Source organism: Paenibacillus sabuli (assembly GCF_014705605.1).
GTDB lineage: Bacteria > Bacillota > Bacilli > Paenibacillales > Paenibacillaceae > Paenibacillus_D > Paenibacillus_D sabuli.
The window spans coordinates 1-56230 of record NZ_JACXIZ010000036.1; the positions used below are offsets into that span (position 1 = coordinate 1).

General features: G+C 61.8%; 54 protein-coding genes and 1 riboswitch. Of the genes, 12 read left to right on the plus strand and 42 right to left on the minus strand.

Going from position 1 to position 56230, the window contains the following annotated elements:
- Nucleotides 1-2: 2 nt before the first annotated feature.
- The 7 genes from IDH44_RS19170 to IDH44_RS19200 form a co-directional block, all read right to left on the minus strand.
- Complete coding sequence (locus tag IDH44_RS19170; protein WP_223869834.1) at nucleotides 3-740, minus strand: DNA-binding response regulator; 738 nt, start codon at nucleotides 738-740, stop codon at nucleotides 3-5.
- 329 nt (nucleotides 741-1069) lie between these two features.
- Complete coding sequence (mutY, locus tag IDH44_RS19175) at nucleotides 1070-2572, minus strand: A/G-specific adenine glycosylase (RefSeq protein WP_190920437.1); 1503 nt, start codon at nucleotides 2570-2572, stop codon at nucleotides 1070-1072.
- A complete protein-coding gene (gene acpS / locus IDH44_RS19180) occupies nucleotides 2569-2979 on the minus strand; it encodes a holo-ACP synthase (RefSeq protein WP_190920438.1) in 411 nt (136 codons plus the stop codon). The genes mutY and acpS overlap by 4 nt, the downstream gene beginning before the upstream one ends.
- 74 nt (nucleotides 2980-3053) lie before the next feature.
- A complete protein-coding gene (gene nadE, locus IDH44_RS19185) occupies nucleotides 3054-3863 on the minus strand; it encodes an ammonia-dependent NAD(+) synthetase (RefSeq protein WP_190920439.1) in 810 nt (269 codons plus the stop codon).
- A gap of 21 nt (nucleotides 3864-3884) precedes the next feature.
- On the minus strand, nucleotides 3885-4319 hold the full coding sequence (locus IDH44_RS19190; protein ID WP_190920440.1) for a BrxA/BrxB family bacilliredoxin: 435 nt from the start codon (nucleotides 4317-4319) through the stop codon (nucleotides 3885-3887).
- 167 nt (nucleotides 4320-4486) lie between these two features.
- Entirely contained in the window at nucleotides 4487-4633 is a 147-nt protein-coding gene (locus IDH44_RS19195) for a hypothetical protein (RefSeq protein WP_190920441.1), read from the minus strand.
- A 60-nt stretch (nucleotides 4634-4693) separates the two neighbouring features.
- Nucleotides 4694-5551, minus strand: coding sequence for an alpha/beta hydrolase (locus IDH44_RS19200; protein ID WP_223869841.1), 858 nt, complete (start codon nucleotides 5549-5551; stop codon nucleotides 4694-4696).
- A 211-nt stretch (nucleotides 5552-5762) separates the two neighbouring features.
- Here IDH44_RS19200 and IDH44_RS19205 point away from each other — a divergent pair, with 211 nt between their 5' ends.
- A complete protein-coding gene (locus IDH44_RS19205; RefSeq protein ID WP_190920443.1) occupies nucleotides 5763-7058 on the plus strand; it encodes a BaiN/RdsA family NAD(P)/FAD-dependent oxidoreductase in 1296 nt (431 codons plus the stop codon).
- Between the two features lie 512 nt (nucleotides 7059-7570).
- Here IDH44_RS19205 and IDH44_RS19210 read toward each other — a convergent pair.
- From IDH44_RS19210 to xylA, 4 genes are all read right to left on the minus strand, one after another.
- Nucleotides 7571-9088: an ABC transporter permease gene (locus tag IDH44_RS19210; RefSeq protein ID WP_190920444.1), complete on the minus strand. Its 1518-nt coding sequence runs from the start codon at nucleotides 9086-9088 to the stop codon at nucleotides 7571-7573.
- Nucleotides 9088-9867: an ABC transporter ATP-binding protein gene (locus IDH44_RS19215; protein ID WP_190920445.1), complete on the minus strand. Its 780-nt coding sequence runs from the start codon at nucleotides 9865-9867 to the stop codon at nucleotides 9088-9090. The genes IDH44_RS19210 and IDH44_RS19215 overlap by 1 nt, the downstream gene beginning before the upstream one ends.
- A 192-nt stretch (nucleotides 9868-10059) precedes the next feature.
- Nucleotides 10060-11556: a xylulokinase gene (xylB, locus tag IDH44_RS19220; protein WP_190920446.1), complete on the minus strand. Its 1497-nt coding sequence runs from the start codon at nucleotides 11554-11556 to the stop codon at nucleotides 10060-10062.
- Between the two features lie 39 nt (nucleotides 11557-11595).
- A complete protein-coding gene (gene xylA / locus IDH44_RS19225) occupies nucleotides 11596-12909 on the minus strand; it encodes a xylose isomerase (protein WP_190920447.1) in 1314 nt (437 codons plus the stop codon).
- A 198-nt stretch (nucleotides 12910-13107) separates the two neighbouring features.
- On the opposite strand from xylA, the gene IDH44_RS19230 reads away from it, so the two are divergent.
- Nucleotides 13108-14265, plus strand: a complete 1158-nt coding sequence (locus IDH44_RS19230) for an ROK family protein (RefSeq protein WP_190920448.1) — start codon at nucleotides 13108-13110, stop codon at nucleotides 14263-14265.
- 234 nt (nucleotides 14266-14499) lie between these two features.
- Nucleotides 14500-15327, plus strand: coding sequence for an aldo/keto reductase (locus IDH44_RS19235; RefSeq protein WP_190920449.1), 828 nt, complete (start codon nucleotides 14500-14502; stop codon nucleotides 15325-15327).
- A gap of 754 nt (nucleotides 15328-16081) precedes the next feature.
- Here the strand turns inward: IDH44_RS19235 and IDH44_RS19240 are convergent.
- From IDH44_RS19240 to IDH44_RS19250, 3 genes are all read right to left on the minus strand, one after another.
- Nucleotides 16082-16969, minus strand: coding sequence for a helix-turn-helix transcriptional regulator (locus IDH44_RS19240; RefSeq protein ID WP_190920450.1), 888 nt, complete (start codon nucleotides 16967-16969; stop codon nucleotides 16082-16084).
- Between the two features lie 82 nt (nucleotides 16970-17051).
- Nucleotides 17052-18278, minus strand: coding sequence for a sn-glycerol-1-phosphate dehydrogenase (locus IDH44_RS19245; protein WP_223869835.1), 1227 nt, complete (start codon nucleotides 18276-18278; stop codon nucleotides 17052-17054).
- Nucleotides 18279-18366: 88 nt separating this feature from the next.
- A complete protein-coding gene (locus IDH44_RS19250; RefSeq protein ID WP_223869836.1) occupies nucleotides 18367-19185 on the minus strand; it encodes an HAD-IIA family hydrolase in 819 nt (272 codons plus the stop codon).
- 166 nt (nucleotides 19186-19351) lie between these two features.
- Here IDH44_RS19250 and IDH44_RS19255 point away from each other — a divergent pair, with 166 nt between their 5' ends.
- A complete protein-coding gene (locus tag IDH44_RS19255) occupies nucleotides 19352-20149 on the plus strand; it encodes a helix-turn-helix domain-containing protein (protein ID WP_190920451.1) in 798 nt (265 codons plus the stop codon).
- Here IDH44_RS19255 and IDH44_RS19260 read toward each other — a convergent pair.
- The gene (locus IDH44_RS19260) at nucleotides 20131-21348 is read right to left on the minus strand and encodes a threonine synthase (RefSeq protein ID WP_190920452.1); all 1218 of its coding nucleotides are present in this window, start codon (nucleotides 21346-21348) and stop codon (nucleotides 20131-20133) included. The two genes, IDH44_RS19255 and IDH44_RS19260, sit on opposite strands and share 19 nt — an antisense overlap.
- Before the next feature lie 188 nt (nucleotides 21349-21536).
- Between IDH44_RS19260 and panD the strand changes: the two genes are divergently transcribed.
- Together panD and IDH44_RS19270 are read left to right on the plus strand one after the other, a co-directional pair.
- On the plus strand, nucleotides 21537-21965 hold the full coding sequence (gene panD / locus IDH44_RS19265) for an aspartate 1-decarboxylase (RefSeq protein WP_190920453.1): 429 nt from the start codon (nucleotides 21537-21539) through the stop codon (nucleotides 21963-21965).
- Nucleotides 21931-22665 (plus strand): YheC/YheD family protein, encoded by a 735-nt coding sequence (locus IDH44_RS19270; RefSeq protein WP_190920454.1) that lies wholly within the window; start codon nucleotides 21931-21933, stop codon nucleotides 22663-22665. The genes panD and IDH44_RS19270 overlap by 35 nt, the downstream gene beginning before the upstream one ends.
- Before the next feature lie 381 nt (nucleotides 22666-23046).
- Here the strand turns inward: IDH44_RS19270 and IDH44_RS19275 are convergent, their stop codons facing one another.
- Together IDH44_RS19275 and IDH44_RS19280 are read right to left on the minus strand one after the other, a co-directional pair.
- A complete protein-coding gene (locus IDH44_RS19275; protein ID WP_190920455.1) occupies nucleotides 23047-23895 on the minus strand; it encodes a sugar phosphate isomerase/epimerase family protein in 849 nt (282 codons plus the stop codon).
- Between the two features lie 41 nt (nucleotides 23896-23936).
- Nucleotides 23937-25010: a Gfo/Idh/MocA family protein gene (locus tag IDH44_RS19280; RefSeq protein WP_190920456.1), complete on the minus strand. Its 1074-nt coding sequence runs from the start codon at nucleotides 25008-25010 to the stop codon at nucleotides 23937-23939.
- Nucleotides 25011-25185: 175 nt separating this feature from the next.
- Between IDH44_RS19280 and IDH44_RS19285 the strand changes: the two genes are divergently transcribed.
- A complete protein-coding gene (locus IDH44_RS19285; RefSeq protein ID WP_190920457.1) occupies nucleotides 25186-26085 on the plus strand; it encodes an AraC family transcriptional regulator in 900 nt (299 codons plus the stop codon).
- 10 nt (nucleotides 26086-26095) lie between these two features.
- Here the strand turns inward: IDH44_RS19285 and IDH44_RS19290 are convergent, their stop codons facing one another.
- The 6 genes from IDH44_RS19290 to IDH44_RS19315 all read right to left on the minus strand — a co-directional run bounded on the left by IDH44_RS19290 (nucleotide 26096) and on the right by IDH44_RS19315 (nucleotide 33841).
- The gene (locus IDH44_RS19290; RefSeq protein WP_190920458.1) at nucleotides 26096-26461 is read right to left on the minus strand and encodes a response regulator; all 366 of its coding nucleotides are present in this window, start codon (nucleotides 26459-26461) and stop codon (nucleotides 26096-26098) included.
- Complete coding sequence (locus tag IDH44_RS19295) at nucleotides 26461-28185, minus strand: response regulator (protein WP_190920459.1); 1725 nt, start codon at nucleotides 28183-28185, stop codon at nucleotides 26461-26463. The genes IDH44_RS19290 and IDH44_RS19295 overlap by 1 nt, the downstream gene beginning before the upstream one ends.
- A complete protein-coding gene (locus IDH44_RS19300) occupies nucleotides 28178-28735 on the minus strand; it encodes a heme NO-binding domain-containing protein (RefSeq protein WP_190920460.1) in 558 nt (185 codons plus the stop codon). Before IDH44_RS19300 ends, IDH44_RS19295 begins: the two co-directional genes overlap by 8 nt.
- 18 nt (nucleotides 28736-28753) lie before the next feature.
- Nucleotides 28754-29842 carry an HD domain-containing phosphohydrolase gene (locus IDH44_RS19305; protein ID WP_223869837.1) on the minus strand — a complete coding sequence of 363 codons (1089 nt, stop codon included), beginning with the start codon at nucleotides 29840-29842 and terminating at the stop codon, nucleotides 28754-28756.
- Nucleotides 29843-30341: 499 nt separating this feature from the next.
- Nucleotides 30342-31868 (minus strand): DUF2961 domain-containing protein, encoded by a 1527-nt coding sequence (locus tag IDH44_RS19310; protein ID WP_190920461.1) that lies wholly within the window; start codon nucleotides 31866-31868, stop codon nucleotides 30342-30344.
- Nucleotides 31865-33841 (minus strand): hypothetical protein, encoded by a 1977-nt coding sequence (locus IDH44_RS19315; RefSeq protein WP_190920462.1) that lies wholly within the window; start codon nucleotides 33839-33841, stop codon nucleotides 31865-31867. The genes IDH44_RS19310 and IDH44_RS19315 overlap by 4 nt, the downstream gene beginning before the upstream one ends.
- Before the next feature lie 163 nt (nucleotides 33842-34004).
- Between IDH44_RS19315 and IDH44_RS19320 the strand changes: the two genes are divergently transcribed.
- From IDH44_RS19320 to IDH44_RS19330, 3 genes are all read left to right on the plus strand, one after another.
- Complete coding sequence (locus IDH44_RS19320) at nucleotides 34005-34898, plus strand: helix-turn-helix domain-containing protein (protein WP_190920463.1); 894 nt, start codon at nucleotides 34005-34007, stop codon at nucleotides 34896-34898.
- Nucleotides 34899-34972: 74 nt separating this feature from the next.
- Complete coding sequence (locus IDH44_RS19325; RefSeq protein ID WP_190920464.1) at nucleotides 34973-36298, plus strand: APC family permease; 1326 nt, start codon at nucleotides 34973-34975, stop codon at nucleotides 36296-36298.
- Nucleotides 36299-36486: 188 nt separating this feature from the next.
- Nucleotides 36487-37674, plus strand: coding sequence for an MFS transporter (locus IDH44_RS19330; RefSeq protein WP_190920465.1), 1188 nt, complete (start codon nucleotides 36487-36489; stop codon nucleotides 37672-37674).
- 132 nt (nucleotides 37675-37806) lie between these two features.
- On the opposite strand, the gene IDH44_RS19335 is transcribed toward IDH44_RS19330, so the two are convergent.
- The 3 genes from IDH44_RS19335 to IDH44_RS19345 all read right to left on the minus strand — a co-directional run bounded on the left by IDH44_RS19335 (nucleotide 37807) and on the right by IDH44_RS19345 (nucleotide 40050).
- Nucleotides 37807-38565, minus strand: coding sequence for a DUF4367 domain-containing protein (locus IDH44_RS19335; protein WP_190920466.1), 759 nt, complete (start codon nucleotides 38563-38565; stop codon nucleotides 37807-37809).
- Nucleotides 38555-39109, minus strand: a complete 555-nt coding sequence (locus tag IDH44_RS19340) for a sigma-70 family RNA polymerase sigma factor (protein WP_317890219.1) — start codon at nucleotides 39107-39109, stop codon at nucleotides 38555-38557. Before IDH44_RS19340 ends, IDH44_RS19335 begins: the two co-directional genes overlap by 11 nt.
- Before the next feature lie 101 nt (nucleotides 39110-39210).
- Nucleotides 39211-40050 carry a helix-turn-helix transcriptional regulator gene (locus IDH44_RS19345; RefSeq protein WP_190920467.1) on the minus strand — a complete coding sequence of 280 codons (840 nt, stop codon included), beginning with the start codon at nucleotides 40048-40050 and terminating at the stop codon, nucleotides 39211-39213.
- A gap of 158 nt (nucleotides 40051-40208) precedes the next feature.
- Here IDH44_RS19345 and IDH44_RS19350 point away from each other — a divergent pair, with 158 nt between their 5' ends.
- Nucleotides 40209-42176 carry a glycoside hydrolase family 127 protein gene (locus IDH44_RS19350; RefSeq protein ID WP_190920468.1) on the plus strand — a complete coding sequence of 656 codons (1968 nt, stop codon included), beginning with the start codon at nucleotides 40209-40211 and terminating at the stop codon, nucleotides 42174-42176.
- Between the two features lie 667 nt (nucleotides 42177-42843).
- On the opposite strand, the gene IDH44_RS19355 is transcribed toward IDH44_RS19350, so the two are convergent.
- The 16 genes from IDH44_RS19355 to coxB all read right to left on the minus strand — a co-directional run bounded on the left by IDH44_RS19355 (nucleotide 42844) and on the right by coxB (nucleotide 54766).
- Nucleotides 42844-43293 carry a hypothetical protein gene (locus IDH44_RS19355; RefSeq protein WP_190920469.1) on the minus strand — a complete coding sequence of 150 codons (450 nt, stop codon included), beginning with the start codon at nucleotides 43291-43293 and terminating at the stop codon, nucleotides 42844-42846.
- The gene (locus IDH44_RS19360; protein ID WP_190920470.1) at nucleotides 43230-43655 is read right to left on the minus strand and encodes an FAD-dependent oxidoreductase; all 426 of its coding nucleotides are present in this window, start codon (nucleotides 43653-43655) and stop codon (nucleotides 43230-43232) included. The genes IDH44_RS19355 and IDH44_RS19360 overlap by 64 nt, the downstream gene beginning before the upstream one ends.
- A 15-nt stretch (nucleotides 43656-43670) precedes the next feature.
- Nucleotides 43671-43838, minus strand: coding sequence for a hypothetical protein (locus IDH44_RS19365; RefSeq protein WP_190920471.1), 168 nt, complete (start codon nucleotides 43836-43838; stop codon nucleotides 43671-43673).
- Between the two features lie 90 nt (nucleotides 43839-43928).
- Entirely contained in the window at nucleotides 43929-44054 is a 126-nt protein-coding gene (locus tag IDH44_RS27015) for a hypothetical protein (protein ID WP_263364397.1), read from the minus strand.
- A 62-nt stretch (nucleotides 44055-44116) separates the two neighbouring features.
- Entirely contained in the window at nucleotides 44117-45409 is a 1293-nt protein-coding gene (locus IDH44_RS19370; protein WP_190920472.1) for an ABC transporter permease, read from the minus strand.
- Nucleotides 45402-46307 (minus strand): ABC transporter ATP-binding protein, encoded by a 906-nt coding sequence (locus IDH44_RS19375; RefSeq protein ID WP_190920473.1) that lies wholly within the window; start codon nucleotides 46305-46307, stop codon nucleotides 45402-45404. Before IDH44_RS19375 ends, IDH44_RS19370 begins: the two co-directional genes overlap by 8 nt.
- 21 nt (nucleotides 46308-46328) lie before the next feature.
- Nucleotides 46329-47234 carry an ABC transporter ATP-binding protein gene (locus IDH44_RS19380; RefSeq protein ID WP_190920474.1) on the minus strand — a complete coding sequence of 302 codons (906 nt, stop codon included), beginning with the start codon at nucleotides 47232-47234 and terminating at the stop codon, nucleotides 46329-46331.
- A 17-nt stretch (nucleotides 47235-47251) separates the two neighbouring features.
- Nucleotides 47252-47644: a GntR family transcriptional regulator gene (locus tag IDH44_RS19385; RefSeq protein ID WP_190920475.1), complete on the minus strand. Its 393-nt coding sequence runs from the start codon at nucleotides 47642-47644 to the stop codon at nucleotides 47252-47254.
- A gap of 16 nt (nucleotides 47645-47660) precedes the next feature.
- Nucleotides 47661-48377 (minus strand): ABC-2 transporter permease, encoded by a 717-nt coding sequence (locus IDH44_RS19390; protein ID WP_190920476.1) that lies wholly within the window; start codon nucleotides 48375-48377, stop codon nucleotides 47661-47663.
- 168 nt (nucleotides 48378-48545) lie between these two features.
- Nucleotides 48546-48905 (minus strand): response regulator, encoded by a 360-nt coding sequence (locus IDH44_RS19395; protein WP_190920477.1) that lies wholly within the window; start codon nucleotides 48903-48905, stop codon nucleotides 48546-48548.
- Between the two features lie 48 nt (nucleotides 48906-48953).
- Nucleotides 48954-49433 (minus strand): chemotaxis protein CheX, encoded by a 480-nt coding sequence (locus IDH44_RS19400; protein ID WP_190920478.1) that lies wholly within the window; start codon nucleotides 49431-49433, stop codon nucleotides 48954-48956.
- A gap of 182 nt (nucleotides 49434-49615) precedes the next feature.
- Nucleotides 49616-49704, minus strand: a riboswitch (cyclic di-GMP riboswitch).
- 109 nt (nucleotides 49705-49813) lie between these two features.
- Nucleotides 49814-50719 (minus strand): cytochrome c oxidase assembly factor CtaG, encoded by a 906-nt coding sequence (gene ctaG / locus IDH44_RS19405; protein WP_190920479.1) that lies wholly within the window; start codon nucleotides 50717-50719, stop codon nucleotides 49814-49816.
- 178 nt (nucleotides 50720-50897) lie between these two features.
- On the minus strand, nucleotides 50898-51215 hold the full coding sequence (locus IDH44_RS19410) for a cytochrome C oxidase subunit IV family protein (RefSeq protein WP_190920480.1): 318 nt from the start codon (nucleotides 51213-51215) through the stop codon (nucleotides 50898-50900).
- A gap of 3 nt (nucleotides 51216-51218) precedes the next feature.
- Complete coding sequence (locus tag IDH44_RS19415) at nucleotides 51219-51839, minus strand: cytochrome (ubi)quinol oxidase subunit III (RefSeq protein ID WP_190920481.1); 621 nt, start codon at nucleotides 51837-51839, stop codon at nucleotides 51219-51221.
- A complete protein-coding gene (gene ctaD, locus IDH44_RS19420) occupies nucleotides 51836-53644 on the minus strand; it encodes a cytochrome c oxidase subunit I (RefSeq protein ID WP_190920509.1) in 1809 nt (602 codons plus the stop codon). Before ctaD ends, IDH44_RS19415 begins: the two co-directional genes overlap by 4 nt.
- A gap of 75 nt (nucleotides 53645-53719) precedes the next feature.
- Complete coding sequence (gene coxB / locus IDH44_RS19425; protein WP_190920482.1) at nucleotides 53720-54766, minus strand: cytochrome c oxidase subunit II; 1047 nt, start codon at nucleotides 54764-54766, stop codon at nucleotides 53720-53722.
- Between the two features lie 566 nt (nucleotides 54767-55332).
- Here coxB and IDH44_RS19430 point away from each other — a divergent pair.
- Nucleotides 55333-56160 carry a hypothetical protein gene (locus IDH44_RS19430; RefSeq protein WP_223869838.1) on the plus strand — a complete coding sequence of 276 codons (828 nt, stop codon included), beginning with the start codon at nucleotides 55333-55335 and terminating at the stop codon, nucleotides 56158-56160.
- Nucleotides 56161-56230: the final 70 nt, after the last annotated feature.

Consider the following 56230-nt stretch of genomic DNA (forward strand, 5'->3'; position numbering starts at 1 on the left):
GATCAAGCAAGTAACGGGTGCGCACTTCCCTGCAGCAGAGCCGCTTTTAACACAGGGTCGACTCGGTATTTGTGAGTTCGAATTTTTCCTGCAGAAGCAGCGACAAGCATAGCATCCGACGTCATTTTTTTGAGCAGTCTTTCGCTGCTTCTCTCACTTATTTTTAGACGAATTGCAGCCTCTTTCACCGTTACCGTTGCTTCCCCCCTATCAGCCAAAAGAATTCGAATGACCTCACGCTCTTTAACCGATAACGACTCAAGCCTTTTCGAAACATTTCCCATCCCACTTTTTCCAAAGAATTGCTGCAGCAATTGCTGACAGGATCTCGGCTTTTCCCTCACGAGGTCATAGGCAAAACGCAGCACAGTCCAGCCATCAAGGACCAGATGGTTTTGCCGCATAAGGTGATCAGCGAACTGCCATCTACCCGTATCGCGCAAATGAGAGCTGTACCCATCAATTTCAATGCAGAGTTTTTGATCGGGGCCGAAGTAAGCGAAATCAAGGAAACGGATCCCGTCTTTGAAATCCCGGATTTCATATTCCGGAGCAAGATGTTCGAAAGTCCCTAACACTGGCCACCACACTTGTTCAAGGAACAGAGCTTCGGCATGGCCGTACTGGGATGCTGCTAGACGCTCTGCCCGTGCCCCCTTACTCTTGCTGCGGTGATCCGCCAAAAACCGATCCAACGCTACCTGGAATCCACTTCTGGATGAAAGCAAGTTACTGTTCATATTCATTCCGCCCTGCCTTTCATATGAAATAAAAATAGCCGCCCTCGCCAGAAATAACCGGCGAAGACGGCGTGTGCTTCACGACCGCTACGATCAGCTTGCAGTGTTTCGATATCGATGTTTTCATGACCATGCCTTCATGTTAATGCCTTCATGTTGATGTCTTCATGTTGATGTTTTCATGACCATGTCTTCATGTTGATGACAACATGTCTACGTCTTTATATCGAGGTTTTGAATATACATGTCTAAAGCCTACAATATATAAAATCCTGGAAAAATGCAAGTTACTTATCGGGACAACGACGGAACTTGCATACGAATAGAGATCAAAGCTCGTAATCCATCCAATAGTCGCGTAAAATGCGCAAAAATACATTGGGGAACGCCAGCTCCCGCATATCCTCCGGACCGATCCAGCGATAGCCAGGGGGCAGTGGCTCGTCCGCTTCTCCGGCTGCAACTCCAGTGGTTGCGGCATCAGTGCTGCGGGCCCGTGCCGTTGTCTGTGCCGACAGCTCGTAAAAAGCTGACGTCTCGGCGACCTTGCGCTCATTTGATGCAGGCGCCGCTTGCGCTTCTTCGTGCGGCCGCAGCACGAACCCGAAGTCCGTAAGAATTACCCGGACTTCCCACTTCAGATGGCTGAACAGGTGCTCCGCTACCATAAACTGCTCGCGCGGCCGCACCAGCAGATGCGTCTCTTCCGCGATGGAACGGACAAGCAGTTCCATCTGTTCCAACTGCCCGGCTTGCTTCATATGGCCAGCACTAACCGTCTGCTGAGCTTGCTCAAAATATCCCGCTTGCGCACTCTGCCCGACCTGCCCGACCTGCCCGACCCGCCCGACCCGCCCGACCTGCTCGACCTGCTCGACCCGCTCGACCCGCTCGGCTTCTCCCGCTTGTCCGGGCTGCTCCATCTGCCCCGCTTGCTTCACCTGAGCCTTGCCCAACGGCATTTTGCCGCTCGCCTCCACTGCTGCATAACCATCCGGAACCAGCACATGCGGCAGCTCCCACATGCCCGCCAGCAGGCCCGTGTCCGGGCGCTGCCGCACCAGGATCTTGCCGGCCAGCGCATCGCGACCCTCGATCAAGGCGGCGAGCCGTAGCTCGGGCCGCGGCTTCTTGGCCTTGGTCTTGATCGGCAGCTCCCGCTCGCGCCCCGCCAGGCGTCCCTCACAGTGCGCCATCACCGGGCAGATCAGGCAGCCCGGCGACTTCGGCGTGCAGATGAGCGCACCGAGCTCCATCAGCCCTTGGTTGAAGTCGCCGGCCGCCCCTTCGGGGATGAGCTGCCGCGCCAACTGCTCGATGCCCACCCGCGTACGCGGCTTGGCAATATCCGCCTCCAGGCAAAAATAACGCGACAGCACGCGCATCACATTGCCGTCTACCGCCGGCTCCGGCCGGTCAAAAGCGATGCTCATGACTGCGCCCTTCGTATACGGACCGATGCCCTTGAGCGCGCCGACCGCCTCGACGTCGTCCGGCACCTGACCGCCGTGCCGCTCCATCACCTGCCGCGCCCCGGCCTGCAGATTGCGCGCGCGCGAATAATAGCCCAACCCCTCCCAGCACTTGAGCACCTCTGCCTCCGGTGCCTCGGCGAGCGCCTGCAGCGTCGGGAAGCGCGTCATGAAGCGCTCGTAATACGGAATGACCGTATCGACGCGCGTCTGCTGCAGCATAATCTCCGAGACCCAGATGCGATAAGGATCGCGGCTCCTGCGCCACGGCAGGTCGCGCCGCTGGGCCCGGTACCACTCCAGCAGCTCTCGGCTGAAGTAGCTTCGCCCTTCTTCCGTTCCTGCCACCTTCTCCGTCATGAATAACTCCTTCCCTGATGCCGTTCTGCAATGGCAAACGCCGACGCCAGCAACCGCTCGTGCGTAATCGTCACATGCACAGTCACCTCGGCCTCGGGCAGGCCCAGGCTATGCCGGGTCCGCGCCGACAGTCGGCACGCCGGGCGCCCAAGCGCATCTGGCATAATTTCGATATCGCCGAATCCGGCATGCGCGCCGATGCCGCAGCCGAGCGCCTTGACGACCGCTTCCTTGGCGGCAAAACGCCCGCTGACGAACTCGGCCAGCCGCGCCTCGCCCCGCGCACGCGCGCAGCTCTGCTCGGCAGGGGTGAGAATGCGCGCCAAAAAACGCGCGCCCGCCTGCCCCTCCAAAATGCGCCGCACGCGCGCTATATCCACGATGTCGTGGCCAATTCCTTGTATCATACGTCCCTCCCGCCGCGCCATACGGTTCTGTGCCCGCTCTTCATAGAAGGACCCCTGAGACGGGGTCCCAGAGGTCAGATGCCCGGAATCGGGCTTCGCTTGTGTTCGGTCTTGCGATAATGCTGTTCCAGCTTCTCCGCGACCTCGGGGGCGATCGTCTTGCCCTCCAGATAATCGCTGTTGTCCGCATACGTGATGCCGAGCTCGCCTTCGTCGGTCTGGCCTTCCCACAGGCCGGCGCTCGGCGCCTTGTCCAGCACCGTCTGCGGTACGCCGAGCGCACCGGCCAGCAGCCGCACCTGACGCTTGTTGAGCGAGGCGAGCGGCGTGATATCGACGGCGCCGTCGCCCCACTTCGTATAGAAGCCGATGATCGCCTCCGAGGCGTGATCCGTGCCGACCACGAGCAGATTCAGCTCCGAGGCCAGCGCATATTGCGCCACCATGCGCGAGCGGGCCTTGATGTTGCCCTTGGTCAATTGATTGATGTGCCGATTGACGTGGATGCCCTTGAGACTATGCTCGACCTCCAGCGCGATCTCATTGACCGCATCCTCGATATTCGCCTCCACCGTGTGCTCCAGCTCGAAGGCCCGGGCCACTGCGTAGCTGTCGGAAATATCGGCCTGCGTGCCATACGGCAGGAACACGCCGAGCGTCATATACGGCTTGCCCGTCTCGGCCGTCAGTTCGTCGGTCGCCCGCTTGCACAGGCCGGCCGCCACCGAGCTGTCGATCCCGCCGCTAATCGCGATCAGCAGGCCGGACGTGCCCGAGTCCAGGACGTACGTTTTGAGAAAGTCGACGCGCCTGCGAATGTCCGCTTCCACATCAATCGTCGGCTGTACGCCGAGCTTCCTGATAATCTCCTGCTGTATGCTCACCGAATTCCTCCTTGCTGGTCGTTAGCGGCAGTGGCGGTCAAAAGCGGCGTCCAGCTCGGCGGCAATCTCCTGAGCGGAACGATTCTCGATCTGATGGCGTTCGATGAAATGCACCAGCTCGCCGTCCTTCATCAGCGCGATCGACGGGGACGATGGCGGATAGGGAGCGAAATATTCGCGCGCCTTGGCCGTCGCTTCCTTGTCTTGGCCCGCAAACACCGTATACAGATGATCGGGCGTCACATCGTGCTGCAGCGCAGCAGCGACGCCGGGGCGGCACTGGCCGGCGGCACAGCCGCATACCGAGTTAACCACCACGAGCGCGGTGCCTTTGGCGTCCGGGAGCGCCGCTTCCACCTCTTCGGGGGTACGCAGCTCCGTAATGCCCAAGCGCGTCAATTCGTCGCGCATCGGCTGCACCATATCCAGCATGTATCGTTCAAAAGACATCGACATGGATCCTACACTCCTTTGTCCAGCATTTTGTACTATTATACTCCCCACAAGGAGTGAAAGCAAAGGCGGATGTTCGGGAATGAAGCGCCAAAAGAAAGCCGCGCCTCCAAGGAGACGCGGCATGAAATGAAGGCTTCCGGCTATTCGGACGGACAGCCGTAATGCGATCAGACCGACGGCCGATTCGGGCCGTCCAGTTTTTTGTCGAAACCGGGGGATTCGGGCGATTGCTTTTTTTCCTGATTCCGCTGGGCTTGGGCGGCGTCTTGCCGCTTGGCGCCGGCTGTGGACGGATCGCGCTGCTGTGCGCACATGCAAACCGCCTCCTTTCAGGCGTTAGTATGCGCCCGAGGCTTGCCGTTATTCATGCTTCCTCACGCCGGACCATCCCCGGAGCGCCGCGTCGCAGCGTCGAGCCAGTCGACAATCATGTCCATGACCTGCGCCTTGTCCTTGTCCTGATGCAGCTCGTGCAGGCCGTCCGGCCAAGCCGCATACGTGCAGCGTTCCCCCAGCGCGGCGGCGAGCTCGGCGCTCGCCCGCTCCGAGGTGACCGGATCGGCCAGCCCGTGCAGCAGCAGCAGCGGCACCTGGAGCCGGTCGGCATGGGAGATCGCCCACAGCCCCTCGCGCATGAGCGCAAAATACATGCCGGCCGTAATCCGGTCGTGCACGAGCGGATCGGCCGACTTGGGCGGCAAATCCGGCAGCTCGTGCACCAGATCCGAGGCCTGCAGCCCGGTCGATTGGGAAAAAGCCGGCCAGATGCGCGCCATGCCCCGCCCGACCAGCAGCTTGAGCCGCGGCGGCTCAAAGGCCAGACGAAGCCAGGGGCTCGTCAGCACGAGCGCGTGAAGCCGCGGCTGCAGATGCAGCGCGCAGCTGAGCGCCACATTGCCGCCCATGCTGTGGCCGTAGAGCACGCGAGGCAGCTCCGGGCGGCGTCGGCGCGCCAGCTCGATCAGCGCGGCGGCGTCGGCCCGCAGCGCCTCCATCGACGGCGTATGCCCGCGCGTCCCCGGCGAGCGGCCGTGTCCGCGCTGGTCATAGGCCAGCACCGCATAGCCGGCGCCGGTGAGGCGGAGCGCCAGCTCTGCATAGCGGCCGCTATGCTCGCCCATGCCGTGTACGAGACAGACGACAGCGTTCGCCTCCGCTTCGGAATCGCGCCATTCGCGCGCGTAGAGATCCAGGCCGTCGCGCGTGCGCAGCGTGAGCGCTTCGCATTCCATTGCCACTGGCAGCACTTCCTTTCCTTTCCCGTATAGCTTCATTTTACGCCCCCGGCGTAGTGCGGGCAACCGTCTTCGACATGCCGGACAGCCCGGCGAGCGGCGAATCGCCCAAAAAATTTTGCGAATCGGCAGACTGCCGTATACAATACAAGTATTGTAGCGGCAGCGCTCAGGCAGCGCGGCGCGTGAGGGAAAGGAAGACACAGCGATGCACGACGAGTACGAGGTAATAATCATCGGGGGCGGGCCGTCCGGACTGATGGCCGCGATCGCGGCCAGCGCAGCAGGGGCGCGGACCGCCCTCATTGACAAGGGCAGCAAGCTCGGACGCAAGCTCGGCATCTCCGGCGGCGGGCGCTGCAACGTCACCAACGCCATGGAGCTGGACGAGCTGATCCGCCATATCCCCGGCAACGGCCGCTTTTTGCACAGCGCCTTTGCCGAGTTCGACAACCGCAGCATCATCCGCTTTTTCGAGGGACTCGGCATTGCGCTCAAGGAGGAGGACCGCGGACGCATGTTCCCCGTCTCGGACAAAGCCAAGACCGTGGTCGACGCGCTCGTCGGCCGCGTGCGCGGGCAGGGCGTGGACATCCTCGTCAACCGCCCGGTTGCCGAGGTCCGCTACGAAGAGGGCCGTACAGCAGGGGTACGGCTGCAGGACGGCACCGTGCTATCCGCAGGCGCGGTCGTCATCGCCACCGGCGGCAAGTCGGTGCCCCACACCGGCTCCACCGGGGACGGCTATCCGTGGGCCGAGCAGGCTGGGCATACGATCACCGAGCTGTATCCGACCGAGGTGCCGCTCACCTCGGACGAGGCGTTCATCCGCAGTCGCGAGCTGCAGGGACTGTCGCTGCGCGACGTGACGCTGACGGTATGGAATGCCAAGGGCAAAAAAATTGTCATGCACGAAGGCGACATGCTGTTCACCCACTTCGGCCTGTCCGGTCCGGCCGCGCTGCGCTGCAGCCAATATGTCGTCAAGGCGCTGCGCGCCCAGGCGGCCAAGGGCGGCGCGCCCGACGTCGAGCTCAGCATCGACCTGCGGCCCGGCAGCGACACGGACGGCGTGGCCCGCGATACGCTGGCACTGGCCGCGGCCGAGCCGCGCAAGGCGATTCGCAACGTGCTCAAGGCGTACTACCCCGAGCGGCTCGTGCCGCTGCTGCTGCGGCGCAGCGGACTGGATGGCGATACGACCTACGCCAATATCCCGAAGCAAGCTTGTCGGCAACTGGCGGAGCTTACCAAGCGATTGTCCATTCGCATCGATGGCACGCGCTCGCTGGAGGAAGCCTTCGTGACCGGGGGCGGCGTGCATCTCAAGGAGATCGAGCCGCGCACGATGATGTCGAGACGCATGCCCGGACTGTTCTTCTGCGGCGAGGTGCTGGACATTCACGGGTACACCGGCGGCTACAACATCACCGCCGCCTTCACCACCGGCCATGCCGCCGGCAAGCACGCGGCGCTGCATGCGTTGCAGGAGCCCGCGCATTAATGTCCATTACAGAATAACCTGGCGCGATTGAAACCGTCTTTATCCCTTCACCATCCTCCAACGAACCTAGCGGTTGCCACAGCGGCTACTGCGCCCAAAAAAGCGCCGATTGAATTGTAACGGTTGCCATAGGTCTTATTTTCTTGAAATCCATCGAAATAACGCGATTGTGGCCAAATAAGCGCGCGGGCAACCGTTAGATGAGATGAGGTGAGGTGAGGTGCGTCCGTTTGCCCGCCTGATGGATGAGCTGTCTTTGGTTATTTCGTGAAGTATTCTTAGCCGCTCGCTCATCCCTGCTCCCTGCCGTTCGAGCACGGTTCCTCCGTCCCCTTCTTCTGTCGCCGTTCTTCCGTCGGAGCAGCCGATGGCGCAGATCACGTGCGGAGCCTCTACCCGCCGGGGAGCCGTGGCTGCGCGGCACCGCCTTCCGCCATGTGCGGTCCCAGCGCCACGGCACGGCGTCCTGCAGGTGCAGACCGCCGTACCATTCATAAGAGCGTCCCCCCCTGTTACTTGCCATGACCTGCAAAAGTCTCGGCTTCGTTCCGGGCGGCGCCTGTCCGATGCAGCGCCCAGCAGATCAGCGGTCCTGTCAGCAGGCCGAGCAGGCCGCCCCATAGCGGCAACAGCAGCCAGCCTGCGACTGCGGACCAGACAGCGACCGGCGGCAGCAGCAGCCAGCAGCGCGAGACGATGCGCCCCTTGGCCAGCTGCACATCGGTCCAGCCGAACCGAGCGATGAACGGCTCCTCGATCCACTGCTTCCATTGCTGCCCGAGCCAGCCCGCCCCCATCAGCGTCAGCATCGGCAGGAGCGCCGCCGCGAGCGGCGGCGGACAGAGCGCGATGGCCGTCGCGCCCATCGAGAGGAAGCCGAGCCACAGCCGCAGCGTTTCGAAGCGGCGCACGAAAGCCTTGAGGCGCATTTCCGCCAGCATCGTGCCGCCGTCCGTGCCTCGCAAGAGGCGCCCCGAATGGCGGAACATCAGCGGCTTGGCGACGCGGATGAGCGGCTTCGCCGACACGACCTGGCTCATCAGCAGCTCGGTGCTGCGCAGCCGCGCGCGCCGCTGGGCGGCGACATCCTGCTCGAAGCTGCCGATAGCGCGGCGCCATTTCACGGCCACCAGGAACAGCCACAGGACGGCCGCGACGGCACAAGCGCAGACGAGCAGCCATAGGGATCCGCGACCGGCCAGCATCGGCAGCAGATACCCCGCGCCCAGCACGAGGAGCAGCGCGCTTTCGCGCAGCCATTTGCGCCAGCCTGCGCCCATGCGGCCGCTGAGCAGACTCGACAGCAGGGCGGACGAGTGTCTGAAAAGAACCGTGTACGCCAGGCCGAGCGCCACCGCGAGCGGCGACAGCTCCACCACTTCCAATAGCCACGGCAGCGCAAGCGCATAGATCAGCAGCGTCGATAGCGTCTGGACGGCGAGCGTGTAGACGATGCCGCGCCGCGCCACCCCGCTCAGCCACTGTACTCGCTGCAGCAGGAAGAGCCGGTCCGCCTCCTCCAGGAGCAGCCGCAGCGATGCGATCCATACGCTCACCGTCAGTACGATAGGCAGCACGGCATACGGGATCATTCCGAGCCAGGGGGGCTGCTCGCGGATCAGCTCCAGATAGCTGCCGCCGCCGATGAACAGCCCAGGGACGAGCAGATAGATCCACACCGTCCAATCGAGCGCGCTGCCCCATACCTTGCGCTGCTCGGCATAGTAGCTGCGCAGCCGTATCGCGAACAAGCGGCCGGGCGTCATCATTCGCTTGCGTGCAAGGTCGCCAGACACTGTGCGCTCGATGTGCTCGGGTGGCGCGGTGTGATCGGCTGGCTCAGCCGGGTCAGGGAGCTCCGTATGCTCGGCGCGCTCTGTTTGCGCAATGTACTTGGCGCGCTGCGTGTGCTGCGTGTGCTCGGCATGCTTCGTGTGCTCGGCGTACTCCGTGTGCTGCGTGTGCTCGGGATGCTTCGTGGACTCTGCGCGCTTCGTATGCTCGACGTGTTCCGTTCGCTTGCTCCGCATCAGGTCAGCTTCCTGAAGCAGTCCAGCAGGCTCGCCGATTCGCCGCAGTCCGCCGTGACGCGCACCTCGTCCAGCGTACCGCTCGCCACGACCGTGCCGCTGTCGACGAGCACGAAGCGCTCGGCGATGCGCTCCGCCGTGTCGAGCACATGGGTGGACATGAGCACGCCCGCCCCCCGCTGCCGCTCCAGCTCCAGCAGCTCCAGGAAGTCGCCGGTCGCGCGCGGATCGAGACCCACGAACGGCTCGTCGACGATATACAGGTCGGGCTCGAGCAGGAAGCCGATGATCAGCATCAGCTTCTGCTGCATGCCCTTGGAGAAGCGGATCGGGTACAGATGCCTTTGCTCCGTCAGGCGGAAGCGCTCCAGCAGCCGCTCAGCGCGATCGGCGAATTGCGGCTCGTCCATGCCGTAGGCGGAGGCCGCCAGCCGCAGATGCTCCCACAGGGTGAAATATTCATACAGCACCGGCTGTTCCGGCACATAGGCGTAGCGCTGCCTCGCGCCGCCGATGCGCACCTCGCCCTTGCGGTACGGCAGCAGGCCGAGCGCAGTCTTGATCGTCGTGCTTTTGCCGGCGCCGTTGGGCCCAATGAGTCCGACCAGTTCGCCCGCGCCGACCGCAAGATGGATATTGGCGATCGTCGGTTTGCCAATCTCGTAACCTGCTTCTTCAATATCCAGCTCCAGCACATTCGTCTCCCGTTCCGGTACGCGCGGCAGTGCTTCGTCGGAGCGGGATGGCCCCTGGCGGGATGACTCGCGATTGGCTTCCATTTTGCCGTCTCCTCTCTCTGGTCCTGCATATGTTGAGATAGTTGAGATATCTGAAGGCTTTCTTGTTCATACGATACTGATGACCTGGGGTTCCCTTCAAGTATAGCAAGAAAAAGCCCGGACAACGCTTGAAAAGCGTCATCCGAGCCTCGTTCATTTGAATCCGCTATCCATCCGCCTGTGCTCCGCTGCTCAAGCCCGATAAGGCAAAAGCGCCTCGCCGAGGCCGCGCGTCTGCGCGTAGACCTGACGGTAAGCGTCGAACAGGCCGGCATACTGCCGTACCGCCGCCGCATCGGGCCGGTACGTAGCGCCATGGCGCACGAAGCGTGCCGCGCAGGCCTCCAGGCTGTCGAACCAGCCGCAGCCGTAAGCCGCCAGCATCGCCGCGCCCATCCCCGGTCCCTGCTCGGTCTCCAGCGCCACGACCTCCGCGTCGAAGATATCCGCCTGCATCTGCAGCCAGTGCGGATTGCGGGCGCCGCCGCCGATCGAGATGATCGTATCGACCGTCTTGCCCGCCGCGCGGAAGATCGCCACCGATTCGTTGAGCGAGAAGGTGATGCCCTCGAGCACCGCCCGCGCGAAGTGATCGCGGCCGTGCGAGCCGTCGATGCCGATGAAGCTGCCGCGTACGACCGCATCCGCGTGCGGCGTGCGCTCGCCGACCAGATACGGCGTGAAGAGCAGGCCGCCCGCGCCAGGCCGCACGTCGCCGACGCCCGCCAGCAGCGCATCATACGATTCGTCCGGGGCGAAGGTGCGGCGGAACCAGCTCAGCGAATAGCCCGCGCCGAGCGTCACGCCCATGGCGTAGAAGGCGTCCGGCTTGCCGTGATTGAAGAAGTGCACCTTGCCGCCAAAGTCGCGATCCTTGTCCGCCTCCGACGAAAGAATGACCCCCGATGTGCCGATGCTGCACAGCGTCACGCCCTCGCTCAGGATGCCCGCGCCGATCGCGCCGCAGGCATTGTCCGCGCCGCCGGCATAGACGCCGGTGCGCTGCGACAACCCGCTCGCCGCGGCCGCATCAGAGCTGAGCTCGCCGACGCGATCATGCGACGCCACGAGCGGCACGCAGAGCTGCGGCGACAGGCCGAAGGCGTCCAGGATCTCCGTGCTCCAGCGCTTGTTCGCGACGTCGAGCAGCAGCGTCCCTGCAGCATCGGAATAATCCATGTGCAGCTCGCCGGTCAGCTTGTAGCGCACGTAGTCCTTGGGCAGGACAAACGTCGCCGCGCGGGAAAACGCCTCCGGTTCATGCTGCCGCACCCAGAGCAGCTTCGGCAGCGTGAAGCCTTCCAGCGCCGGATTGCGCGCGATGCCGAGCAGCCGCTCGCCAAGCGTGCGCTCGATCTCGCGGCACTGCTCGCTCGTGCGCGTATCGTTCCACAGGATGGCGCGCCGCACCGGCGCGCCTGCGCCGTCCAGCAGCACGAGCCCGTGCATTTGTCCGGAGAAGCTGATCCCCTCCACGGCGTCCGCCTCGGCGCCCAGTCCGTCCGTCAGCTCGCGCAGCGCCTCCAGCGTGCCGCGCACCCAATCGTCCGGATCCTGCTCGCTCCAGCCGGAATAATTATGATACAGCGGATACTCGCGCGCCGCCTCGGCGCGCACTGTTCCTTCCCGATCGACGAGCAGCGCCTTGACCGCGCTCGTGCCCAGATCGATGCCGATGACATATCCCACTTGCCGGTCTCCCCCTCTCGTCGCCAGCGTGCAGCAAGACTACACGCTGTAGATGATTTCGTTGATTTGCTGCTTGATCCGCTCCTGACGGCCGGAGATGTTTTTGATCGGATTGTTTTGCAGCGCGTACTGCTCGAGCGACTTCAGCGTCGCCTTGCCGGAGACGATCTCCTCGCCTATGCCGCTGCCGTAGCTGCCGTAGCGCTCGCCGATGATGGTGTCGAAGAATTTGCTCTCGACCATCTTGGCCGCGGCCTTGAGTCCCCACGCGAACGAATCCATGCCGGCGATGTGCGCGTAGAACAAGTCCACGTCCTCGAACGAGCCGCGACGCACCTTGGCGTCGAAGTTGATGCCGCCGCGTCCGATGCCGCCGGCGCGCAGCAGCTCGTACATCGTCAGCGTCGTGGCATACAGATCGGTCGGGAATTCGTCCGTGTCCCAGCCGAGCAGCAGATCGCCCTGGTTCGCGTCGAGCGAGCCGAGCATACCGTTGATCGCCGCCGTGCGCAGCTCGTGCTCGAACGTGTGGCCCGCCAGCGTGGCGTGATTCGCTTCCAGGTTGAGCTTGAAGTGACCCGCCAGATCGTACTTTTGCAGGAAAGAGATCGTCGTCGCCGCATCAAAGTCGTACTGATGCTTGCTCGGCTCCTTCGGCTTGGGCTCAATCAGGAATTGCGCGTCAAAGCCGATCTCGCGCGCATAGTCCAGCGCCATGCGATACAGCCGCGCCAGATTGTCCAGCTCCATCTCCATGTCGGTGTTGAGCAGCGTTTCGTAGCCCTCGCGGCCGCCCCAGAACACGTAGTTCTCCGCGCCCAGCTCCTTGCCCACTTCCAGCCCCTTTTTCACCTGCGCCGCCGCATAGGCATAGACGTCCGCATTGGAGGAGGTGCCGGCGCCATGCACGAAGCGCGGGTTCGTGAACATGTTGGCGGTATTCCAGAGCAGCTTTTTGCCGCTCGATTTCATGTTCTGCTTCAGCAGCTCGACGATGGTATCGAGATTCTGATTCGTCTCCTGCAGCGTCTCGCCCTCCGGCGCCACGTCGCGGTCATGGAAGCAGTAGTACGGCACGCCGAGCTTTTCGAGGAATTCGAAGTTCGCTTCGACCCGCGCCTTCGCCTTGTCCATCTCGCTCATCGTGTCCCAGGCGCGCACGGCCGTACCGACGCCGAACGGATCCGCGCCCGCCCCGGTGAACGTGTGCCAGTACGCAACCGCGAAGCGCATATGCTCCTCCATCGTCTTGCCCAGCACCTTCTCCTGCGGGTTGTAATGCTTGAATGCCAGCGGATTGTCCGAGCCCTTGCCCTCGTATGCGATCTTGCCTACCGATTGAAAATAACTCATTTCACGGAAGCCTCCTTTGGTAAATGAAAACGCTATTACGTGATGCCGTGACGCACAAGGTGACACACACTATGACGCACAATTCGATTCGCAATATTTTTACTTCCCGCTCTATTCTACCATCGGAAAACTTAGTTTGTCTATCCAACAAAGTAAGTTTGTGATAAAATTTTTTTAAGGAAACGGAGGAACGGCATCATGGCGAAAACAACCGGCGACACCGCGCTGATCAAAAAAATGAATCTCTCGATCGTGCTGGAGGAGATTATCCGCCGCGGCCCGCTCTCGCGGGCTGCGATCTCCGGTACGACGGGACTGAACAAGGCCACCGTGTCCAGTCTCGTGCAGCATCTGATCGACGGGCAGCTCGTGCTCGAGCTCGGACCGGGCGAGTCGAGCGGCGGCCGCAAGCCGGTCATGCTCACCTTCAATCGGGCGGCCGGCTACGCCGTCGGCGTCGACCTGGGCGTCAATTACATCCGCGGCGCACTAACCGACTTGGACGGCAATCTCATCGCCGAGCGGGAATACCCGCTCGCCGGCACCGGTCTGGAGGCGGCGGTGGCCGAGCTCTGTGCCTGCATCGGAGAGCTGATCGCAGCAGCGCCGTCCAGCCCGTACGGCATCGTCGGCATCGGCGTCGGCGTGCCCGGGATCGTCGATGGAGCGGGCATGATCCTGCTCGCGCCGAATCTCGGGTGGCAGCAAGTCGCCCTGCGCGCGCGGCTCGAGGAGCGCTTCGGCGTGCCTGTCACGATCGACAACGAGGCCAACGCCGGCGCCCAGGGCGAGCAGCGCTACGGCGCAGGACGCGGCATCGCCAATCAGATCTACGTCAGCGTCGGCATCGGCATCGGCACCGGCCTGATCCTCGGCGGCGAGCTGTACCGGGGCGCTTCCGGCTACTCTGGCGAGCTCGGCCATCTCTCCATCGAGCTCGCCGGCAAGCCCTGCCGCTGCGGCAATCGCGGCTGCTGGGAGCTGTACGCCTCGGAGAACGCGCTGCTGGAGCAGGCCGAGCCGCTCGGCTACAGCTCGCTGCGCGCGCTGCTGGAGGCGGCCGGCGACGGCTCCGAGGATGCGCGGCGCCTCTTCTATGGCATCGGCACGCACCTCGGGGCAGGGATCGCGAGCATCGCCAATATCTTCAATCCCGACGCCGTCATCGTCGGCAATCGCATGAGCCGCGCCCGCCGGTGGCTGGAGGAGGCGCTGCGCGACACGATTGCGGCGCGCGCGCTGCCGCATCACCGCGGCGATCTGCGCATCCTGTTCGCCGAGCTCGGGGAGCGCTCGGCCATGCGCGGCGCGGCCTCCGAGGCCATCGAGCGCTTCTTGGCCCGGATTCACGACTGATCGCGGACGTCTGGCTCGGAATCGCGACTGGCCGCGGGCGTCTTGACTCGAATTCGCGACTGATATCGCTGACTTCACCGACGGGATTCTGCGACTGGTATCATGCGCTTCTTGGCCTGGAATTCGAGACTGATCGCGGATAGGGACTCGCACTGACTCCTTCCGGTTCGAAATCTGTTATCTCGTCGCATTACCGGGTAATAGGAAAGAGTCACTTGAAGAGGAGGATTCATAATGGACCCGATTATGACCGATCATACCGTCTTGCATAATGGCGTGCGCATGCCCTGGCTTGGCCTGGGCGTGTACAAGCTGGATGATGGCGAGGAGGTGCGCGGCGCTGTGTCGACGGCGCTTGAGGCAGGCTACCGCAGCATCGACACAGCCGCGATGTACGGCAACGAGACCGGTGTGGGCGAGGCGATCCGCATATCCGGCATCCCCCGCGACCAAGTGTTCGTCACGACCAAGATCTGGAACGACGATCACGGCTACGATCGTGCGCTGGCCGCCTTTGAAGAGAGCCGCCAGCGGCTCGGGCTGGAATACGTCGACCTGCTGCTCATCCATTGGCCGGTCAAGGAGCGCTACGTCGACACCTGGCGCGCCCTGGAGAAGCTGTACAACAACGGCCTGGTGCAAGCGATCGGCGTCAGCAATTTCCAGCCGCATCATCTCGAGCGGGTAATGGACGCCGGCTCGATCGTACCGATGGTCAACCAGGTCGAGCTGCATCCGCTGCTGACGCAGAAGGAGCTGCTGCGCTATACGCACCAGCACCAGATTCAGCTCGAGGCGTGGAGCCCGCTGATGCGCGGCGCCCTGGACATTGACGTGCTCCAGGAGATCGGCGCCCGGCACGGCAAGTCGCCCGCTCAGGTCATCCTGCGCTGGGACGTGCAGAACGGCGTCGTGGTGATCCCCAAGTCGGGCCATCCGGAGCGGATTCGCAGCAACGCAGCCATATTTGATTTCGAGCTCACCGACGAGGAGATGGCACAGATCGACGCCCTCGATACCGGCAAGCGCTTCGGCCCCGATCCGGACAATTTTGACTTTTAAAAGTACGGTGCTACAGAAAGCAGTGATCGTAAACGCCAGATTGGGCGGCACACCGGCCCCGGGACACCGGGCCACTGGGGTACCGGGGTACCGGGCCACCGGGACACCAGTAGAGGCTTTTTATCTCTATTGAATCTCGGTTGGATCTTGTCTAGTGAATCTCGGTTGGATCTTGTCTAGATCTCGTCTGATATCGTTTGGGTCTTGTCTTTTTTTCACCGGCTAGACGGTGTGTGCTTCTCCTCGGGCACGCGCAATCAAGCAGTGGTAGGCGAAGTACACTTTCAATAATTCCCAAAGAACCTTCGTCCCCGACGCACTCGGAACGAAGGTTTTAGGTTTGTTGTCCATTACAGAATAACCTGGTGCGATGCGATTGAAACCGTCTTTATTCCTTCACTGTCCGCCAACGAACCTAACGGTTGCCACAGCGGCTATTGCGCCCAAAAAAGCGCCGATTGCATTGTAACGGTTGCCACAGGTCTTATTTTCTTGAAATCCATCGAAAAAACGCGATTGAGGCCAAATAAGCGCTGTGGCAACCGCTAGCCCGGAAATCGCCTGAAATCGATCGAAATAAGCGCGCTGGCAACCGTTAGCTGAGGTGAGGTGAGGTGAGTCCGTTTGCCCGCCTGATGGATGAGCTGTCTTTGGTTATTTCGTGAAGGATCCTTGGTCATTTACGCAGCGCGAACCCGTTTCTCCGCAGTCGTATCGCACACGAGTGCAAGCGCAGCCCTGCTATCCGTCCCGCCTACTCCGGGTCGGCGCTGAAACGCTTGCGGTATTGCAGGGGCGACTGGCCGATGTGCTCGGAGAAGGTACGGGAAAAATGCGGCGTCTGCCTGAAGCCGGTCCGCGTCGCCACCTCCGCTACGGGCAAATCGGTCTTGAGCAGCAGCAGCTTGGCCTGGTCCATGCGCAGGTGGAGCAAATACTGCTGCGGCGTCATTCCGAATACCTCGATCATGCAGCGCGCCACATAATTGGAATGAAGGCCGAGCGCGCCGCTAATCGTCTTGTTAGTGACCTGAGCGCCGCTGTGACGCTTGAGATACTCGGCCGCCTGCTCCGCCACCTGCAGCGCCGTCCACGGGGCAGCGGTCCGCCCCGCGCGCTCGACCAGCTGCAGCAGCCGCTGAAAAACCAGCTGCCGCTGCCAAAAGCTGTCCGCGCCGCCGCCGAGCGCCGCAGCGGCGAGCTCGTCCAGCAGCTGTACGCCTTGTGCGGCCGCCTCCCCGGCGAGCCGCCCCCGCAGCGGCAGTCGCAGCGCATGGACATAGTGGTCGCCGCTCAGCCCGCCGGAACCGTTGCCCGGGCTGCCGCCAAGGCGGAGCTCCCAGGGGCCCGCCGTCTGGAAATGCAGCCAATCGAAGGCCGCGCCGTCCGCACCGGCCTCTGCGGCGAGCGGCGGTTCGTCGGGGCGGCGCAGCAGCACCTCGCCAGGGCCCGCCGACCGGGGGCGGCCGCCGTCCGTGAGCGCCATGGCGCCCTCGCGAATATGAATCAGCTCGAACATGCCCGTGGCCGAGCGGCGCGGATGGCGCTCGCCCGGAGCGTAGCGGCGATGCTCGTATTCAATCAAGTAGGGAAGCGGCGGCGTCAAAAAAGCAAGCATCGGAATCGATGATATCGTGCTCATAGCTGTCCCGCAATCCGAATGTCAGGGTTACACATACCGGTCTCCTTGGCTAATTAATAAATTGTAGAAGCCGCTCGCGTGCTCACAGCGGCTCGTGCGGCTCCACGAGCGTATTGAACGCCCGCAGCAGCGTGTAGCGGCTCCGGACATGATGCGCCTGGCGCAGACTGCGCGCCAGCAGCTCCTGGCCGATGCCTAGCTCGGATGGCTCGCTCGGTCCGCCGACCTCGCGCAGCAGCTCCTGGAGCCGATGCGGCTCGGGAATGTCCTTGACCCACGCCTTGATATCCGGCCAGCTCGCTTCGATCCGCGCCAGCTCCGGCCCGCCGGCCGCCCGCTCGGGCTCGTCCATGAACTGCGCCCGCGCCACAATCTCGTGATAGATCGCCGAGATCTCCACGCTGGCGACTCCGACCTTGGCCCCGTGCAGCAGCTGCTTGCGGCCGTGCCGCAAGTAGTCCATCTCCCAATAATGCGACAGATGATGCTCGGCGCCCGAGGCCGGATGCGACTGTCCGAACAGCAGCATCGCCACGCCCGACGCGATGAGCGCCCGCATCAACACGGCGATGCCTTCCGCATCGCGCGCCGCGATCCGGCTGCGGCCCGCCACGCACGCCTCGAGCGCGTCCCTGGTGATGCGCGCCGCCAGCTCGTCATAGGGCTCGCCGGCAATGGCATGGGAGAAGCGCCAGTCGAACAGCGACGTGTACTTGCCCAGCATGTCGCCGAAGCCGGCTGCCACCAGCGCCGCCGGCGCTTGCACGAGCACGTCCAGATCGGCGAACAGCGCGATCGGCGCGGACGCCGGGATCGTGATTTTCTCTCCATTGACAAGAATCGGCGCGCCCTTGGAGTTGAAGCCGTCCACCGACGGCGCCGTCGGCACCGAGACGAACGGCAGCTGCATATGATACGCGACGAACCGGACGATGTCATGTATCGTTCCGGAGCCGACCGCGACCAACAGTCGCGTCTGCTCACGCCGTACGCCGAGCATCGCGTGCACGAGCGACCGCTCATCCGCCACCACGTCTCCCTGGTGATCCGGGGGCACGAGGCGGCGCTCCGCCCGGACGCCGCGCGCCGCCAGATGCGTCAGCAGCGTTTCGCCCGCTGCTTCCCAGGTCGTCTCGTCCGCTACCAGGAGTACGCAGCTCTCGCCCGCTGTCGCGCCGGCGATATAGTCGGCTGCCGTCTTGAGCGCTCCTGCCGCCACTTCGATTCGATCAATTGCAAGCGGCTCCAGGGCAGTGCCTGCCCGGAGCGCCATCTCGTTCCACTTCGCCAATTGCTCCTGCATCGCCATCCCTCGCTTCCTTCAGGAATTGTCGCTAGATTCCTTGATTCCTTGATTCCTTAACCACTTGATCGTGCTTGGATTGCAACTCTATCAGCTATGCCTTACTTTGCCCCTGCAGTACCTGCAACAAGCTCGCGTGCACTTCGTCCGGCTGCGGCGCGAGCTCCGCCAGACGGTCCGCTCGTGCCGAGCCGGTCAGCACCAGCGCAGTGCGAATGCCGGCATTGCGGCCGAGCGTAATATCCGATTCGACGCTGTCGCCGACGATCATGCACAGCTCCGGCGGCAGTCCGAGTGCCTCCAGCGCAGCCTCCGCCATATAGCGGCCCGGCTTGCCGATGACCACCTCCACCTCGGAGCCCGTCGAATGCGTGATTGCGCCGATCATGCCGGCCACGTCGATCGCGTCCCCGTCGTCGCCGGGGAAGGATTTGTCCGCATTGGTGGCGATGATGCGCGCACCCGCGCGCACGGCCCGAAAGGCCATATTCAGATCGCGGTAGGTCACCGTCTCGTGCAGCGTAATGACGAGCCACTGCGCATCCTCCGGCCGTTCCGCCGCTTGCAAGCCGGCCAGCTGCAGCTCGTCAACCAGTCCTTGCTCACCCAGCGCCCAGAAGGAAGAGCCCGGCGATTCCCGTTGAAGATACCGCGCCGTGACCGTCGAGGAGAGCAGCAGCTCTTCGTCGCGGACCTCCACGCCCATACCGGCCAGCTTTTCGCGGCACATGCGTGCGGAATAATTGCCCCGATTGCTCAAAAAGACGAACGGCACATCATGTCCGCGCAGCAGGCGAATCGCCTCGGCCGCTCCGTCAATCGCCGTTTTTCCCGTATATACCGTACCATCCAGATCAATGATGTAGCCTTTCATGTCCTCGCGCATTTGTCGATTTTTTCTCCCATCAGCCAATTTGCTTCCTCCCCATTTTTCATGGTTCTTCGGCCAATGTCAAGTTTACCGTAACTTTCGACCCGCTGTCGCGTTTAATGGGTACCAGATTACGAAGCCCGTCCGCTACCTGCACCGCATGGCAGCCGGCAAGAGCGAATGGGCGACGGACAGGAGGTCAGGCGGCATGCGTCGCACGGACAAGCACGGCGATTCCCCGGGACGGACGGGCACGATTATCGCCGGACACTATATGGAGCCCGACACCTACCGGACCGAGCGGCCGGAAGGACGCGGCGACTGGCTGTTGCTCTATACCCTCGAGGGTGAAGGCTGGTGCACGGCCGGCGAGCAGCGGCGCGCATGCCGCCCTGGCGATCTCGTGGCTCTACGCCCGCGCGCACCTCATAATTACGGCACGGCAGCCGGCGTGCACTGGCGCTTCATGTGGGTGCATTTCCCCGACTCCATCCCGGAGGCGGCCTTGCTCCCGGAGCATGCTTGTATCGGGCATACGATCGCCGGCAGCTCCGCTCGCGCACGTGTGCTTCGGGCCTTTCAGCGCCTGCTCGCCGACACGGCCGAGCGCCGCGAGCTGTGGGAGGAGCTGAGTCGCAATGCCATCGGCGAGTTGCTGCTGCTGCTCGCCCGATCGACGCGCAGGCGCATCGACGCCCGTGTCGACGAGGCGCTGCAGCTCATGTCGGCGCGGCTGCAGGAGCATCTGCGCGTCGAGGAGCTGGCCGCCTCGGTCGGGCTGTCCGCCTCGCGGCTGGCACATTTGTTCAAGCGCGAGACCGGCTTGTCCGTCATCGAGACGATGAATCGGATGCGGATACGCCAGGCCGCGCTGCTGCTGGCGCATACCGACCGCACCGCCGCCGAAGCGGCGCATGCGACCGGCTTTCACAATTACCATCACTTCGCCAAGCAATTCCGCAAGCATTACGGTGTCCCGCCCTCCGCCTATCGCGCCGATTCCTGATCCAGCTTGCGCCAGGCGGCGTAATTTTTCACGCACGGCACGCCTTCCATACGCCACGGGAGGTACTTGCCGCTATGCGACGTATTGAACAGCACTACGCGTTCGCCCGGTGCGATCCAGCCGCTATCGACGAGACGGAGCAAGCCGGCCCAGGTCGCCGCGCCCTCCGGCGATGCGCTGACGCCGCAGCGACCCAGCTCGCGTGCGCCATCCGCAATTTCGGCCTCGCTGACGCTGACCCCCGTTCCGCCCGAAGCGCGCAGGATCGCCAGGAGCTGCTCGCCGTCGGGCGGCAGCGGCACCCGCATGCCCGTCGGCGGACTCGTCACCACGCCGCGCAGCGGCACATAGTTACCGCCGCTGCGCATCGCATCGGCGATCGGGGCGCAGCCTTGCGCCTGAACACTGACCATTCGCGGCAGGTCGCCGTCGATCAGCCCTAGCGCACGCAACTGCGCAAAGGCGCGCCACATGCCAATAATGCCCGACCCCCCTCCGGTCGGATAGACGATCACATCCGGCAGGCGCCAGCCGAGCTGCTCGGCGAGCTCGAGTCCCATCGTTTTTTTGCCCTCCGCCCGCCCATGCTCCTGCAGCGTGCCGATGAAGTGCCAGCCCTGTTCGTCGCGGCCCTCGCGAATGAGCCGCCCGGCATCGTGGATGAGGCCATCCACCAGACAGGTGCGCGCCCCGTACTGCACGCACTCCGCCACGATCGCGCCCGGACAGTCCGCCGGCAAAAACGCGAACGCCTCCATGCCCGCTCGCGCCGCATATGCCGCGGCAGCCGAAGCCGCGTTGCCGTTGGAATTGATCGCAATGCGTCTGAGACCGTGCGCGCGCGCGACCGACAGCGCCGCCGATGCGCCCCGCGCCTTGAAGCTGCCGGTCGGATTGCGCTCCTCGCACTTGACCTGCAGCGCGCCCAGCCCCAGATCGCGCGCGCGTTCCTCCAGCGCCAGCAGCGGCGTCCAGCCCTCTCCGAGCGAGACGATGTGCGCAGAGCGCTCCACCGGCAGGAGCTCCGCATACCGCCACATCGAATGTACCCGTCCATGCAGCGCGTCCGTCCGCAGCGTGCGCCCCGCCCTCTCCAGGTCGTACGCCACCTGCAGACTCCCCCCGCATGCGCAGGTTGTCTTCGCCGGCTCGAACGGCTTCTGCTTGCCGCAGCGGCGGCATTGCAATCCGAATCGCATCCCCGTGTCCCCTTCCTCCGCATGTCGTCATCCCTACAGCATAGTCCGGCAGAAGCGGCGATGCGACGGCGGTTGTCCCGCCGGCAATCGTCCGCGGGGGCGAACGTCCAGACCGATCCGGCCTTGTTGCATACAATGAGGAAGCGTCAATTTTGGGCCGCATAGCGGAAAGGGGCTGCATAATCGGAATGCTGCGCATGATGTGCAAGGGGAAGATTCACCGCGCCACAGTGACGGAGGCGGACCTGAATTATGTCGGAAGCATCACGATCGATCGCCTGCTGATGCAGGCGGCCGAGCTGAATCCGTACGAGATGGTCCAGGTGACCAGTCTCAAAAACGCGACGCGCTGGAAGACGTATGCACTCCCGGGACCGGCCGGCTCCGGCCAAATCTGCCTGAACGGTCCGCCGGCCCACCTGTTCGCGCCTGGCGATCTGGTCATCATCCTCAGTCTGGGCTTGTTCGACGAGCAGCAGGTGCGGCAGCTCGTACCGAAGGTGGTATTCGTCGATGCGGACAACCGGATCACCCATTGCCAGTCTCACCCGCTCTATACAAACGACGGAGAGGTGAATTGGGATGCCTTACAGCCTCAGCAAGCTAAGCAAGCATAAGCTGCTCCTGGGCGTGCCGCAGCTGGCTTCGGCGCTGCCGCCGACAGCGCCGCTCGGACGCGAGGCGCTGAGCGAGATGCTGGAGCGCTACGAGAAGCTGATCGTCAAGCCGTCGCTGGGCTCGGGAGGCAAGGGCGTGCGAATGGTCGCGCGAGACGGGAGCGGCTACCGCGTCCAGTCGGGCACGCGCAGCCGCCGCTTCGGCAGCCGCGATGCGCTCTATGCCCACCTGCTGGCGGGTATGGGCAGCGCCAAAGGTATGATTCAGCGCCGCATTCCGCTGGCGACGATCGAGGGGCGCCCGTTCGATCTGCGCGTCATGGTGCAGCGCAAGTCAGGCGGAGACTGGACCGTCACCGGCGCGCTGGCCAAGGTCGCAGGCGCCGGCTATATCATTACGAACCTGGCGCGCAGCGGCGGCCGCATCCTCACTGTCTCCGAAGCGGTGCGCCGCTCCAATATCGCCGGCGTCGGGACGGACCGCATCCAGGCCGAGCTGGTTCGCCTCGCGCTCGCATCAGCCTCGCGCCTGCGCACCCGGTACAATTGGATTCGTACCGTCGGGCTCGACATCGGACTCGATTCGAGCGGCAAGGCCTGGATCATCGAGTGCAACTTTAGCCCTGCCAATTCGCTGTTCAATCGACTGCGGGACAAAACGATGTACCGCCGCATCCTCAGCTACAGCAAGCGCGCTTGACAGCCGGGTTGCCCGCGACCGGCCGTGCATCCGGGCCGAAATGTCACGCAACGGCGAAACAACAAACCGGCCCGCCTCTACAACGAGGCGGGCCGGTTATCCATATGCTGCCATTCCATGCCGGCTGTGCCGCGCATGCCCAAGGCGAAACAATTGACGCCGTCCTCTGACGGCGACGCGAGTTTCGTTCCGAGGATCGAAGAGCTCATATACTTGAATAGCTGATCCATGCGGATTCCCCGTATTAACGCCACAATATGACCGAATGCCAATTGTGCAGACGCGCTGCACCTGACGCATACTCCTTGCAATGTCCCAGACTCGCTTCACTGTCACAAGGCTGCGGCGCTGACGCGCAGCTGTGGCGGGGCCGGCGCCGTCTTACTCCAATCCGGCCGCTGCGTACACCTTGGCGAAGCCGTCCGCCGAGCGGCGGGCCAGCGTCTGCGCCGAGTCCTGCGGCGGCTGCTGGGACAGAATCTCCTGGGCTACAACGCCCTTGTATCCGATCGCATGCAGCTCCCGCAGGAAGCCGGCCAGATCGATGACGCCCTCGCCGGGATAGACGCGGTCGTTGTCGAGCGCCTCGGCGACCGGGACCGACTTGGCGTCGTTGAGATGCACATGCACGATCTGCTCCGGCCGCAGCGCGCGGATCGCGTCCAGGTCCGACTCGGTCGTATACCAGTGGTACGCGTCGAACAACAGCCCGACATTCGGCTCGCCGATGGCGTCGATCCAGTCGAGCGTCTCCTCCAGCGTCCAGACGAACGGATTGGCCCAGCGCGTCCGCAGATGATGCGGACCGACGAACTCCAGTCCGAGCCGGATGCCGTAGGCGCCGAGCACGCGGGCGCAGGTGCGCAAGCGAGCGGTCGCGAGCGCCATGAAATGCGCCGCCTTCAGATCCGTGGACGGCAGCACGTACGTACAGCAGGCCCGCACGCCGAACTTCGCCGCAATCGCGGCTTCCGCGCCGAGCTTGGCCAGACCGGCGCGGTACGCCTCGTCCGTCGTCCGCCAATCGACGCTGAGGCCCATTGTGCCGATCTGCACGCCCTGCTCGCGCAGCGTCGCGAGCGCCTGCTCGAGACCGACCTCGTCCGCCCAGGCGCCCAGCTCCCCCGCGCTGGCGTCGATTGCGCCGAACCCGTGCGCGGCCGCCAACTTGACGAATTGCTCCACCGTACCGGCGTCGCCGATGCCCGCTCTCGATAATCCCTTGATCATCTGCTCGTCCTCCTCTATCCGATTAACTAACCCCACTCAGATTAAATATCCCAATTCAGCTTGACTTCGTTGCCCGTGCGCGACGACTCGTAGATCGCATCCAGGATCAGGTTGTTCGTCAACCCCGTCAGCGCCGAGCTGATCGGAGCCTTGCCCGTGTGCAGGCAATCGAGGAAATGACGGCTCAGACGCAGCCGCGCGCCCTCGTCATTGTCCGGCACGGCGAGCGGCGCTTCGAGCGGACGGTTGAACTTCTCCATCAGCAGCTTGCCGGTATTGCCGCGATAGTTGGCGCCGCCGTCGGTGCCCATCAGATGAATGAACGGCGTGTTGTCCGTATCCATATGCACGGCCCAGCTGACCTCGAGCGTCAGCGTGCTGCCGTCTTCCATCTTGATCATTGCCGTGGCCAGATCCTCGACGTCGAATTGTCCGTCCCAGTTCGGCTTGCCCCAGCTGCCGATGCCCTGCCGCTTCGGTCCGAATTCCGCATAGGTGGCGCCATAGACGGAGACTGGCTTCGGATTGCCCATCAGATAGAGCGCCAGGTCCACCATATGCACGCCGATGTCGATCAGCGGTCCGCCGCCCGATTGATTCATCTGCGTGAACCAGGTGCCCCAGCCGGGGATACCTTTGCGGCGGAACCAGCCGGTCTTGGCGGTGTAGATGCGCCCGAGCTCGCCCCGCTCGACCTGCTCCTTGATCTGCATCGACACCGAGTCGAAGCGCATCTGATGCGCCACCATCAGCGTCTTGTCCGATTTTTGGCTGGCCGCGTAGATGCGGCGGGCGTCGTCGGCATTGAGTCCCATCGGCTTTTCCAGCAGGACATGCTTGCCCGCCTCGAGCGCCGCGATGGCGTACTTCGCATGGAATTGATTCGGCACACCGATGATGACAGCGTCTACATCTGTGCTCTCGATCAGCGCTTCCGGTGTGTCGTACACCTTGGGGATGCCGTATTCGGCGGCGCGCGCTTCGGCGAGCGGCAGGTAGGCATCGGTAATCGTCGTGATCTGGCAGCTTTCCTCCAGCTGACGGAAGTTCTGGATGTGCACGTTGCCGATGTTGCCCGCACCCAGGATTCCGATTTTGATTTTATCTCTGACCATCGTGTGTAGTCCCTCCTATGTATCGATTGGCTTGTCGCGTGTATCGCTGGGCCGTCACGCGCTTCTCGCAACGTTTAACGTCCCTCGCCACGTTTCATGATATACTAATCTGAGCCAACAACCGTTCCGCAAGCTTCGGAATGTGTCTCATTTTTTCGGCGGGGGAGTCGATCGCTTGACGTATTTTCCGATGTATCTGACCGAATATCCGAACAAGGACACCGCGCTGCCGCTGCATCTGGGGCTCAACAATCTGCCTGCCGGCTATCCCGTCCATCGGCACGACTTCCTCGAGTTCTCCTATGTCGTCGAAGGCGAAGGCTCGGAGATCGTCAACGGCGAGGCGCATCCGATGGTGCCCGGCACGCTGACCTTCCTGCTGCCCTACCAGATCCACGAGATCGTCACCTCCGCGGCGGGGCGGCTCGTGCTGTACAATTGCCGATTCGGCATGGATCTGCTCATGAAGCACGTCCAGGACCGGGACCAGTGGGCGCTGCAGCTGCTCGACGAAGAGAGCGGACGTCCGCCTTTTGCCCGGCTGTGCGGCGCGGAGGACGAGCGGATGCGGCGCTTGCTCGGCGACATGCTGCACGAGTATCGCGGGCGCGAGCCCGGACGCGAGGCGCTGCTCAAGGCGCGGCTGACCGAGGTGCTCGTCCGCTTCGACCGCAGCCGCAGGGCCGCGGGCTCCGCCTCCCCCGCAGCCGCCTCCCCGGGCGGCGGGCCGGCGGCCGCGCCGAGCGGCGCCGCATGGGCCATTGTGCAGCATATCCACACCCACTATCAGGACGAGGAGCTGGCACTCGCGCAGCTCGCGCAGCGCTTCAAGCTGAGCGTATCGCGAATCAGCGAGCTCGTCAAGGAAGCCACCGGCCGGACCTTCCACGACTACCTGACCGACCTGCGGATCCGGCTGGCCTGCAGCCTGCTCGCCTCGACCGAGCTGTCGGTGGCGGAGATTGCCGGCGAGGTCGGCTACAGCTCGTACAAGACGTTCTCCCGCGTCTTCCGCCAGCGCCGGGACCTGATTCCTACCGCTTATCGCACGATGATCGCGAGGCGCAACAGTTAGGCCGGACGCACTACTTGTCCAGTAGCGTCTCCAGCTTCGCCATCAGACGTCCAAAATCGATCGGCTTGGTCTCGTATTCGTCGCAGCCCGCCTCCAGTGCGCGCTCACGGTCGCTGGCCATCGCATGGGCAGTGAGCGCGACGAGCGGGATGGGCCGCGTCGCCTCCCCTGCCTTGAGTCGACGGGCCGCCTCCCATCCGTCGAGGACAGGCAGGCTCATATCCATCAGGATCAGGTCGGGACGCTCGCGCTCGGCCATCTCCACCCCGTCCGCGCCGTTGTCCGCCGACCGCACGGCATACCCTCTGCGCTGCAGACGACGCGTCAGCATATCCCGATTCATTTCATTGTCTTCCACCAGCAGGATGGTGCGCATCAGTGCATTCCTTTCTCTTCAGGAGATGGCCCGGCCGGCTCGCTCGCAGACGCGGAATGGGCGCGCCGAATTTCGGTCAGCAGCCGATCGCGGTCAAATGAGCCTTTTTGCATGACCTCGTGTACGTAACCGTGCAACCGCAGCCGCTCCTCGGGCGTCACCGACTTGGCCGTGACGACGATGACCGGAATATCGCGCCACCCCTCGCGCCGATGTAGCTCGCGAAGGAACTGGAAGCCGTCCATCTTGGGCATCATCAGATCGAGCAAGATCAGCTGCGGCTGCTGGTATTCGATACGCTCCAGCGCCTCCAGCCCGTTGCCGGCGCGCGTGACCGCATAGCCCTCCTTGTGCAGCATGCGCGCCATCATCTCGCTGGTCGTAGCATCGTCTTCCACGACCAATACCGGGGCGTTATCGTGCAGCGCGATATATTTGTCCATGATGCCGATCAGCTGCTCGCGGCCCACCGGCTTGCTGACAATCTCGGCTGCGCCCAGCGAATAGCCGAGCTGGCGGTCGCTCGTCATCGAGAGGATCACGACCGGGATGTCCTTGAGCTCCGGATCGTTCTTGATCGCGGACAGCACCGCCCACCCGTCCATGCTCGGCATCAGGATATCCAGACAGATCACCTCCGGCCGCAGCTCCCTGGCCAGCCGCAGCCCCTCGGCTCCGCTCTCGGCGAAGGCCGTCGTCCAGCCGGCCGACGCCAGGTAGCGGCGCAGCAGCTCAAGCGTCGTATGCTCGTCGTCGATCAACAGGATGCTCACCGGCTGCCTCGGCGCCGACCCCGCCGACATGCGCGAGCGGAGCTCCTCTTGCTCCGGCAGCAGCCCTTGCGGCAGCCAGCATACGAACACACTGCCGGCCCCGTGCTCGCTCTCCACGCCGATGCCGCCGCCCAGCATCTCGCAAAAGCTGCGGCTGATGGCCAGTCCGAGCCCGGTGCCGCCATAGCTGCGCGTCGTGGAGGAGTCGGCTTGCACGAAGGGCTGGAAGAGCCTCTCCACCTGCTCCGGCGTCATGCCGATGCCGCTATCCTCGACGCGAAAGGCATAGCCCTCGGTCCCGTCACGGGTCTCCCGCCGCGCCTCCAGCTTCACCAGACCGTCCTTGGTGAACTTGGCCGCATTGCCGAGCAGATTGATCAGCACCTGCCGCAGCTTGGTCACATCGGTGACCAGCTGCCCCGGCTCGCACGCGAGCTCGATCGTATTGCCGCCCTGCTCGATCAGCGGACGCACGGTGACGAGCACATCCTGAATGAGCATCGATACATCTACGGGCTCCATGTAGACGTCCATGCGTCCGGTCTCGATCTTGGACAGATCGAGAATGTCATTGATCAGCGTGAGCAGTTGCTTGCCCGCCCGATTGATCTTGTCCAGATCGTCCACGAACATCGGGTCGTTCAGCGTCTTGGCATCCTCGGTCAGCATCTCGCTGTAGCCGATGATCGCATTGAGCGGCGTTCGCAGCTCGTGGCTCATATTGGCGAGGAACTGACTCTTGATCAGACTTGCCTGGATCGCTTCGTCATGCGCCTTGGCGAGCTCGGCGGTACGCAGCTCCACCATCTCCTCGAGGTGATTGTTCAGTTGGCGCAGCTCCTGATTGATGTAGTAGATCTCGCGCGTCTTCTGCTCGGCGATCTGCTCGGCCTGCTTGCGGGCTGCGCGTTCACGCTCCAGCTGACGGCGCAGCAAGGCCAGCTCATCCACGCGCGTCCCTCCCCCTGCACAGCACGAAGCGCGCCGCTGTCGGCGCCTCGCCGTCCAGCGCCTCCCGCCGCACCTCGATCGATTCGCCGTAGTAGTGGATGGCGCCATGGATCAAGCCCTCGGCCAGATCGGCGAACGGCCGCGAGGAGCGATATTCCATATAGAAGGTCGCCTCATCCACATAGCCCGACTCGAAGCGGGGCAGCTCGGCATCCGGATACAGCTTGCGCACCTCGACATGGATGTAGCTGTCGACCTTCTCCAGGAACGCGAAGACACCTTGATTGCGCTGCAAAAATTCCGGGTGCATGGCGACCAGCTCCCGGAACAAATATTCCCCGAAAACGCGAACGAGCGCGCCTTCGGCAAGGCCGGTAGCGGCGCTGAGCTGCCCGACCAGGGCCAGCATTTCGCGATAATCGTACGTGCCGACGCTCGTGTAGCTCCCGCCCGAGGGCAGCTGGGCGCCCGTAATGACTCGATCGGCGATTTCCAGCGAAAATTTCTGTTCGACCATTTCAATAAACGATGTGAATACGACGCCTTTCATACTATACCCGCACCTTCCTCACTGGATAAAATTCATGCCTGACCAGGATCCGTCACGGGACAATGCGACGAACACGTCGACAATCCGGGGATCGAAATGCACGCCGCGCTGCACGACCACCTCCGCGAGTGCCTCCTCGCGGCTCCACGCCCGCTTGTAGGGGCGTTCGTGCGTCAGGGCGTCAAAAAAATCGGCGATCGCCACAATGCGCGCTTCCTGCGGAATGGCATCGCCGCGCAGACCGAACGGATAGCCCGTCCCGTTCCACTTCTCATGATGGTACAGCGCGATCGACTGCGCCATCTTGAGCACATCAAAGCCGCTGCCCTCCAGAATGCTCGCTCCGATCTGGGTATGGGCTTTCATTCGTTCGAATTCGTCCGGCTCGAATCGGCCCGGCTTGAGCAGCAAGGCGTCGGGAATTCCGATCTTGCCGATGTCGTGCAGCGGCGCCGCCATCCGGATCATCTCGACCCAGCGCGGCGAGCAATCCAGCCGCTCCGCCAGCTGGGCGGCCAGCGCCCCGACGCGCTGGGTGTGGCTGCCGGTCATGTCGTCGCGATACTCGGACGCTCTGCCGAGCAGCTGCAAGATCTCGACCTTGGCTTGCTGCAGCTCCTCCGTGCGCTCGTGGACGCGCTGCTCCAGCGTGAGGTTGTGCTTTTGCAGCTGCAAATGAAGCATGCGCGTCTTCAGCAGATTGTTAATGCGCAGGATGACTTCGATGCGGTCGTACGGCTTCGTCAAAAAATCGTTGGCTCCGGCCTGCAGCACCTGCTGCTTCGTCTCCGGCGTCATATCCGCCGTCAGCACCAGCACCGGCAAGTAGCCCTCCGGTCCCTCGCGCTCGCGAATCATCCGCATCACCTGAAGCCCGTCCATCTTGGGCATATGCAGATCCAGCAGCACAATATCCGGAGCGCTGTCGCACAGCAGCCGTTCGACCTCGGTCGGATCGGTCGTGCTCGTGAACGCGCTGAACCCCGCCCGCTGCAAAATCCGCTCCAGCAAGCTGATATTGTACATTTGATCGTCGACAATCAATATGCGGGCGCCCCGCAGCCCGTCCTCGTGCATGTGTACTCGCTCCATTTCTGTCACTTGCATGCGGCTTGTTCGTCCTACTTTCGTTCGTCGTCAACATTCGATATTCTTCTCCATTATACCGCAGTTTTCGTATTCAAAAAGGAACTTTTCTCCATGCGTATGTATTTTTTTGTCGATCGATTTCGAAAAAGCGCGGTCGCGCAAATAAGCGTACTTTTTGAGGTTGCACGGACAATTTGGCTCTGGGGGGCGAAATAAGCGTGCTTTTTGAGGTTAAAGCGGACAATTTGGCTCATGTGCCATCATGTGCCCGTAATAAGCGTGTTTGGCGAGGTTGCACGACCGAATTAGCTCTGAAGAGCGAATTAAGCGTACTTTACGAGTTAATCGTTCTTTACGAGTCTTTCAGTTCTGAAGGAAGGGCTGGCGCACATCAATGCGCGAAGCCATGCGGTTCGGCCGCAATCATGCTGCCGGACCGCATGGCTCTCTTGTTCACCAGGCCCTTCACCGGCCCCCGTGCCATTGACTGCGCTTCGCCTACTGGAGCGGGGTCCTTTTATTCGGTAAGCGACATTTCCTTCGCAGACTCCGCGGACTCGCTCGACTCCGCCGCGTCTTCTTGCTGCTCGTACCAGTAGCACGTCCACTGATAATCCAGCATCTCCTTGCCGTTCACATTCGCCAGCGCGCCTTTTTTCGGACAGCCGGCCTCCTGCAGCAGCAGCAGGCTCTTGCGAAACGGCACCGCGTCGAGCAAGTGGAACCGGTACGCGGAGACCAGGCCTCGCAGCGCATTGCCGTGCTGCTCGTCCCGAAGATCCAGACAGCCGTGCGTCGGCGTCGCCAGCTCGCCCTCCCGGTAATAGTAACCGCAGTTATAATAATCCTCCGTGCCGGTCCCGAGCCACGACGGCGTCATGTATTGATCGACATACATGTATTCGTTGCCTTCCTGATGAAAATGCATCACCTTCGGCTGGCCGAGCTGCGCCATTACCTGATTCATGCCGACAAACAAGCCGCTGCCCCGCACATTGAGCATCTGATACGTCGTGCCGAACGGGAGGACCTCGTGTCGGTATTGACAATGCAGGCGTAGTCTAGTCTGCGGTTCCCCCTGCTCTGCGCGCAGACTGTAGCGCAGGGAAGCGGGCTGCCGCGGCGAACGGTTCTCGACCCGGATCGAGGTGCCCGCCCCGTAAGGCATCGGCATGGCGAACGTCAGCGTGTTGCCTTCGCGGGCGGCGTAACGCGACGAAAAGTCGCGCGCCTTGCTGCCCTGGCAAAACAAATGCAGCAGCGGCACGTCGACCGCGGCCTCGCCCGCGCCATCCCAATAGATCTTCAATCGCAGCCGCTGCAGCGAATCCGGCTCGTCCGCTTCGACGCGAAGAGCGAGCAGCGTGCCGGGCGCATCAAAGGCCTCGAGCTCGGTCTCGGCGCGCGGAGCAAGCTCGGCCTGACGCCACGACAGCGACTCAGTCGACGGCGCTCCCGCCTGTCGCCAGGCTGCGCCGATGCGCTGTGCCGCCGCCTCCTGCTCTTGCCCCAGCGGCAGAGACAACGATTCGGCCTTTATTCCCGCATCCAGGAGCAGGGCATTGATCTGCCAGTACATGCTGCCGGACTGCGAAGCGATGCGGATTTTGCAGCCGTGTGCAAACGGAATCGGCCAGTAGGAGACGCGTCCGCCGCTCGATTCCGGATGGTCCAGCATCAACGGCTTGGCGAACGGAGCATCCGCTCCGGCAAAAAATCGGTTCAGCTCCGTACGCAGCAGCGGCTCCTCAGCCCCGTCCAAGTAAATTTCCAGCGCGCCGTCAAAATCGCCGGCCGTCCAAAAGCGCGTGATGCAGCCGGGGCCTTTGTAATCGACCAGCACGTTCCACTCCACGCCGGCCGCCTTTTCCGTCCGCAAAAAAAAGTTGCAATCGCGCGGCCCGGTTTTTTGATTCAGGCTGGAATCCATGACCGTCCGGGCAACCGGCCATAGCAGCTCCATTCGCCTCGGATCGTCCAGCGCTTCCAAAAAATCTGTCATCGTAACGGGGCTCGCGGTGTCGATCGTCTGCGCAGTGCTCATCTTGGTATTCCCCTCTCGCAAGAGCGGCTCGCCGGATGCTGCCGCCCTCGCAGCAACCCGTGCGCGCCGGCGGGAGCGGACCACGGGGTCTCGTAGGACGGCTGCGCGCAGTAGCGGCGCATGCCGAGCCGCAGCCGCACGCCGGCGCCGGGTGCCAGCCTCACCGCGAACCATCTGCCTGACAGCGCGGTCTCGCCGACCTTGACGTCCTGCTCGTCGTAGCGCTCCGCGCGCGTCCACGCATGCTCGCCGAACACGCCGCTCTGCACGATCACGACCCGCTCCTCGCCCATCGACAGGTTGACAAGCGTCAGCGTCACGCGCTCGTCCTCGAGGCGCTCTACGAGCGCCGCCGTGTCCGCGGGCAGGCCCGGCCGCCGCCGCTGCCCGTCGTAATAACGCACGCGGCCGTGCTGCAAGCCCCCGTGCGAGATATGCATCGGCGCGCCCCACATCAGCTGCACCAGACTTTCGAAATAGAGCGGGCACATCTCCTGCCACTTGTGAATGCTCGAGAGCGCGCCGATATGATAACCGTCCGTCTCCCAATTGAGCGGATCGCCTTCGGGGGCGCGCATCTTGGCGAGCTGGGCCTGCAGCAGCCGCCAGTTCGCCTCCAGGATACGCACCGGATAGTCCGGATAATCGCCCTGCATGTAGCGGAACCACGGCACCGTATTGGCGATGTAGTGCTTCGTCTCCTTCATCGTGGCGTCGTTGCGCCCGGACTGGCCCGGCACCTCGATCTCGGCGTAGACCGCGCCCAGCGGAATGCGGCGTACCCGCGCCGCATCCTCCTCGGCCATCGAGACGCACCACAGATAGATGGGCCAGGTCGGCACCTGGACGCGGTAATCGGTCCAGCCGGCGTCGGTGTGCTTGAAGGGCACGCGCCACTCGCCTTCCTCCATCCGCCCGAGCTGCCAGCTCATGTCGAGCTGCTGCCGCGCCAAGCCGAGCGCCGAGCGGTCGCCGGTGAGCAGGACCCGATTCATGCAGCCGTTGAGGATCGGCTCGATGACGGTCAGCAGTCCGTGCGGCCAGCGCCAGCCATAGAAGCCGCCCCACCACTTGCCTTCCATATATTCGCCGATGCGGCCGCTGAGTCCGACATTGTCGGGCATGATGCCGCCGTTGTCGGCGCAGCGCTGCTCCCACGCCGACACGTAGGCTTCGACCCAGGCGACATAGCGCGGGTCCCGGGTATGCAGATAGGCGTTGGCGATCAGGCTCGTAGCGTTGAGATTGACCGGCACGTCACCCCGGGTCTGCCGCTCGTTCATCCGCTCGATGACAGCGCGGTAGACGGCGTCGTCCGACCAGGCGCAGCGCCCGCTGGCCGGATCCGTCCCCGGAATGTCGTCGAAGGGCGGCGGATAGTCGTCGAGGACGCCGCGATGCGTGAGCCAGTCCTCCTCCGTCAGCTCGAAGCGCGGGCCCCGGCTGCCGGTGATCGGCGAGCGCATCAGCCGGCGCTCGGCATCATAATTGGGCGCCTCCGGGTCCTCCCCCATATACAGCTCGGCGAATTTTACCGCCCGCTGCCGGACCTTGGGACTGTCCGGATGCGAGAGACCGAGGAAGTAGAAGAAGAGACTGCCCTCGCCGTGATGCATCCAGTCGTAATACCCGTCGAATTCATCGTGAATCTGCCCGTATTGCGTCCACTGCCAGGTAATCGCCTCCCACATCCGCTCGGCCAGGCGCCCGGTCTCCTCGCTGCCGCCGAGCGCATACAGCAGACTCAGATTCATGAAGCCCTCGTACGGATCGTCCGAGCCGTCCATGCCCGGCCAGTCCGCCCGCCAGATCAAGGTCCCGTCCGCGTGCGTGTAGCGCGCCACGAATTCCGGCGCCGCCTCGTCGAGCTGCCGCAGCAGCCGGCGCTGGTGCAGCGCCCAGTCCGGCGGCGTCCACGGCGTGCTGCAGACGAGCTCCGGGATCGTACTTCCGTCATGTGCAGGTCTGTTCATCCGATGATCTCGCTCATCCATTTTTCCCGCTCCTTCATTGTTCCGGCTCCTTCATTGTTCCGATCTTGCGGTCTGCTCGCTTTTTGCCTGCGCTTTCAGTATGATCGTAGTATAGCCCTGCCACGCCGGCAAGGGTAAACTCTTGCGAAAGAAGGGTCGAATCTTGCTCGATCAATTCAGGCCGAATCAGTACCGCACCCTCGGACCGCTGTTCGAGGCCGACTTTCCGAGCCAAGCCGCTCATCTCTTCGCCGTCGGCCGTGCACGCACCAGCTCCCCGAGCTATGGTTGGGACGGCCGCACGCATGCCGACCGCGGCCACTGGGTGCTGCAATATACGCTTTCCGGCGCAGGGTATTTCACCGCGGACGGGCGCACGCGCGCGGTCGGGGAAGGCGCTGCGTTCCTTGCGCAGATCCCGGGAGACTTCCGCTATGGCCTCCCGCCCTCCAGCGATCACTGGGAGTTCGTCTATATCCTGCTGCGCGGCGAGCTCGTCGGCGAAGCCTGGCAAGGCGCCATCGACCGGCTCGGCCCCGTGCCGCAGCTGCACCGCGACTCGGCGCTCGTACGGCTGGTGCTCCATATCCACGCCCTGGCGGCGGCCCGGCAGATCGTCGACAGCTACCAGAGCGCTTCGCTTGCCTTCCAGGTCGTGATGGAGCTGCACCGCGCCGCACGCAGCTCTCAGGCGCGCGAGATCGAGGCGCCGGCCGCAGTGCGGCAAGCGATGCGTCACATGCGTGAGCATTACGCCGGCCTGCAGGGGCTGGACGAGCTGGCCGCCGCGACGGGACTGTCCAAGTACCACTTCGCTCGCCTGTTCCGCCACTCGGTCGGCATGACGCCGCTCGCTTATCTGACACGCGTGCGCATGGAGGAGGCGGCCGCGCTGCTGCGTCATACCCGGGAGCCCGTACAGACGATCGCCGAGCGCGTCGGCTACGCCAACGGCAATTATTTCGGGCGGCTGTTTCGCGGCGCGACCGGGGTCACCCCGGCGCAATTCCGCCGCGATGCCGACGCGCTGCCGGCGCGGCGCTTCCCGGTGCCGTGAGCGGTTTTCAAATATACAGGTAGAGGGTATATAAGAGCATTGTGCTTTAAGCTCTTTTGCGAGGTGATCCAGCTATGTCAAGCTATCGAAAAGGAAGTCTCTCCCTGATAGGCGCGATCGGACTCGGCACCGGCGTCATGATCAGCGCCGGCATTTTTGCCTTGCTCGGCCAAGTCGCCGAGCTCGCCGGCGCGTGGTTCCCGCTCATGTTTTTGACCGGCGGGCTCGTCGCCGCATGCAGCGCCTACTCGTATATTCGGCTCAGCCACGCTTATCCCTCGGCGGGCGGCATCGGCATGTTCCTCGTCAAGGCCTACGGCAAGGGGACGGCCGCCGCCGCCGCGTCGCTGCTCATGGCCATCTCAATGGTGATCAACCAGAGTCTCGTCGCCCGCACATTCGGCACCTATACGCTCCAGTTGTTCGAGGGAGCCGCAGACTGGCTGGTGCCGGCGCTGGGCGCCGGACTGCTGATCGGGGCGCTGCTGATCAATCTGGCGGGCAACCGGTTCATCCAGTCCTTCACCTCCGCGATCTCGCTGCTCAAGATCGCGGGACTGCTCGTCTTCGTAGCGGCCGGGCTGCTCGCAGCCGGCTTCGTCTGGACTCCCGCCGAAGGCGGCGCTGCCACAGGAGACGCAGGCCCGCTCGGCGCGATTGCCTCCATCGCCCTGACGATTCTGGCCTTCAAGGGCTTCACGACCATTACGAACAGCGGGGCCGAGATTGTGCGGCCGCGCCGCAACATCGGGCTGGCCATTCTCATTGCGATCGCCATCAGTCTGGCCGTGTACTTGCTGTTGGCCTGGACGGTATCGAGCAGTCTGCCGCTGGACCGCATCATCGCAGCCAAGGACTATGCGCTGGCCGAGGCGGCGAGACCCGCTCTGGGCGATTGGGGCGTGTGGCTGACGGTAGCCGTTGCGATCGTTGCCACCGTCTCGGGTATGATCGCCAGCGTTTTTGCCGTGTCCCGCATGCTGGCGATGCTGACCGAGATGAAGCTGATTCCGCATCGCCACTTCCGCATGCCCGGGACCGTCCAGCAGCACACGCTGGTATACACCGTCGCGCTGGCGCTCTTATTGACGATTTTGCTCGATCTGAGCCGGATCGCCTCGATGGGCGCCATCCTGTATCTGGTGATGGATATGATGGTCCATTGGGGACTGCTGCGCCGGCTCCGGGGAGAGGTCAGCGCCAATACGGGGATCGTCGTCTGCGCGCTCGTGCTGGACGGCCTCGTGCTCGCCGCCTTCACGTGGTACAAGCTGCTCCATGATCCGCTCATTGTCGCAGCCGCCGGTTTGTCGATCCTGCTTGTCTTCCTGGGAGAGCGGTTTTTTCTCCGGCGAGGGGCCGGGCGCGGCGAGCCCAGCCCGCATCACGAGGACCATTAATGTGCTATACTGCAGGTAGATCCGTTGAAGCCAACACCCGCGAAAGGAGCGCACGCCCCATGAATCGTCCGTCCGCTATCGCACGTCCCCCCTGCTAATCCCATGCGCCGCGCCGCGCCCGTTCCCCTCCCTGCGGAATGTCGTCGTCGAGCGACACTTCCCGCCCGAGAGGAGCTGCGGCTACGCGCATGGAGATACAATCGAATATTTGGAAGCTTTACGGGATCCGCTTCTTTTCCGGCCTGATCCCCGCCTATGTCATCGAGCGGTTATATTGGGAGCAGCACGGCATGTCCGTGCAAATGGTCGTCTACACGGAGATTCTGTTCGCCGTCTCCATCGTGCTGCTGGAGCTGCCCTCCGGCATCGCCGCCGACCGCTGGGGACGCAAACGGCTGCTCGTGCTGAGCGCGACGCTTTTTTGCTTTGAATTTTTGATTCTGCTGGTTGCCGACCAATTCTGGCATTTCGCGCTCGTCGTGCTGCTCGCCGCCGTCGCCCATGCCGCCAGCAGCGGCGCGGCGAGCGCGCTGCTCTACGATTCGCTGCTGCAGGAGGGGCGCGCCGGCGCCTACGAACGCATCGCCGGTCGCATGCAAGCGCTCGATATCGGCGCGGTCATGCTAGCCGCGCTGAGCGGCAGCTGGATGGCGACGCACCTGGGACTGGCGTTCAATTACCAGGTGTCGCTGATCAGCGCCGGCGCCGCCCTCGGCTTCGCGCTGCTGCTGCGCGAGCCCCGTCCGAGTCCGCAGGCTGCGGACTCGGACGACGGGGCCGCGCCGCCGATGCGGGCCTACGTCGGCAGCGCGCTGCGCATACTGCGCAGCACGCCGGGTCTGCCGCTGGTGCTGATGTGCTGGATGACAGTCGGCGCTGCCGTCACCTATATCGACGAATTCTGGCAGCTGTATCTGGACCAGGCCGGCATCGCGATCAGCTGGTTCGGCCTGTATTCCGCCGCGCTGTTTCTGATCCGGCTGCCCGGGAGCCTGCTCGCTCACCGGCTCAAGCGCATGCTGCGCTTCCGGACGTTGCTGATGGCGATTGCGCTGACGGCGTCCGCCGGCCTGATCGTCATGAGCGCGACGGGCGGCTACGTCGGCCTCGCCGCGATGCTCGCCGTATGCGCGGTCGCGGGCGTGCTCGAGCCGCTCGCCGGGGGCTACCTGCAGCACCGGATCGACTCGGAGCTGCGCGCCACCGTCGGTTCGTTTCAATCGCTCGGCGAGCATGCGCTGGGGATCGTCGCCGGTCTCGGCTTCGGCCTGCTCGCGGATCGCTTCGGTCTGCTCAGCGGCTATGGCTTCCTGGGCGCGCTCGTCGCGCTCGCCGCCGTTTGCGTCGCCGTCGCCTCCCGCGACGCCGCGCCGTGACCGAGCCTCCGCACCCGCGCACAGCCAAGAGGCGTCCCCTGCAGCTGCCCGCGCCTGTCAAAGAGGCGTCCCCTGCAACTTCCAGGGGACGCCTTTTGATTGGCGCGGATATTCGCGCTTTTTTTCGCCCGGTCAAGCCGCGGACTCGGCCATCGCCAGCGCTTCTTCCGCCGTGATCGCGCCGGTGATGCCGTATTGCACGCCATCGACCATCCAGTACAATTCCACCAGCTCGGGCTGCTCGTAGACGAGCCCTTCTGCGCCGTTCACATCCACCGGCGTGAAGGCGTTCATCGGGAAGGCCGCTTCCTGCCGGTCGACCATGAAGGTGAGCGGCTTGCCGTCCGCCGTTTCATAGAAGAATACGACCATCCGCGCCGCTTCCCCCTTCATCGCGGAGGAGACGATCTTCTGCAGCGCGTAGCCCTCCGGCACGAGCGTCGGCGCCAGCATTTCCGGACCGAAGGCCGCCTTCGCCTCCTCCGCCGACGCATGCTGCGTCTCGATGAGCTGGGAGAGCTGAGAGCCCGTATCGTTGCCGCCCTCTCCCGGCGCGCCGATCGGTCCGCTATTCGGCGGCAGGCCGGGACTCGGCTGCTGCAGCATCGGCAAGCCGATCGCCAGCACCAGCGCAGCCGCAATGACGCCTCCGAACAGCCACGGCTTCGTCCATGCCCGCTTTTTGCGCGCTTGCTCCGCCTCCGTCGCACGGCGCGCGTCCCTTGCGCCTTGCACGCCCTGCATGATTTGTGCGCCCTGTCCTTGCGATCCGCTTTGCGCGGTTTGCACGATTTGTCGTTTCATATCTGCCGTCATCTCCATTTCTTCGAATAGAATGCTGTCCAGCTCGCGTTTCAACGTTCGGCCCAGCTGATGCTCGTCATGGCTCATGCGTCGAGGCCTCCTTTGTCATTTCGCGACCCAGCGCCTCGCGGGCGCGATGCAGCCGGTTGCGCACCGTGCCCTCCGGCGCGCCCAGCATCTCGGCGATCTCCCTGGTGCTCAGATCCAGGTAGTAGTAGAGGTAGAGCGCCTCCTGATGGGGCAGCGACAGCCGGAGCAGCTGCTGCAGCAGCTCGCTCTTGCCCAGTCGCGCGAGCGCTTCCTCCTCCACGCTGATCGTACGGCCGCGCTGCATTCGGCTCGGATCGGTCGGCTGCTCGGTGAACATTTTTACGCCCATCTTGTCGCGGCAGGCATTGACCGTGATGGAGATCAGCCAGGTCTTGACCGCGCTATCCCCGCGGAATGCGCGCCAACCGCGATACGCCTTCAGGAAGACCTCCTGGCTGATGTCCTCCGCCAGATGCCGATCGCCGGTATAGAAATAAGCGGTGCGCAGCACGCTCGCGCCGTACGCATCCATCAATTGCGCGAGCGCCTCTTCAGGCGCTTGGTCGAACTGTTCTTTGTGCGTTAAGCCGGCCGGCTTCACTTGATGACCACCTCCAACCTAATAGACGACCTGAGTGCGAATTCCGCTGCATCCGCCGTTCACATTCGAGCGTGCGCCCTCCCCTGGCAGGTAGGCCATTCCTAGCGATTATTCATATGGAGGCGAATGAACGCCTTGCGATACGCGGTCGGGGTCATGCCCTCGAGCCGCTTGAACCACTTCATGAATTGCTTGTCGTCGCCGATCCCGACCCGGTCCGCGATCTCCTTGATGCCGAGCGGCGTCTGAGCCAGCAGCTCCTTCGCCTTGTCCAGCTTGAGCCGGTGAATATAGGCGTGCAGCGCCTCGCCGTGTCTGCGCTTGAACATGCGGGAGAGGTAATCCGGATTGTAGCGGAATTGCTCGGCGATGCGGGCCACGCTGATGCCGCGGTCCAGCGCATGCAGCCGGATCCACTCCAGCATCTGCGGATCGTAGGCCGGGCCCTGCGGCGATCGGGCCGAGTCGTGTAGCTGCTCCGCCAGCTCGATGACGAGCGTCGTCAGGAAGTAGTCGGCCGCGCCCTTGAAGCGATAGCCGGCGCTGGCGACATGCAGCAGTTGACGGGCCAGGATGGCGACGCGCTGCGGATTGGGACAGGCCGCGTGACGAGGCAGCACGAGCATCGTCTCGGATTCGCCCTGCTCGCCCGCGTCCGGCCGCAGCGGCTCGACCGGATCGAAGTGGAACCATGCGAACGACACCCCCGGCGCCGAGATCCGGTAGCCGCCATGCCGCTCGCCCGGCCCGATCAGCAGCATATCGCCGCGCCGCAGCGCATAATTCGTGTCGTCCACGCGCATGTAGGCCGTCTCCTCCATGCCGATCATCAGCTCCCAGCTCCCGATCACGCGGTCGGCATGCGACCACTGCGCATCCGCAGTGAACAAGCCGCCCCACTGAAAAGGAAGCGGCTCGCGCACATTAATGCGCCATCTCATTCTTACAGCCCCCTTGAAGTCGTATATTGACACCTATTATACACTTTAGCATACTGACTTCCGCCTTCGAAAGCGGTATCCTGAAGCCAGGTTCACCAATTGGCATCCGGTCGATTCACGTCTGTCCGCCACATCAATCATTCAATGGAGGGATACCCTTGACACAACCTACGCATCGCCCGCTCCCGCTGCAGCAGGTGCAGCTGCAAGATTCATTCTGGTCCGACTACACCGAGCTGGTCCGCACGACCGTCATTCCGTATCAGTGGGAGGCGCTCAACGACCGCGTCCCGGGAGCCGAGCCGAGTCATGCCATCCGCAACTTCCGCATCGCCGCCGGACTGGAGGCAGGCGCCTATGGGGGCCTCGTCTTCCAGGACTCCGATCTGGCGAAGTGGCTCGAGTCCGTCGGCTATTCGCTGAGCACCCATCCCGATCCCGAGCTGGAGCGGATCGCCGATGAGGCCATCGACCTGATCGTCGCGGCGCAGCAGGACGACGGCTATCTGAATACGTATTATACCGTCAAGGAGCCCGGCCGGCGCTGGACCAATCTGTACGATTGCCACGAGATGTACTGCGCCGGGCACATGATCGAGGCGGCCGTCGCCTATTATCGCGCGACCGGCAAGCGCAAGCTGATGGACGCGATGGGCCGCATGGCCGATCATATCGCCGAGGTATTCGGCACGGGCCCGGGGCAGCTGCGCGGCTATGACGGCCATCAGGAGATCGAGCTGGCGCTGGTCAAGCTCTACGAAGCGACGGGCGAGGCCCGCTTCCTGCGGCTCAGCCAATTCCTGATCGACGAGCGCGGCAGGGAGCCGCATTTCTACGCCGAGGAATGGAAGCGGCGCGGCGGCGTCTCGCACTGGTCGTCCGTGCCGCAGACCCAGATGCCGGACTGGGCCTATGTCCAGGCGCACCTGCCCGTCCGGGAGCAGACCTACGCGGTCGGCCACGCGGTCCGCGCCGTCTATATGTATGCCGGCATGGCCGATCTGGCCGCCCACACCGGGGACCGGGCTCTGCTGGAGGCATGCCGCGCGCTATGGCGCAATATGACCCGCAAGCAAATGTACGTGACCGGAGGCATCGGCTCGACCGTGCACGGCGAAGCGTTCACCTTCGATTACGATCTGCCCAATGCGACCAATTATTCGGAGACGTGCGCCTCGATCGGCCTCATCTTCTTCGCCAGCCGCATGCTGCGCCTCGAAGCGAAGAGCGACTACGCTGACGTCATGGAGCGCGCGCTGTACAATACCGTGCTCGCCGGCATCGCCGCCGACGGCAAGCATTACTTCTACGTCAATCCGATGGAGGTATGGCCGGAGGCGAGCGCGCGCAATCCCGGCAGACGCCATGTCAAGGCGGTACGCCAGGCTTGGTACGGCTGCGCCTGCTGTCCGCCCAATGTGGCGCGCCTGCTGGCCTCGCTCGGCGAATACGTGTACAGCGCAGAGGGTGCAGAGGGTGATACGCTCTATACGCATCTGTACATCAGCGGCGAGGCGCGGCTGTCGCTCGGCGGCGGCGAGGTGCGCATGCGGCAGGAGAGTCGCCTGCCCTGGTCGGGCGATGTCGCCTTCACGGTGGAGACGGACACGCCGCAGACCTTCGCCCTGGCGCTGCGCATTCCGGCCTGGACCGAGGGGCGCTATACCGCGCGCGTGAACGGCGAGGCGGCCGGCGCAGTCGAGCTGCGAGAGGGCTATGCGTACCTGCGCCGCGTCTGGCAAGCGGGCGACCGCGTCGAGCTGCGGCTGGCGATGCCGATCCAGCGTCTGTACGCGCATCCGCAGGTGCGCAGCGATGCCGGCTTGGTCGCGCTGCAGCGCGGACCGCTCGTCTACTGCCTGGAGGAGGCCGACAATCCCGCGCCGCTCGCAGGGCTGAGCCTGCCGGCCGAGGCGGAGATCACGACGCGCACGGGGTTGCCGGGACTGGGCGAGGCGGTCGTGCTGGAGGCGGCGGGCCTGGCCGATGACGCGGCAGACTGGCAAGAAGACGAGCTCTACCGTACGGCGCCTATGCCGCGCAAGACGCAGCGGCTGACGGCCGTGCCGTATGCGCTGTGGGGCAACCGCGGCGGCGGCGAGATGCGCGTCTGGATGCGGAGCTAGGCGGGACTAGGCGGAGCTAGACGGGGCTAGCGGAGGTAGACGAATTCAGGTCGAACCAGCGGAGATTGGCGGAGATTGGCGCCGTTAGGCAGAGTTAGACGGAGGTAGGATGAGCTAGACCGATGCAGAGGGAGGTAGGATGAGATAAACGGATATAGAGGGAGATAGGCGGAGCTAGACAGAGGTAGGATGAGCTAGGCAGGCTTAGACAGATGTAGGCGAGTCTGGCGGGCTGGCGAGGACGGGCAAGTACGCGGCACCCGGAACGCTCGGACTGACGATGACAGACAGGATCGTGGCGCCCCAAACGTCCGACTGACGATGACAGGCAAGCGCGCGGCAGCTCTAACGGTCATCAGCGACGCTTAGCGGGCATTTGCACCCGGAAAAAGGTCCCCGATGCGCGCTAAGCGTCTCCCATGTCAGTTAAAATGTGAAGGGAGCCAATAAACGGCGCTAAGCGTCGCCCATGTCCGTTAGAGCCGTCCTGACGTCGCGTCGTGCCGTTCACAGGTCCGCTATCGTCCACTTACAGGACCATCACGGTTCCGCACACAGGTTCGCTAACAGTTCCACCCACAAGTTGCGAGTGTGCCCCCTTCCTGTAATAGCACCAATTCAGAAGTCGCAGCTGTTCTTCGAAAGTCGCAGCTGTTCTTCAGAAGCATCAGTTCTTCGGAAGTCCCACTTGTTCTTCAAAAACAGCAACGGATCTCAAAAACGCGGGCGTGATCGAGTCCGTTGGTGCGTATCGCCTCCAGGCGCAAGCGGCTGAGCCGCAGCGGGTCAATGCGGCACGTCGCCAGCCGTTGTCGCGCACATGCAGCAGTTCCCGTCCCACCGGCGGCAAGTCGGGACCACAGCCCACCAGCCAGAATTCGCGCAGCGACTCCGGCTGCTCGCCCCACTCGAGCTGGCGATGCAGATGCTGCTCGTGCGTGAGCGTCAAGCGGCGGTGCATGCCGGTATCGAGCACCACCTCGCGCTCGCGCAGCTCGACCGGCTCCGGCCATTCCAGCTCGCTCCACCGCGCTGCATCGTCCGGGCACGCCATCATCCAGTGATGCTTGCCGCCGGGCGGCTCCAGCTCCGGCCGGACGCCGCGCGGCCCGTGCATGCTGCGGTGCGGCCATCGACGACCTGGCTCGCCGCGCCCTCCGGCTGCTCCGAGGAGGCGCGGACGCGCGCGCCGCTCGCCAGATTCGGCGCCGCGCTCACGCCGGGCAGATGGTCGTCCTGACGCAGCAGCCGCTGCTGCATCAGCTGCACGAGCGCCTCGTCCTGCACCGCCCGCTCCGGCGGCATCCCCTGGGCGGTCGCAAGGGCGGCGGACGTGCCGGCGCCCTGTCCCATCACGCCGCAGGTCGCCATCACGCGCGTGCTGGAGAAGGCGATATGCGTCGCCGAGATGTTGCGCCCGGCGAACATCAGATTGTCGACACTCGCGCTGACCAGTGCGCGCAGCGGGATGCCGTACACGTGCTCGGCATGGGGCTAACTGGGAGGGCTGAGGTCCCGCGCCTCGATGGATGCGTGTCCATCGGCCAGCCTCATGGTCTGCCGGGCATGTTCGATCTCCTCGTCCAGCACGGACGTCTCCCGCAGCGTCTGCGTGAACTGCTCGAATTCGCCGGTATCACGCTTGTTCAGGTAAAGCGGCATACAAAAAATCCCCCTGCGGCAATTTCCAGACACAGCCGTGTCTGCCTGCCGCAGGGGGATTCTGCAGAATGCATTTCGTATTCGCAGCCGTTATTTTTTGCGCCGCGCGACCGACGCTCCCATTCCTGCTCCGATTGCGATGCCGACGGCGATGCCGATGGCCAGATTATCCATTGCTATCCCAATCGCCACACCGATGGCAATGCCCACGCCCATCCCGGAGCCAAGCTTCCTTTTGTCCATGCGATTGTCAGCTATGTGAATCAGCCTCCTTCATCTCACACCTTGTAAGCCTTCATCGCCTTGCGCAGCTCCTTGAGGCTCGGACGCTTGCCGTACATCAGCACGCCGGTGCGATAGATGCGCGCCGAGAGCCAGCCGAGCACGAAGATCGAGAGCGCCAGCACGCCGATGGACAGCAGCACCTCCCAGAGCGCCGGATCGGTCAGGCCGATCCGCAGGAACATCGCGAACGGCGTGAAGAACGGAATGAACGAGGTCACGACGACGAGCGTCGAACCGGGCGTCGTCATGCCGAAGATGCCGATGTAGAAGCCCGCCAGCGCCAGCATTGAGACCGGCATCATCGCCTGCGCCAGATCCTCCGTGCGGCTGACAATCGAGCCCACCGCGGCGCACAGCATCGCGAACAGGAAGTACCCCATCAGGAAGAACAACAACGCGTACGCATAAAGCATCGGGTCAATATCGCCCAGGTTGATATTCAGGTTGCCCAGCGATTCCTTGTTGTGCGGCAGCGAGAAGTTCACGACCGCCACGACGACGTAGACGCCGATTTGCAGCAGGCCCACGAGGAACATGCCGAATATTTTGCCGAACATCTGCGTCATCGGCGACACGCTCGTGACCAGAATTTCCATGACCCGCGAGCTCTTCTCCGCGGTAATCTCGGAGGCAATCAACTGACTGGTCACGAATATGCCCATGAAGAGCAAAATCATCATCGCATAGACGAAGCCCATCGCCAGGCCGCGCTGCTCTGCTGTCTTGCCTTCGCCAGTCGAATCGCTGACCGAAATTTGCGTCGTCTGCACGTTGATCGGCGCGAGCAGATCGGCCATTTGCGCTTCCGTCAGACCGGCGTTTTCCAGCCCCATTTGGAATTTAATGTTTTGCAGGGCGACCGATAAAGAATCTGCCGTATTGTCGAGCAGCTTCTCCGATTTGTAGGTAACGCCGGGGAATCCGCCGCTTGCTTCGGCATCGAATACGAGATAACCGGCAATCTCCTCGCTGCGCAGCGCCTCGCGCAGCGCCTGCTCATTGGCAGCCGCATCGCCGCTGTCCGGATAGCCGACGAGCTGCAGGTCCGCTTCCTCGCCCTGCTGCGCGTAATAATCCTGAAGCGCTGCCTCCACATCCGCCACCTGGCCTTCGACGTAGCCAACCTGCTTGATCTCGCTGTTCCCGCTGAACATGGAGATAATATACGGAAGATTGACGCCGATGCAGAGGATGGCCGCAATGATAGCCGTGGTCACGATAAACGATTTCGTCCGTATTTTATTGCCTGCCGTAAATCCGACAACTGTCCAGAAGTTATTATTCATGCTTCTCACCACCTACCGCTCGAATAAAGATTTCGTTCAAAGTCGGCTCCAGCACCTCAAACCGCTGCAGCTCGGCTTGGCTCATCGCATGTTGCAGCAGCTCCCGCGCCGCCTCCGGCCGCTCAATCGCCAACTCGTAGCCGTTCTCGCGGCGTGTTACGCTGCGGACGCCGGGTACTTGCTCCAACCCGCTGATCTCCTGCTCCGCTCCGATCATGACGCGCTCGCGCGGATATTGCTTTTTGATCTCCTTCAGATTGCCTTGCAGCACCGTGTTGGAGCGGTGCAGAATCGTAATGTTGCGGCACAGCTCCTCGACATGCTCCATCCGGTGCGTCGAGAACAGGATGCTCGTTCCCTCGTCGCGCAGCGCTTTTACGGTTCGCTTGAGCAGCTCGACATTGACCGGATCGAGTCCGCTGAAGGCCTCGTCCATAATGACAATCTTCGGTCTGTGAATGACCGCGGCGATGAATTGGATTTTTTGCTGATTGCCCTTCGAGAGCTCCTCGATCTTCATGTTGTAGTAGTCGCTGATATCGAAGCGCTCCAGCCAGCTCTTCAGATTGCGGTCGGCATCCTGCCGCGACATGCCGCGCAGCCGAGCGAGATAGATGACTTGATCGCTGATCTTGACCTTCGGATACATGCCGCGCTCCTCCGGCAGATACCCCATCAAGCTGAGCTGATCGCGGCTATACGGCTTGCCGTCGTACAGGATGCGGCCGTCGTCCGGATAGATGAGTCCGAGGACCATCCGCATCGTCGTCGTTTTGCCCGCGCCGTTGGCGCCGAGCAGACCGTAGATTTCGCCTTCCTCCACTTCCAGGCTGATCGTATTGACCGCTGTTTTGTCTCCGTACTGCTTGCTGACGCGTTCCAGCTTCAATGGCTTCATTCCGGCACTTCCTTTCCTCGTTCAACTGAATGGTTGCTGACGCGCGATCAGCGCCTCCATAATATCGTCGAGCTCCATCGGCTGCTGGCCGGTAACCGGCAACGCCTCGCGATGCAGCCATTGCTCGGTCGATTGACTCGCTGAGGATATGAGCTTGTATGCTTGGCCGCCCATGCGCTCTACGGCGTGAACGCCCGGCCCCTGGGTCAGCATGCGCTCCTCCAAGCCGTCGCCTATGAGGTAATACGTACGCCAGTTGTCGAAGAGTGCATCTTTTTCGTAGACTCCCAGCACCTGGCCCCTGGACATGACGACGATATAATCGGCCAGACGACGCACCTCCTCGATCAGATGCGAGGCGACCAGGATCGTCCGGCTCCCGTCTTCCATATAGCGGCTCAAGGTTTCGAGCATATGCTTCCAGGCAATCGGGTCCAGTCCGGATGACGGCTCATCCAGCAGCAGCAGCTCGGGCTGATGCGCAAGCGCCAGTGCAAGCTCGAGTTTTTGCCGCATCCCTTTCGACATTTTACCCAATCGGACCGAAGGATCGACATCGAACCTGCGCAGCAGCTCCTGGTAGCGATTCACATCCCACGTCGGGTACCAGAGCTGGTGAAAGGCCGCTTTCTCCGAAGCGCGGAGCCCTTCGTCGCAATCCGAATTCGTCTCGGGCACATAGGCCAGCCTTTGACGCAGTTCTGGATTGCGGCTGTGCGGCCGGCTGCCTAGCAGCTCGATCGTACCCGCTTCGGGCTTGATCAGGTCGAGCAGCAGCCGAAAGGTCGAGCTTTTGCCCGAGCCGTTCGGGCCGACGATCGCCGTCACGTAGCCGCGCGGCACCTCGAGATGAATCGGTCCGAGCCGAAAGCGATCTGTCGTGAATTGTACGCCGTCCAGCCGTACGGCAGGCTGCGCCGTTTCCATTCGCTTCCCTCCCTCTGTCATCGCTTGTATTGGCTGCGCGCCACTGCCTCACGGTACAGTTGATCCAGCTCCTCCGGTGTGCAATTGGCGCGCCTGCCGGCTTCGACGGCCGAATCCATCGCCGCTTCTACGGCCTTTAGCCGGTGGGTATCCCTCGCCTGTTCGCCGACATCCGCCACGAAGGTGCCTGTCCCCTGCTTGGTACGCAGCAGCCCCTCCGCCTCCAAATCCTGATACACCCTGCGGATTGTGATGACGCTGCACTTGAGCTGCAGGGCCAGCTCGCGAATCGAGGGCAGGAGCGTGCCTGACATGAGTTGTCCGCTCAGAATGAGCGCGCGCAGCTGCACCTCAATTTGGTAGTACAACGGTTCCGCGCTTTGATCATTGATTTGGATCGGAATCCACACAGCATCACCTTCCTTGCTAATTGACCAGGTTCCTTCGCTCCAAGCGGCTGCGCGCCCTCCACATGCAGACGATCATGACAGTGAGTCCGATCACAACTGCCAGTATCGCAGCGCCCCACTCTCCCGCCTTGGCCCGATGGACCTGGCTCTCCAGCACACTGCCCCACCATACATTGGGCAGCACGGCCAGAGCGGCCACCACGGGCACATAGGTCATGCACCACCAGGTAAAGTGCTTGCCGCTGAGTGTGAGCTCCCACACCACGAATATGGAAGACCAGATCAACGCATAGCCGAACCAAAACAATCCAAAATTTACAAATGCGCCAAGCGACATTTCCTCCTTGTACCAGTCGGAGATCAGATACGCCATCGTAAAAAAATACGCGATTCCCGGTATCAAGACGAGCAGCATATACAGGAAACGACTTAGCACAATGTGGCTTGAGGAGATCGGCATGGCAAGCCAGGAAGCCAAGCGCTTGCTCACGGGATCGTCGCGCCAAAATCGAAACATGGATTTTTTTACGACGAAGCCGAAATAAGGCACAAAGGTGAAATACATAAAATCCGGCAGCCAGCTCGCCCGCGGGCTCATCTGGCTGGGTGGCTCATCCAGCGTCGGGACGATAAGCGCCAAGTACGTGAAAAACACCAGCGTCACCAGCAAGGCCAGACGGTCGCGACGAAGCTCGTGTCGAAGCAGGAAGCCGGCTCCCCGCAAAATCGTCATGCTTTCACCTCGCAATACAAGATTAGGTGTATATACTGTTTATATCTACATACACAGTGTACACACCTATACGAAGCACGTCAACCGTGAAAAAGCACGGGCTCGACCCAATGTCGCCCCGTGCTTTTGGATTCATTCGTATATTCCCCTGCAGTTATTGGACATGGCTCAAGCCAAAGCTTTTTCAATCGCTTCGATGACACGGTCTTTTTGAAATGGCTTGACGATAAAATCGGAAGCTCCCGCTTGGATGGCATTGACCACCATGTGCTGCTGCCCCATAGCGGAGCACATGATCACCCTTGCTTCCGCGTTGATTTTTTTGATTTCTTTTACGGCTTCGACCCCGTCCAGCTCGGGCATCGTGATGTCCATCGTCACCAGGTCCGGAGAGACTTCGTTAAATTTTTGGATGGCATCGCGCCCGTTGACGGCTTCCGCAACGACTTCGTAGCCCGATTCGGTCAGCATTTGTTTGATCACCATGCGCATAAAAGCAGCGTCGTCTACGATCATGATTCGCTTCATTAGTTTCGGTTCCTCCTGGTTCGTGTTCAGGTTGAATGTGTACGGCGATTAAATGAGCGTACGACTTTCAAGTATCGAATGAATTTCAATCATTCCGTATTCGCTTTCAAGCGGCATGACGATCGAACGGATATCTTTCAGATCCTGCGAAGCGTTCGGATCCTCGAACGTGGTCAGCGGGTGGGAAATGTTGACCTCCCAGCCTTTGTTGGCAAATTCGGTCGCAATGCCGCTGACGAACCAGTTGCCGAATTCTTTGATGGCGCTCCACCCCATCTCGTCCAGCGTCTCCACCTCGATCCCGCCGAACATGCGGCCGACCACTTGCTTGGCGGTGTGCTCGTTCATGACGCATACAATTTGACCGTCTAATTGGCCAAGCACGCGGATTTGAACGGCAATGTCATACCGACCCGAGGAGTCCTGCTCGCGCGCTGCATGCGGTGTCACCTCCATGCCCAGGTAGCCGGAGAGCACATTCGACCCGACTCTTGTAACCACTGCATAATATTCTTCACCCAGTTTCATTACTTCACCCCTTCTATTAGCCCCATCCACAGGACCAATGGCTTAGCATCGCCAGACCTGATTATCAGTCGCTCCCCTCCTTATGCATGAATCGACAAAGAATTACAAAAATCGACACATGGAAAATAAAAAAAAAACCCTGTACGCCAATGCCAGGGCAAGCACGCTACGTTTCGCGTGCATGGTGCAACCCGGCTGCCATAGCAGATTCCCCTGCTTTAGGCCCGTGGCTTTGCGCCCCCATCTTTCGAAAGGTTTGCCCTATTAGTGCTATTAACCTAATTAACTTATACTATGGATAGGGTGAAATTGTCAATAAAAAAGGGAAAAGCACCAAAATCGGCTGAAAAAATCCGAATTTGGTGCTGCTTGTAGATCGGCTATGCCGTGCCAGGCTGCGGCGTCGGAAGCTCGTCATCCGACTCCCCATGCTCCCGCTTGAACCATTGCTTGAAGACATAGGCCAGAATCGCGCCGTACATGACCTCTTGAACGAGCTTCATGATCACGCCGCCCGCTTGTTGATCGTGCAACAACGGCATGATGCGGAAGAAAGCAGGTCCGCCTTCAAATTGCTCCAGCAAACGAGTCGGGTCTCCCCCGACGCAATACCCCATGGCCTGGACCCAGACGCCAGGATCGCTGTAAGTGGCGTATAGCGGCGCACCCGCAAAAATAATCAACGCGCATGCCGGCGTCAACAGCACTCCATTCGCAAAGATATAGCCCATTTTTTTGACATCCGTCAGACGCGACCATTCCTTGACAGGACTGATAATCTGCCACCACATCATCAAGGCGGCAATCAGCATGACGAAGTAATAAACCTCATGCACAAAGTAGTGGGTCATGACGTAATCAAACACCATCGGCACATGATAAATGGAGAAAATCATGTTGAAAAAGACGAGTGTCAGCAAAGGATGCATTAAAAAACGAAGCGGCCGCCAAAAGCGATGCGAGAACACATGCTTCCACAGAAATGCCGGAATGCCGAGCAATGCAAGCGGCGGCGCAATGAGATAAGAAATCGACATGTTCGTCATGTGAAACGTGAACGCCAGATGACCAAGCAGCTCCAGCGCTCCACCCTGCGCCATGTAATAAAGCACGACCGCGCTGACGAACCAGATTCTTTGCCAGGTCGTGACGGCCGGCTCCTGCGGATAATGGCGCTCGCGCCAAGGTCCGATCAAATAAAAGTACAGCAGTACGATCGCCGCAAATAGGAAGAATGTGAGCGGACTCCACAATTCTGCAAAGGTAAAGTATTGTAGGCCGAACATAAGATTCCAACTCCTTCCGATTGGCAATTCGATTCAAGGCGAAACGGGCAAGCCATCTTTTAAGGCGCAACCCGTTTCGTTCTGAGAAATTTAGAAAAGTATAGGAAAATCATATACTTTCTATAATTTTTAAAAAAAGACGGGCCTTCGCAGGACCCGCCTCCTATTCGATTGCCGATTACCACCAAGTCCAGTACTCTGCCATGATGACCATCGTGAAGACGACGAACACGCCGGACAAAATGCCGATAATGGCATAAAGGTGACCGCGATCCTTCATATGCATCCAGAAAGCCATCTGAATGTATACCTGCAAGCCCGCCATCACAAGCAGCAAGATGTACGTAAAGGTCGTATTGACTTCACCGGCCATGACGGTCGCAAAAGCGATCAGCGTCAACACGAGCGAGAAGATGTACGAAATCACATGCTTTTGCGATCCTTCGACCTTATGACGCTTTTGCCGATTCTCCGTAGTGGGATGATTGCCTGCCATCGATTAGCCCACCTTTCCCATCAGGTAGACGACGGTGAAGATGAACACCCACACGACGTCGATAAAGTGCCAGTACAGACCCGCTACATAAAGCTTGGGCGCGGTGACCAGATTCAGCCCCTTGCGCAAGGTCTGCGCAATCAGAATCGAAATCCATGCCACGCCAAAGGCCACGTGCGCCCCGTGAAAACCGACCAGCGTATAGAACGAAGAACTAAAGGCACTTGTCGTAAACCCATGACCTTCGTGTACGTAATGATAGAACTCGTAAATCTCCAATCCGAGGAAACCAGCACCAAGTGCGACTGTCACGATCAACCAGACGATCATCGGCTTGACGTGATTGCGATGCAAGGCCTGAATGGCGAACACGCTGGTCAAGCTCGAGGTGAGCAGGATAAAGGTCGCAATCGCGACAATCGGGAGCTGGAACAGCTCGTTGGCTGTCGGATTGCCTTCCCCTACCTGATCGCGCAACGCCAGGAAGGCCGCGAACAGCGTTCCGAAAAGTACGGTCTCGCCGCCCAGGAAGAGCCAGAAGCCAAGGACCTTATTGCGGCCCTCAAGGGTTGCCTTCTCAGGCTCATGCGGCAGCTGTCCGTCTATATGCGAATGTGCGCTCATGCTTTCACCCCTTTGTCTTCCAGTTCTTCCGGTTCGATATGGAAGCCATGGTCATCGATAATCGAACGCAGGAACATGCAGCCGAACGTCACAAGCAAACCGACGGCGCCAATGATGTAATTGCTAAACATGAAGCCGAAACCTGCAATGAAAAGTCCGATCGACATGAAGAGCGGCAAAATCGATGGCGACGGCATATGGATCGGTCCGATCGGCTCGGCCGGCGTCATGCCGCTGTTGCCGTCCATTTTTTCTTTCCAGTAGGCATCGTATCCGCGAACCAGCGGCGTCTGGGCAAAGTTGTACTCCGGCGCAGGCGAGGAGATCGTCCACTCCAGCGTGCGTCCGTCTTCCCAAGGGTCGTTCGGCGCATCCTTCGGACGCATCGCCGTGACGACAATGTTGACCAGGAATATGATCGTACCCACACCCATCAGGATCGCACCTATCGTACTGATCAAGTTCATGTTGTTGAAGCCGAGATTGTCCTGATACGTATAGATCCGGCGCGGCATACCCAGCAGACCGAGGAAATGCTGCACGAAAAATGTCAGATGGAAGCCGATGTAGAAGGTCCAGAACGTAAGCTTGCCTAGGCCTTCATTCAGCATGCGACCGAACATTTTGGGCCACCAGTAATGCAAGCCCGCAAAAATACCGAGCACCAGACCGCCAACGATGACGTAGTGGAAATGCGCGACGACAAAGTAGCTGTCGTGGTATTGATAATCGGCAGGCGCAGCGGCCAGCATGACGCCGGTCACCCCGCCCATGACAAAGGTCGGAATGAAGCCGATGCCGAACAGGTTGGCCGCTGTGAAGCGAATCGAACCGCCCCACATGGTGAAGAGCCAGTTGAATATCTTGATCCCGGTCGGGACGGCAATCAGCATGGTCGCAATCGAGAAGAGCGCGTTCGCGACCGGACCGAGGCCGGTAGTGAACATGTGATGCGCCCATACCATGAAGCCGAGGAAGCCGATCAGCACGGTAGCAAACACCATCGAGCTGTACCCGAAGAGCCGCTTGCGCGAGAAGGTGCTGATGACCTCGGAAATGACGCCGAACGCCGGCAAAATCAGAATGTATACCTCAGGATGACCGAAAATCCAGAAAATATGCTCCCACAGTACGGCGTTGCCGCCGTTGCCGACTTCGAAAAAGTTGGCGGCAAAGAGTCGGTCGAACATGAGCGCAGCCAGCCCGACGGTCAGTGCCGGGAAGGCAAACAGGATCAGTGCCGACGTAATAAAGATCGCCCAGGTGAACATCGGCATCCGCATGAAGCTCATGCCGGGTGCGCGCATGTTGATAATCGTGACCAGGAAGTTGATCCCGCCGATCAGCGTCCCGATCCCCGCGATCTGCAGGCCGATGACATAGAAGTCGACGCCGTGTCCGTCGCTGTAGGTCGGACTCGCGAGCGGCAAGTAGGACGTCCACCCGGCATCCGGCACGCTGCCGACGAACCAGCTGATGTTAAGCAACAGGCCGCCGAAGAAAAACGTCCAGAAGCCAAGCGCGTTCAGGAACGGGAACGCAACGTCGCGCGCGCCGATCTGCAGCGGCACGATCGCATTCATCAGCGCGAATAGAATCGGCATCGCTGCCAGGAAGATCATGGTCGTGCCGTGCATCGTCAGCAACTCGTTATAGGTCGTTTCGCTAATGAAGTCATTAAGCGGCTGCCACAGCTGGATACGAATCAGGATGGCTTCCAATCCACCGATCAGAAAGAAGAATCCACCGGCAATTAAATAAAGAATGCCTATTTTCTTATGGTCAACGGTAGTCAGCCAATCCATAAGACCGCTGTAACGTTTGACCGCATGTGCATGAGCCAAGGTTGGTACCCTCCCCTTCTGTAATCCCCTCTATAATCAATAATCCAGCTTCTGCTCGGACAAGTATTTGGCGATGGCTTCGATTTCTTCGTCCGATAGATCGACCTTCGGCATCTGGTTCCCCGGCTTGACCGCTTCCGGATCTTTGATCCATCTCACCAGATTGTCGTACACAGAGCCTTCATTTTTGTACTTGGGGTCGTCCGTATTGAGCAGGAAGCCTGCCACGGCTTCGCGGCTGCCCATACCGGTCAGATTCGGATACAGCCCTTGAAGTCCTTTGTCTCCGATTGCGTGGCAAGTCAGACATTGACTCGTGAACGTTTCGGCGATCGCCGCGTCCTCGGGCAGTGTGGCCGGCTCTTTCATTGCCGTCACCCAACGTTCGAAGGAGGCGTCGTCCACCGCCTTGACCTTGAAGTCCATATACGCATGCGAAGGTCCGCACAGCTCGGCGCATTTGCCGAGATATACGCCTGGTTTGGTTGCTTCGAAGTACATATTATTGACGTTCCCGCCGGGGTTCGTATCGATCTTGCCCGCCAGCGAAGGAATCCAGAAGGAGTGAATGACGTCTGCGGATTGCGCTTCGATCGAAATGACCGCATTGGTCGGAATAATCATTTCCTGTGCAGTTGTAATGCCATGGTCGGGATATTCGAATTCCCACCAGTACTGGTGTGCGGTAACTTTGATCTGAATGGCGTTTTCATCCTTGCTGTAGTCCTGCGCAAGGCCAAAAACCGACTGAATAGTAGGCACGCCGAGAATGACGAGCAGAATCAGTGGAATAACCGTCCAAATAATCTCCAGCTTGTGATTGCCTTCCACCTGCTTCGGAATTGTCTGGTCTCCGGGCTTTCTCCGGAAGCGAAACAAGACGTAAATCGCGATGGCGAAGACGACCACGACCACGAGCACCATAATCGTAATCGACAATTTCATAATACCGAGCTGTTCTTGGGCTACCGGTCCCTGCGGATTAAGTGCGGAAAGGTCTTCGCGGCCGCAAGCCGACAGCAGCAGCGCCATGCCCGCCAGCAGCGGCAGGAGCCGTTTTACAACAGGCCACCGATTCATCATTCATCTACCCCACTTTGACTTATTCTGCAGTTGCCACGGCGTTAGGCCATACGGGTACGCAACCCTTTGTAAAAAGGGTCGTGTTGCGACGGCACGTCCTTAAAGATGACGCTAGCTCCGTCTAAGCGGAGCTTGTCCTAAAGTCTTGCCTATGGAAAAGCCGCTTCCGATGCGGCGCAAGGCGCTGACGCCGACATCGCCTAAGAGGGCAAACTGCGCGCGTTCACTGGTGTTTTCGGAATTCCTGCGAACTGAATCACTTTATTAAATATAAAGTTGACGCCTCTATTTGTCAATGTTCACAGGCGAGTTCACAAATTGTTCTCAAAGCCTTTCAACGCTTTGACGAGCGCTCATTCATCGTTAACATTTTTTCCTCACGAATGGTCATTTATGTATCGTCTCGAAGCTGCATATTTCGGCCTGGTCGGCAAAAACTAACCGCAATTCATTAGGATTGTGAATCAACCTCATGTCTACTTGCAAGTCAATCTGTAAGTCGACCTGCAAGACGCGTGGCAAGTCACGCTGCAATACATTTTGAGTCGACTAAGGAGGTCCTGTCAATGTTAAAAGGCGCAGATCAAGCCGGTAGTGGATCGGGTCGTCCGACCGCCGTTGCACGGCCGATCCTCCGCGTCTGTCGTCCCGTCGTCCTGCGGCGTCTTGCCCGCGCCGGCGCTCTGATGCTGCTCGCGGGAGTCGTCGCGCTGTCGTGCATAGGCTGCAATTACAAGCAGCATGTACAGGAAAGCGAACATGATTACGGTTCGCAGGATGCGGGCGATCCGAAGCTTTACGGCGGTCGGCAGTACGGAGCGCTCACCGGCAGAACGAATCAGCACGATAACCGTTATTTCGAATACAGCTCGCTCCTCTCGCGCGAGACGGCGCGGATCGACGGGCTCGCGACCTCGGTCGTCATGCTGACCGACAAAAACGCGTATGTCGGCATCGCCCTTGACTGGACCGCGGTGGGCACGAAGCGCAAAGGCGGCTTCGCCATGCGCGAACAAAACAATACCGGTACAACCGAGGGCGTCTACAACTTCCGGACCGGCAGTCCTTATTACAACAACCGCAAAGCGATTACGCCGTTCAATTCGCCATTTTCCGTGCAAGACCACAATCTGATCTCGGGCGAGCTCAAGCAAACGATTGCCAAGCGTATTCGGAAGCTGGCCCCCCAGGTAGAAGAAATCCATATTTCGGCCAAGCGCGATTTTACAAACGAGATGGTCGATTATGCAAAAGAAGCTTGGCTCGGCCATCCCCTGCAGCCATACCTGAACAATTTCAATACAATGGTGAAATATGAATTCGCCGCCGGACAGACGCTGCCCGAACCTGTGGAGCGGCTAGTCAAGCAAGGCCGTCAGGCGAAAACGAAATAAACGAGGGCGTGAGCTCAGCTGAAAGGTGATGCAATGCCAGGCGAAGCGCTGGGTGGCGATGCACGTGTGG

Excerpts from the sequence above, each read along its gene's own strand:
- IDH44_RS19170 (WP_223869834.1), bottom strand. The coding sequence starts at position 740 with ATGAACAGTAACTTGCTTTCATCCAGAAGTGGATTCCAGGTAGCGTTG.
- mutY (WP_190920437.1), bottom strand. The coding sequence starts at position 2,572 with ATGACGGAGAAGGTGGCAGGAACGGAAGAAGGGCGAAGCTACTTCAGC.
- acpS (WP_190920438.1), bottom strand. The coding sequence starts at position 2,979 with ATGATACAAGGAATTGGCCACGACATCGTGGATATAGCGCGCGTGCGG.
- IDH44_RS19190 (WP_190920440.1), bottom strand. The coding sequence starts at position 4,319 with ATGTCGATGTCTTTTGAACGATACATGCTGGATATGGTGCAGCCGATG.
- IDH44_RS19195 (WP_190920441.1), bottom strand. The coding sequence starts at position 4,633 with ATGTGCGCACAGCAGCGCGATCCGTCCACAGCCGGCGCCAAGCGGCAA.
- IDH44_RS19200 (WP_223869841.1), bottom strand. The coding sequence starts at position 5,551 with ATGGAATGCGAAGCGCTCACGCTGCGCACGCGCGACGGCCTGGATCTC.
- IDH44_RS19205 (WP_190920443.1), top strand. The coding sequence starts at position 5,763 with ATGCACGACGAGTACGAGGTAATAATCATCGGGGGCGGGCCGTCCGGA.
- IDH44_RS19210 (WP_190920444.1), bottom strand. The coding sequence starts at position 9,088 with ATGCGGAGCAAGCGAACGGAACACGTCGAGCATACGAAGCGCGCAGAG.
- IDH44_RS19215 (WP_190920445.1), bottom strand. The coding sequence starts at position 9,867 with ATGGAAGCCAATCGCGAGTCATCCCGCCAGGGGCCATCCCGCTCCGAC.
- xylA (WP_190920447.1), bottom strand. The coding sequence starts at position 12,909 with ATGAGTTATTTTCAATCGGTAGGCAAGATCGCATACGAGGGCAAGGGC.
- IDH44_RS19230 (WP_190920448.1), top strand. The coding sequence starts at position 13,108 with ATGGCGAAAACAACCGGCGACACCGCGCTGATCAAAAAAATGAATCTC.
- IDH44_RS19235 (WP_190920449.1), top strand. The coding sequence starts at position 14,500 with ATGGACCCGATTATGACCGATCATACCGTCTTGCATAATGGCGTGCGC.
- IDH44_RS19240 (WP_190920450.1), bottom strand. The coding sequence starts at position 16,969 with ATGAGCACGATATCATCGATTCCGATGCTTGCTTTTTTGACGCCGCCG.
- IDH44_RS19245 (WP_223869835.1), bottom strand. The coding sequence starts at position 18,278 with ATGGCGATGCAGGAGCAATTGGCGAAGTGGAACGAGATGGCGCTCCGG.
- IDH44_RS19255 (WP_190920451.1), top strand. The coding sequence starts at position 19,352 with ATGCGTCGCACGGACAAGCACGGCGATTCCCCGGGACGGACGGGCACG.
- IDH44_RS19260 (WP_190920452.1), bottom strand. The coding sequence starts at position 21,348 with ATGCGATTCGGATTGCAATGCCGCCGCTGCGGCAAGCAGAAGCCGTTC.
- panD (WP_190920453.1), top strand. The coding sequence starts at position 21,537 with ATGCTGCGCATGATGTGCAAGGGGAAGATTCACCGCGCCACAGTGACG.
- IDH44_RS19270 (WP_190920454.1), top strand. The coding sequence starts at position 21,931 with ATGCCTTACAGCCTCAGCAAGCTAAGCAAGCATAAGCTGCTCCTGGGC.
- IDH44_RS19275 (WP_190920455.1), bottom strand. The coding sequence starts at position 23,895 with ATGATCAAGGGATTATCGAGAGCGGGCATCGGCGACGCCGGTACGGTG.
- IDH44_RS19280 (WP_190920456.1), bottom strand. The coding sequence starts at position 25,010 with ATGGTCAGAGATAAAATCAAAATCGGAATCCTGGGTGCGGGCAACATC.
- IDH44_RS19290 (WP_190920458.1), bottom strand. The coding sequence starts at position 26,461 with ATGCGCACCATCCTGCTGGTGGAAGACAATGAAATGAATCGGGATATG.
- IDH44_RS19300 (WP_190920460.1), bottom strand. The coding sequence starts at position 28,735 with ATGAAAGGCGTCGTATTCACATCGTTTATTGAAATGGTCGAACAGAAA.
- IDH44_RS19305 (WP_223869837.1), bottom strand. The coding sequence starts at position 29,842 with ATGCAAGTGACAGAAATGGAGCGAGTACACATGCACGAGGACGGGCTG.
- IDH44_RS19310 (WP_190920461.1), bottom strand. The coding sequence starts at position 31,868 with ATGAGCACTGCGCAGACGATCGACACCGCGAGCCCCGTTACGATGACA.
- IDH44_RS19315 (WP_190920462.1), bottom strand. The coding sequence starts at position 33,841 with ATGAACAGACCTGCACATGACGGAAGTACGATCCCGGAGCTCGTCTGC.
- IDH44_RS19325 (WP_190920464.1), top strand. The coding sequence starts at position 34,973 with ATGTCAAGCTATCGAAAAGGAAGTCTCTCCCTGATAGGCGCGATCGGA.
- IDH44_RS19330 (WP_190920465.1), top strand. The coding sequence starts at position 36,487 with ATGGAGATACAATCGAATATTTGGAAGCTTTACGGGATCCGCTTCTTT.
- IDH44_RS19335 (WP_190920466.1), bottom strand. The coding sequence starts at position 38,565 with ATGAGCCATGACGAGCATCAGCTGGGCCGAACGTTGAAACGCGAGCTG.
- IDH44_RS19345 (WP_190920467.1), bottom strand. The coding sequence starts at position 40,050 with ATGAGATGGCGCATTAATGTGCGCGAGCCGCTTCCTTTTCAGTGGGGC.
- IDH44_RS19355 (WP_190920469.1), bottom strand. The coding sequence starts at position 43,293 with ATGCACGGGCCGCGCGGCGTCCGGCCGGAGCTGGAGCCGCCCGGCGGC.
- IDH44_RS19365 (WP_190920471.1), bottom strand. The coding sequence starts at position 43,838 with ATGCCGCTTTACCTGAACAAGCGTGATACCGGCGAATTCGAGCAGTTC.
- IDH44_RS27015 (WP_263364397.1), bottom strand. The coding sequence starts at position 44,054 with ATGGGCGTGGGCATTGCCATCGGTGTGGCGATTGGGATAGCAATGGAT.
- IDH44_RS19370 (WP_190920472.1), bottom strand. The coding sequence starts at position 45,409 with ATGAATAATAACTTCTGGACAGTTGTCGGATTTACGGCAGGCAATAAA.
- IDH44_RS19375 (WP_190920473.1), bottom strand. The coding sequence starts at position 46,307 with ATGAAGCCATTGAAGCTGGAACGCGTCAGCAAGCAGTACGGAGACAAA.
- IDH44_RS19380 (WP_190920474.1), bottom strand. The coding sequence starts at position 47,234 with ATGGAAACGGCGCAGCCTGCCGTACGGCTGGACGGCGTACAATTCACG.
- IDH44_RS19390 (WP_190920476.1), bottom strand. The coding sequence starts at position 48,377 with ATGACGATTTTGCGGGGAGCCGGCTTCCTGCTTCGACACGAGCTTCGT.
- IDH44_RS19395 (WP_190920477.1), bottom strand. The coding sequence starts at position 48,905 with ATGAAGCGAATCATGATCGTAGACGACGCTGCTTTTATGCGCATGGTG.
- IDH44_RS19400 (WP_190920478.1), bottom strand. The coding sequence starts at position 49,433 with ATGAAACTGGGTGAAGAATATTATGCAGTGGTTACAAGAGTCGGGTCG.
- ctaG (WP_190920479.1), bottom strand. The coding sequence starts at position 50,719 with ATGTTCGGCCTACAATACTTTACCTTTGCAGAATTGTGGAGTCCGCTC.
- IDH44_RS19410 (WP_190920480.1), bottom strand. The coding sequence starts at position 51,215 with ATGGCAGGCAATCATCCCACTACGGAGAATCGGCAAAAGCGTCATAAG.
- IDH44_RS19415 (WP_190920481.1), bottom strand. The coding sequence starts at position 51,839 with ATGAGCGCACATTCGCATATAGACGGACAGCTGCCGCATGAGCCTGAG.
- ctaD (WP_190920509.1), bottom strand. The coding sequence starts at position 53,644 with ATGGATTGGCTGACTACCGTTGACCATAAGAAAATAGGCATTCTTTAT.
- coxB (WP_190920482.1), bottom strand. The coding sequence starts at position 54,766 with ATGATGAATCGGTGGCCTGTTGTAAAACGGCTCCTGCCGCTGCTGGCG.
- IDH44_RS19430 (WP_223869838.1), top strand. The coding sequence starts at position 55,333 with ATGTTAAAAGGCGCAGATCAAGCCGGTAGTGGATCGGGTCGTCCGACC.